Genomic DNA, 56433 nt, shown 5'->3' with positions numbered 1-56433 from the left:
TGGCCAGTTCACCCAGTACCTCGGCCTGGGCACGCTGACCTTCAGCTTTGCCGGCCTGGTAATCGGCTCGGTGATCTATTCCATGCCCTTTGTCGTACAGCCTTTGCAGAACGCTTTTGCGGCCATCGGCCCCAGACCGCTCGAGGTAGCCGCCACCCTGCGGGCAAATCCCTGGGACACCTTTTTCACCGTAGTCTTGCCCCTGGCCAGGCCCGGATTTATCACGGCCGCGATTTTGGGCTTTGCCCACACGGTGGGTGAATTCGGTGTGGTACTGATGATCGGCGGCAATATCCCGGACAAAACCCGCGTGGTATCGGTGCAGATCTACGATCATGTCGAGGCGCTGGAATATGCTCAGGCACACTGGTTGGCGGGGGCCATGGTGGTGTTTTCCTTTCTGGTGCTGCTGGCGTTGTATTCAAGCCGCAAATCCCATACCAGCTGGAGCTGAAGATGACGTCGCAGATCAACCTTCGGTTGCAGCACCGCTACCCCGGTTTTGCTCTCGACCTGGACCTGCAACTGCCGGGCAAGGGGGTCACCGCCCTCTACGGTCACTCCGGCTCGGGCAAGACCACCTGTCTGCGCTGTATCGCCGGTCTCGAACGGGCCAGCCAGGCTTATGTACAGGTCAATGGTCACATCTGGCAAGACAGCCAGCGCAATCACTTCGTACCGGTGCACCAGCGGGCGCTGGGCTATATCTTTCAAGAAGCGAGCCTGTTCCCCCACCTGTCGGTGCGGGCCAATCTTGAATTCGGCCTCAAGCGCATTGCCCATCAGGAACGTCGAGTGGATCTTGCCCATGCCACCGAACTCCTGGGCATCACCCACCTGTTGACGCGGGCGCCGCACAACTTGTCCGGCGGCGAACGCCAGCGGGTCGGTATCGCCCGGGCCTTGCTCACCAGCCCGAAACTGCTGTTGATGGACGAACCCCTGGCCGCGCTGGACAGCCAGCGCAAGAGCGAAATCCTGCCCTATCTGCAGCGTCTGCACGCTGAGCTGGATATCCCGGTGCTCTACGTCAGTCATTCCCAGGACGAGGTGGCGCGACTGGCGGACCATATTGTGCTGTTGAACGATGGCAAGGTACTGGGTAGCGGACCCATCGGCGAAACCCTGGCCAGGCTCGACCTGCCTTTGGCGCGAGGGGATGATGCCGGGGTGGTGATTGAGGGCCGGGTGGGTAATTACAACCTTAATTATCAACTGTTGACCCTGCAATTGCCCGGCAGCACCCAGCACCTGAGGGTTACCCATGCATCAATGGCTATCGGCCAGCCGTTGCGTGTCAAAGTGCAGGCGCGGGATATCAGCCTGAGCCTGAACCCGGCCGAGCACAGCAGCATCCTCAATAGCTTGCGTGTAACGGTGGTCAGCGAAACCGCCGCCGACAACCAGGCCCATGTACTGATACGCCTGGATGCAGACGGCACTCCCCTGCTTGCCCGCATAACCCGCTACTCCCGGGACCAACTGGGCCTGCGCACCGGGCAATTACTGTGGGCGCAGATCAAGTCGGTGGCAGTTCTGGCCTGACACCTTGCTGACGGCGCTGGGTGAGGAAGCGCACGGTCGCGATCGTCAGCCCCAACAACAGACCCAGCACCACGGCCAGAGCCACAATCAGTGCCTTTTTCGGCTTGACCGGATCAGTCGGCACCTGAGCTTTGCGGTCAATACTGGCCAACCCGAGATGGCTCATATCCGTGTTCATACGACCAAGACGCACGACTTCGGCACGCAAGGGCTCGATATCCTTAAGAAATACATCCTCATTCGAGCGTTTACCGAGCATTTCGACTTGGCGATTGACCTCAAGCAATTGAATATTTTTGCGGATCTGCGAGATACGGTCATCGGTAAAATCGTCTGTCGTGCGCTTGAGCAGTGCTGCGCGCTCGGCCTGTAAAGCCTGGGACCCCATAAAGTACAAAGGGATACTTTGTGAAGTGATTTCAGTTCGCACCAGTCTGGACGACGAGCCCTGTGCCGCATCGGCCATCGCCGAGGGTGTGGTCGGGCGGGTAATGCCCAGCGATTTGGCAATGGCGATGGCTTCGTCAAGCTGCTGGATGCGCGCTTCCCGCTCGATTTTCAGCTGCAGGCGCAAAGCTTTCAACTCATCCTCCAGCCGGGCCTTCTGGAGGGCATCAGCTTCGAGGAAAGAGGCAATTTTTCCCTGTTTATCAGACAAATAGCTTGAACGTGCAGCATTTATCTGGGCGTCCAGCTCTCTAAGCCGGTTACTGATAATTACCTTGAGATCAGCACTGATTTGCTCACGCTGCTTATTGATCGCGTAGTCGACAAAACCATTAAGAATGGCAACCCCGTCGAGAGAAGCCGGGTAAGTGAGTTCCAGCCTTAAATAAGAGCTTTCTGAATTGTCCTTGTTCGACGCAGGCTGTACCAGGGTGATGGCGTCCCGGTTAAACACTTCGAAGCTTTGCTCCAGGGTTCTGCCAGGTTGCAGCAGAGGTTTGAACAAATCCGGGTGGTCGCGAAAAAAGTTCAAGCGGTTTTCGTAAGACTCAAGTGCCAGCCCCACTTTAAGCAAGGCATCAGCCGCAGGCAGGGTATAGACCTGGGAGCGGTTAAGGGCATCAAGTTCGTTGATGGCTGCAGGACGCAGCAGGCTGCTGGTTTGATAAATCTGTTTCGCAAACAAAACATAGCCAAATGCCATCAATGCGGTGACTAGCATTGTGGCTGCAATCAGTTTTTTTTGTCGCCATAAAGAGTGGATCAACTCAAACACATCGATCTCAGCGTCAACTTTTCGCCCTTGCGGAGGCTGCTGAATAGTCAAATGAATGCACCTTGTAGATAAAGCTTTGTCAAGCTGGCTGCTGAGGACGTATCTATCACATGATCACGCAATGTGTTTGACAGGCTATTCCCAGGAAAATTCGTACCTATATAAAACAAGCACATAGAACAACAAAAGCAAGAAATTGGAAAACGATATCCAGCGACTTTATTAAAAACTGGATAAACCCGCGTATCCAATGAGAATTGCCTCACAAAAAAAGGCAAAATCACAATGCATTTTTGCCGTTTTCATGGAATACACACGCCAGGACAACATAGTCTCCTGGACTGTGTAATTATTGCCGCCACAAGAAAGCACGCTTACGTGTGGGGTAATAATCGGCATGGATATTTTTCAGGCGATGCGGGTGTTTGTCCGCGTAGTCGAGACCGGCAGCTTTACCGCTGCGGCGCAAGCGCTGGGTTATTCAACGGCGCAAACTTCACGCTTGCTGTCTGAGCTGGAGTCCTCGCTGCAAGCCAGGTTGTTACAGCGCAGTACCCGGCGCCTGGCACTGACCGAGGTGGGTACGCGTTATCTGGAACGCTGCCGGATGATTCTGGGCGAGATTGAGGATGCCAATGCCGAAGCAGCGGGCGCGCACCTGATCCCCCGTGGCCATTTGCGTGTGCAATCAACCACCGGCCTGGGTATCCAGCTGCTGGCACCGCTGGTAGCCCGTTACACGGAGCTGTATCCGCAGGTTCATGTCGACCTCACTCTGTCGCAACGCCAGCCCGATCTGCTCGAGGAGGGTCATGACCTGGTCATTACCCTGTCGGCCCATCTGCCGGATTCGGAACTGATCGGCCAGCCGCTGGGCAGCATCTTCAGTGTTATCAGTGCTGCGCCCTCCTACCTCAAGGGCCGGAATATCCCGACAGTGCCGGACGATCTGCACCAGCACCGCTGCCTGCATCTGGTTGACCCGTTGTTCACCGACAGCTGGACCTTTCGCGATGATCAGGGCGAGCAAGTCATCCGCCCCGGTAACGTCTTCCAGGTCAACGTGGCTGAGGCCATGGCGAAAGCGGCCGAGGCCGGTCTTGGAGTCTGTCTGTTGCCTGATTATGTGGCGGTAGGCTCTTATCAGCGCGGTTCACTGGTGCGCCTGCTGCCGCACTACCGGCTGCATGAAAAGAGTATCTATGCACTCTACCCTTCACGGCGGTTTCTGGATGCCAAGGTCAAGACCTGGGTCGAATTCCTGAAGCAGGAGATTCCGAAAGTGCTTGAAGGGCACCAGGCCATCGTCGATGACCCAGCGCATTGGGCTTAGACGACTTGAACCGCCATGCGCAGATGCTCGCGCAAAGCGATGGCGGTGCGATCAAATTCCAGTGGCGTGACTGAAATACCGCCCTGGGTGACTACCCGGGTTTCGGTATCCAGTGCTTCAGGGTGCTGGTGGCGGGTGATGCTCAGCCAATAATACTTGGCTTCACGAAAGTCGGTACGCTCGATGGCTTCAACCCCGTCCATGCGCCCGGCGCCCTGGCGGGTGATCTGGATCGGGCCGGCCTCATCGGCAGGCACGTCAGGGAAGTTAATGTTCAGGCACGCCGACTGCTCCCAGCCCTTGCCCAACAGTTGCCGGATAACTCCGGGGGCCAGAGCTCGGGCCGTTTCCCAGCGCACCGAGCTGCGACGAGTAAAGTACTGGCTCAAGGCGATGGACGGAACGCCCATCAACAAGCCCGTCATGGCAGCGCCCACGGTACCGGAAAACAGGGTTTCAACCCCAAGGTTGGCGCCTTTGTTGATGCCGGACAGCAACAGCTGCGGGGGGGTGTCCAGCAACTGCTGCAATGCCATGGCGACACAGTCGGCGGGCGTTCCGGAGACCGAAAATCGCCGCTCGCCACGTTTTGTAACGCGCAAGGGATGATGAATGCTGATTGCCGTGGATATACCACTCTGGTCATGGTTAGGTGCCACAACCCAGACTTCGTCCGCCAACTCGTGGGCGACCGCTTCCAGCACTGCAAGGCCAGGGGCGTCGATCCCGTCGTCATTGGTGATCAAGATTCGTTCGAGTCGAGCGTCTGGCATGAGAGGGTTCCTTTTGTGGGATGAAGCAGCTGCAAGCTGTCAGATAAAACTAGCTTGAAGCCTGCAGCTTGCAACTATCCCTTAAATCCCCTGCAACGCCAGATCCATCGCAAAGTAGGTCAGGATCATGTCGGCACCGGCACGCTTGATCGAGCCAAGGCTCTCGCGCACTACGCGAGCCTCGTCGATGGCGCCGGCCTGGGCACCGAACTTGATCATTGCGTACTCACCACTCACTTGGTACGCCGCCAATGGCAGGTGCGATGCCTGGCGGATATCGCGAATGATGTCCAGGTAGGCACCGGCAGGTTTGACCATCAGCACGTCTGCGCCTTCCTGCTCGTCCAGCAATGACTCGCGGATTGCTTCGCGGCGGTTCATCGGGTTCATCTGATAGGACTTGCGGTCGCCCTTGAGCGCACTGCCACCCGCTTCGCGGAACGGGCCATAAAGGGCCGAGGCGAACTTGGTGGAGTACGCCATGATCGAGGTATCGGTAAACCCGGCACCATCCAGAGCGCTGCGGATGGCCTGCACCTGGCCGTCCATGGCGGCTGAAGGCGAGATAAAGTCGGCACCGGCCGCGGCGGCGGCAACGGCTTGCTTGCCCAGGTTGATCAGGGTCGCGTCATTGTCGACGCCGTGATCATGCATCACACCGCAATGGCCATGGGAGGTGTATTCACAAAAGCAGGTATCGCTCATCACCACCATATCCGGCGCGGCATCCTTGCTGATACGCACCATGCGCGACACCAGGCCATCCTCACGCATGGCATCACTGCCGGTGGCGTCCAGATGATGGGAGACGCCGAACAGCATCACCGACTTGATGCCCGCACGGGCGTACCGCTCGATTTCACCGGCCAGTTTCGATTCAGGGATACGCATCACGCCGGGCATGCTGGTGATCGGCACAAAATCGTCGATTTCTTCTTCGACGAAAATTGGCAATACCAGATCATTCAGGCTGAACTCGGTTTCCTGAAACATGTCGCGAAGAGTCTGGGAACGGCGCAGGCGGCGCGGACGTACGGCGGGGAACTGGTTAGGCATCATGGTTCCTGATGGGCAGATTCAAAAAACAGACGAGCCTTGGCTCAATGGCGCAACAAATACAGGATTGATCCTGCAATTGCAAAACATCCGCCCGGCCTGCGGCCGGTTGTCGCGGGCACAGGGCAATGGATCATAGGGTTGAACATTTCGTAAAAAAGCGTAACATCCCCAGCCATGATACTCGAACAGCTCAAAGCCCTGGGCAATGACACTCGCATGCAAATGATGGAGTGGCTCAAAGACCCGCTCAACAATTTCCCGCCACAGGATCACGGTGATCCTGCAATTGGCGTGTGCGTGACCCATTTGCAGCACAAGGCCGGGCTGTCGCCTTCTACTGCTTCGGCGCATTTGGCTATCTTGCAGCGCGCCGGCTTCGTCCTGACTACACGCATCGGCAAGTGGACCTACTATCGACGCAATGAGCAGGCGATCGATGACTTTGCGGCTAGGCTGAAAATCGAGTTGTAATTTTTGAACTTACATTTCGTTATTTCGCGCAATGTAAAAATATGAGGAAGCCCCATGAGCACTAAAGCAATCTTCGTCCAACCTGGTGGCGGATATCACAATGTTGTCGTTGGCAACAGCGAAGCACGCGCGCCCGGTGCCGGTGAAATCACTGTACGTTTGCACGCCAACTCATTGAACTACCACGACTTCGCTGTAGTAAGCGGCATGTGGGGCCCAAGCGAAAACCGTATCCCGATGGCCGATGGCGCCGGTGAAGTGGTTGCCGTGGGCGCCGACGTCAGCGAATTCAAGGTGGGCGATTCGGTGGTCAGCACCTTCTTCCCGGAGTGGATTGACGGCACTCCTCTGGTTGAAGGTTTTGTGACCGTACCCGGCGATGGCATCGACGGTTATGCCCGTGAGCAAGTAACTGCAAGCGCCACTTCATTCACCCTGGCCCCTGCCCGCTGGAGCCATGCCGAGGCATCAACCCTGACCACCGCCGGCCTGACCGCGTGGCGCTCGCTGATGGCCGACGACTCGCTCAAGCCGGGTGACACGGTGCTGGTGCAAGGCACCGGCGGTGTTTCGATTTTCGCCCTGCAGTTCGCCAAAATGGCCGGCGCCACGGTAATTGCCACCTCCTCCAGCGATGAAAAGCTGCAGCGCCTCAAAGCGCTGGGAGCAGACCACGTGATCAACTACCGCAAGGACCCTCAGTGGGGTGAAACCGCTCTGGCCCTTACCGGCGGGCGCGGCGTTGACCACATCATTGAAGTCGGCGGCCCTGCGACCCTTGAACAGTCGATGATAGCCATCCGGGTGGGCGGGCATATCTCGATCATCGGCATCCTCAGCGGTGTCAGTGGCGCCATGAACTTTGTCCCGATGCTGATCAAGCAAGTGCGCCTGCAAGGCGTACTGGTCGGCAGCCGCAGCCAGCAGCAAGACATGATTCGCGCCATCAATGCCAATGGCATGCACCCCGTCATTGATCGCCACTTCCCGCTCACCGACATCGTCGAGGCGTTCAAGTACCAGGAAACCAACCAGCATTTCGGCAAGATCATTCTGGACATCTAAGCGCAACATCGCCGATGGCGCATTGACAGTGCGTCATCGGCTTCTCTAGATTCAGGCTTTTGCCCAGAGAGCCGAGCCTGATGAGCCTTGAATCCGTACGCGCATTTTTTCACGCCAACGCCCCTGACCTGCACATCATCGAACTGACCACCAGCACCGCTACGGTCGCTCTGGCCGCTGAGGCCCATGGCGTGGAGCCTGGTCAAATCGCCAAAACCCTGGCCTTTCGCGTCGGCGAACGCAATGTTCTGCTGGTGGCACGTGGCGATGCACGTATCGATAACAAAAAAATCAAGGACGCGCTGGGCAGCAAGGCCAAGATGCTCGATGCCGAGACCGTCGTAGCACTCACCAGTCATCCTGTGGGCGGCGTCTGCCCTTTTGGACTAGCCACCGAGCTACCTGTTTATTGCGATATTTCCCTGCAAAGCTACAGCGAAGTCATGCCTGCAGCCGGAGCTACTCACACCGCGGTCAAGATTTGCCCTACGCGTATGGCCGAGCTGGTCAACGCGCAATGGGTCGATGTATGCCAGCCGCTGGCTGTCGCCTGAAACCCGATAGAAGGCTCTAGCGCGGGCCTTATGGCGAGATGAATTGTCCGACAAAGTGGATATTGCAGTTGCGATCGATTATCATCCGCCGCTCGCGCAGCACCCTTCAACTCTATTTCAAGATAATTAAACGGTCGCAGGGTGCTGTTTTCAGAAAAAAAACCTGAGGCGCTCATGCACCGCTTTACTTTCAGCAAATCATTGATTTGCGCAACATTGGGGATTGTCAGCCTGCCGTCGTTCGCGGCATTGCAACCAGAGTCAGAAGCTGCCCTGGCCAGCGAAACGCAAAGAACCTGCCATTTCAACAAAGACACCAGCACCGATTGCACCACTACTTACCGCTACACCATTCTCACCAACAATGGCCGGGAACTGCTCTCGCGGATCGATTTCAGCTTCCCCGAAACCGATCAGCTTGAGATCATCGACGCGCAATCAACACAACCAGGCGGCAAGCCGGTAGCCCTGGATCCGTCGCAAATCGATACACGCATGGCACCCAACCCGGACCAGGGTTTTCTGCGGGCGAGGCAAACCTCCATTGCTTTCCCGAACCTGCGCATTGGCACCCGACTGGCCTACACCGTACGCGAGCATACGGTGGCCAAACCGCTGATGGACCATTTCCATTACCTGATGACGTTTGGTCCGTCCCCTGCCCGTTCCGATGCCTTCAAGAGCACGTTTACCGCCGAACAGCCCATCGTGTGGCGCAGCGAGCTGATGGAAGACTTCACGTTCACCCCGTCGGCCGACAACAAGAGCCTGGTCATCGAGCAGAAAAAACCGCGTTTCGTGAACTACATTAACGAGGCCGGCAACGCCTACATCCGCCAGTTGCCACGGGCGGAAATCGGCAGTTCCAGCCAGGTACAGGATCATTTCGGCAACCTTGCAGGGCGCTACAACGACATTGTCACGGGCAAGCTGCCCGACAGCGCCGCCAAAGCAGTGTCCGGGCTCAAGGGCCTGCCGCCTGCGCAGCAAGTATCAGGCCTGATGCAATACATTCACGACCAATACCGCTACATGGGGGACTGGCGCGCCACAGATCGTGGTTATGTGCCGTTTACCCTGAGTGAAATCGAGGCGCGCGGTTACGGCGACTGCAAGGACCTTTCGGTACTCCTGACCGCCATGTTGAAAGCCAGTGGCATACCGGCGCAAACGGCCTGGGTCAGCCGCGGCTCCAACCCCATGAGCCTGTTGCTGCCGGGCACCAGTGCGGCCAATCACGCCATCGTGCGGGCCCAGGTAAATGGCCAGGTCTGGTGGCTTGACCCGACCAATCCGGTGTTTTTGCCGGGGCGCAGCATGCCCGACATCCAGAATCGCTGGGCGCTGGTGATCGATGCCGACGGCAAGGTGCAAGAGGATCACATCCCCGAAGAGCAGCCGAGCCTGAGCATGGCGGTGAAGAAGTTCGAGCACTTCAATCGCGATGGCCAGGCACGTACCACAGCTGAAGTCGAAATGGGGCAGATGACGCTGATGCAACTCAGTTACGCCGATACCGATTCAGGGGTCAGCGCTACCGACCTGAACCTGTGCAACCACTTTGGCAAAGAAATCAGCGACTGCAAGATCAGCAGGGAAAAAACCGGCTTTGTGGTGCCCGAGCGTTACAGGGTGCAAGCCACCCTGACCAACCTTCGTGCGCTGGAAAACCTCTCCGGGCAGCACGTCTACAAGCCGGCGTTCATGAGTGAGCGTTGGGACAGCCTGATGAACTATCGCCGTACCGGGCAACTGGCTGATCTGTACATGGCCGATCCGGAGAAACTCACCTTCGACATCACCCTCTCGGGCGCCAGGGTCGCCAAAGACATCAAGACCTGCAAAGTAAGCTCGCCATGGTTTGACATGGAACTGAGCAGCAAACGCAGCAAGGGTGAGTACCGTTACCTGTACTCCATGACGCAAAAGCACAGCTGGTTGAGCCATGACGAAATCATGAGCGCACCTTTCGAAGCGATGCTTCAACAAGCCCGGGCCTGTAACGAGAACATGCAGCAAGTAGTGCAACTGGTCACCCAGGGCTGAGTGCTTTGCAGTCAGCTACAAAAAAGCCCGACCCCATTGCGGGGCCGGGCTTTTTATTGGCTTAAGCGATGGCGGTATCGACCAGTACCTGCGCTTCCTCAACCAGACGGCTGAGGTGCTCATCACCGATAAAACTCTCGGCGTAGATTTTGTAGATGTCTTCGGTGCCCGATGGGCGCGCCGCAAACCAGCCGTTTTCAGTCATGACCTTGAGCCCGCCGATGGCCTGATTGTTGCCCGGTGCATGGCTGAGGATTTGCGTGATCGGCTCACCTGCCAGCGTGGTCGACTTGACCTGCTCTGGCGACAACTTGCCCAGCAAGGCTTTTTGCTGTGGGGTAGCCTTGGCATCAACACGGGTGGAGAACGGCTGCCCCAGCTCTTCGGTCATTTTCTGGTACAGCTGGGAAGGGTCGCGACCGGTTCGCGCCGACATTTCAGCAGCCAGCAACGACGGAATCAGGCCGTCCTTGTCGGTTGACCAGACACTGCCGTCCAGGCGCAGGAACGAAGCGCCGGCGCTTTCTTCTCCGCCAAAGCCCAGCGAGCCTTCAAACAGGCCATCGGCAAACCACTTGAAGCCCACCGGCACTTCGTACAGGCGGCGATCCAGGCGCGCAGCCACACGGTCAATCAAGCCACTGCTAACCACGGTTTTGCCAACGGCAGCATCTGCGCGCCAGTGCGGGCGGTTCTGGAACAGGTAGTCGATGGACACGGCCAGGTAGTTGTTCGGTGCCAGCAGACCACCCGATGGCGTAACAATGCCATGGCGATCGTGGTCCGGGTCGCAGGCGAAGGCCACGTCGAAGCGCTCTTTGAGGCCGATCAGGCCCTGCATGGCGTAGCTGGAGGACGGGTCCATGCGGATGCGGCCATCCCAGTCCACGCACATGAAACGAAAGGTCGGATCGACCGAGGTGTTCACCACTTCCAGGTTCAGGCCGTAGTGTTCGCCGATCGCCGACCAGTAGCGCACACCTGCACCACCCAGCGGGTCAACGCCCAGGCGCAGGTTGGCGCCGCGCAGGATGTCCATGTCGATCACGTTTTTCAGATCGGCAACGTAGGTGTTCAGGTAATCATGGCGGTGAGTGGTGCTGGCTTTGAGGGCCTGCTCGTAACTCATGCGCTTGACCCCTACCAGCTTGGCTGCGAGCAGTTCGTTGGCCTTGGCTTCAATCCACTTGGTGACATCGGTATCGGCCGGGCCACCATTGGGCGGGTTGTACTTGAAACCACCGCTTTCAGGCGGGTTGTGCGACGGCGTAATCACCACGCCATCAGCCAGCCCGCTGGTGCGGCCACGGTTGTAGCAGATGATTGCGTGGGAAATGGCTGGCGTCGGGGTGTATTCGTCGTCAGCGGCGATCATGGTTTCGACGCCATTGGCGGCAAACACTTCCAGCGCACTGGCACCGGCAGGGGTGGACAATGCATGGGTGTCGATACCGACGAACAGCGGCCCGTTGATCCCTTTCATTTGACGATACAGGCAAATGGCCTGGCTGATAGCCAGTACATGCCACTCATTGAAGCTCAGTTCAAATGAACTGCCGCGGTGCCCTGAAGTACCAAAGGCGACACGTTGGGTCGTGATGGCTGCATCGGGTTGACCGGTGTAGTAAGCGGTCACCAGTCGCGGAATATCGACCAGCAACTGAGCCGGGGCCGGCTTGCCCGCAAGAGGACTGAGTGTCATGCAAAACCTCGGTAAATTAATGATTCGCAGGAAAAAAAGGCAGTTTACTGGCTGTTCGACATTGGTGCGAAGTAATCTATCCATCCCACGTGGCCGAACAGGCACTTTAATCTACTGTTAGTTGTCTGAAGTTGATCCCGGGCACGTTGTTTAATTCAACTGCATGTATATTTTTAGCTCTGAAATAAGGAAAGCACCATGAAATCACTGGTGATCAGTGCAGCGGTACTACTGTCCTTGAGTACCCTGTGCAGCGTGGCCAACGCCGCAAAATTGGAAGATGTTGCCCCCTATCCAAAAGCCGAAGCAGGTTTTAGCCGTCAGGTCATTCATTTGCCCAAGCAAAAGAACGAAGACGACTACAAGGTACAAATCATCGCGGGCAAGACCTTGCAGGTGGACTGCAATCAGCAGCGCCTGGGCGGCAAGCTCGAAGAAAAAACCCTCAAAGGCTGGGGCTACCCGATGTATCGACTGAACAAGGTCAGCGGGCCCACTAGTACAATGATGGCCTGCCCTGGAGGCAAGACCCACCCCGAGTTTGTGCCGGTGGTCGGTGAAGGCTTCATGCTGCGCTACAACAGCAAACTGCCAATCGTGGTGTATGTGCCCAAGGATATCGAAGTACGCTACCGGATATGGTCGGCCTCCAAGCAGGTCAAGCAGGCGGTAACCGAGTAAGAGCTTTAGTTTTTCTTTGTGAGAGCTGGCTTGCCTGCGATACAGACGACGCGGCTGAACGATCAGACCGAGTTGACGCCATCGCGGGCAAGCCCGCTCCCACAGTGATTGAGTATTATTGCAACCCAACGCGATACAACACGCCGTCATCCTCATCGGTCAATACGTACAAATAGCCATCCGGCCCCTGGCGTACATCCCGGATGCGCGCCTTGAGATCGCCCAGCAGGCGCTCTTCATGCACCACTTTGTCACCGCTCAGTTGCAGACGGATCAGGTCCTTGTCTGCCAGCGCACCAATAAACAGGTTGTGCTGCCAGGGCTTGAAGCGGTCGGCATCATAAAATGCCATGCCACTGATGCCCGGAGATTTTTCCCATACATGACTTGGCCCCACGGTGCCTTCGACGGTTTGGCCCTGCGCTTCGGAGATGGGCCTGGAGGAATAATCAATCCCGTGGGTTGCCAGCGGCCAGCCATAGTTTTTGCCGCGCTCGATCAGGTTGATTTCGTCGCCGCCCTTGGGCCCGTGTTCGTGAGTCCACAAGGTACCGGTCCATGGGTTAAGTGCTGCGCCTTGCTGATTGCGATGGCCGTATGACCAGATTTCCGGCCTGACATCCTGGTTGCCGATAAAAGGGTTGTCACTGGGTACTCGCCCGTCTGGATAAATGCGCACCACCTTGCCCTGCAATTTGTCCAGATCCTGTGCGGTTGGACGCTGGTTGTTTTCACCAAGGGCGATAAACAGATAGCCATCGCGATCAAATACCAGTCGTGAGCCGAAGTGGTTGCCGGTGGAGAGCTTCGGTTGCTGGCGAAAGATCACTTCAAAGTTGCTCAGCCGGGTCAAATCATCCGACAAGCGCCCACGCCCCACTACGGTACCGGCCTTGCCGTCTGCGCCGCCTTCGGCATACGACAAATACACCAGCCGGTCTTCACCGAAGCTGGGCGATAACACTACATCGAGCAGGCCGCCCTGCCCCTTGGCCCACACTTGCGGCACACCGGAAAGCGGTGCCGATAATTTACCGTCAGCGCTTACAACCCGCAGGTTACCGGGGCGCTCGGTGATCAACATGCCTTGCCGGTCGGGCAAAAAGGCCAGTGCCCATGGGTGATTGAGCCCTTCAACCACGGGTGTGGCCGTTACGGTGCCGGACTCGGAAACAAAGGCTTTTTGCCCATCGGCATGGGCTGTGAACGCCATATTGAGCAGCGAAGTGGCGCACAACGTGGCCAGCAGGGTTTTTCTCAACATCAGCCATTCCTTGTTCGATTAAGGTTTGTCCCGCGGCTGCAACGATGGTGCAGTCGGTTTGATGGTCGGTGGCACCGGCGGGTTGCGCGGGTAGCCATTACCGATTTTGCCTCTATCAATGCCCGGGGGCTGCACCGCAGGCGCAGTGACCGCGCCGCTTGCTCCAGGCACGGAAGCACCGGTGCCCTGACGGCTATTGGGGTTGATGCGGCGGATGGGATTGCTCGTAGGCGGGGTGTTGGTAATCGGGGTGTTTTGCGCCAACTGCGCAACGTGAGCCGGCGACGGTTGAAAATGAGATTGCGCCTGTATCTGGGTGGCGAGTGCGCCCCCCAGCAGCAGGAATACAAAACTGGCTTTGAAGCTGTTCATCACGCCCTCCGCTTTTGGTCGACCTTAAACCTTTGAGGGCCCTGCGCGTAACAGGTTCGGTTGCAAGGTTAACAAAACGTGTCAGCTATCGGTTTCAGGGCCGATCACAATCACCGTCGAGTCTCGGGCTTGAGCCAGCAGAGCCTCACGGCAGACCTGATAACAATCTTCGATATGACCATTGCCCACCAGTTTCATCACGCCAAAACTGATGGTTGCCGCCACGGCCTGCCCGACAAAAGGCACAAAACGAACCACGGATTTGGTCGCCACTTTGGCGCCCATCTTGCGTACCAGCGACATTACCAGCGTGCGACTGATGAATTTGCCGATCACTTCACTGCCTATGCCACTGACCGCCACCACAATCAGGCGCTTGGAACGTGAGTCCATCTGTTCGATCTGGTGTGGAGTGAGGCCGAATTTGCTGTTGATGGCCGGTAGCATCTCAACCAGCAGTGCTACATCCGTGCCGATATCGAGCCCGGGGATGGGGATCGCAGCCGCACCTGCCGAGACTGCCGAACGCTTGGTGACCATGGACCGGCACTCGTCACGAATGCGGTCAAGCTCAGCTAATGACTTGATTAACATAGGGTTCCCCGACAGATAGAGATAAAAACAGCGTAGTCTACTACGCCCTTCTGACCAGCAAAGCAGGCCTGTCTCTATGTAGAGGGGTTACAGCGCAGGAAATTCACAACCGCGGGGATGTTTTTGACCGCCCGAGGGCCGGGGTTGCCCAAGGGTAGCCTGTACTCTCGTGAAGTACAGGCCTGGCGCGGGTTACACGTCTTTTTTGACTTTTTCCCATTCAGCCTTGAGTTTCGAAACAAAGGATTCTTTTGGGGTTTCCTTGCAGGCCGTCACGACCAGCGGAGTGATTTTGGCGATACCGTCAACATCCAGCACCGCATCTTCAACTTTGCCCTTTTTGTTGATGGCTTCACCCAGGCCCACAGCAGTCGGCTGGAAGCTCTCATCCACCGCCAGGAAGTCCGCGCATGTCCATTTTGCGACGGGCTGTTTGGTTTCAGCCTGCGCCAAGGTTGACAGTGCAGCCAGACCCACAGCGCCCAGTAACAGAATGTGCTTCTTCATATGCAAATATCCCTATTATCAAAGAGTCAGTAACATGTGTTGTGCCGCAAAAAACATAGTAGCTAATGTTCTATCTGTCAAAAAAACAGACCGCTAATTATATTTAAAACCTGATTAAAATCTTGGGCGTTATAGTTAAGCGAGTCTACACAAAACACACTCACCCACACTTCGCCCAGCCTCTTTATTCAGCATTAAATAATCATCAGCCCCGCAAGCTTTGCGGTGTTATTGAGAAAGGATCACTTTCATTGCCTTCTCCTTGGCCGCGTTGCCGAACACCTCATACGCCTGGAGGATGTCTGTGAGTGCAAAGCGGTGAGTGATCAGCTTGCCGGCATCGATTTTTCCTGACTGCACGGTTTTCAGCAGCAAAGGGGTGGTGTTGGTATTGACCAGCCCGGTTGAAATAGTGACGTTCTGGATCCACAGTTTTTCCAGATGCAACTCGACACTTTTACCGTGCACACCGACGTTGGCGATGCTGCCGCCCGGGGCTATGACCGATTGGCACGTGTCAAACGAGGCCGGGATACCCACGGCCTCAATCGCAACATCTACACCGACACCCTGGGTCAGTTCAAAAATTCGTTCAACCGCGTTTTGCGTATTGATATCGATGATATCCGTAGCGCCAAAACGTTTAGCCACTTCAAGCCGGTTAGTGTCTCCATCCACCATGATCAATTGGGCCGGCGAATAGAATTGCGCAGTCAACAGCGCCGCCATACCAACGGGCCCTGCCCCGACGATAACCACACTGTCGCCCGGTTTGACCTTGCCTGCGAGCACGCCAATTTCGAAACCGGTCGGCAAGATGTCACTGAGCATGACCAGGGCTTCTTCATCCGCTCCGGCGGGGACCGGGTACAGGCTGTTATCGGCGTGGGGAATACGTACCAGCTCAGCCTGGGTTCCGTTAATCAGGTGCCCCAGGATCCAGCCTCCGTCAGCACAGTGGGAGTACATCTGACGCCGACAATTGGCGCAACTGCCACATGAGGTGATGCAGGAAATCAGCACATGATCGCCGGGCTTGAAATTGCGCACGGCCGAGCCGACCGCTTCAACCACTCCCACACCTTCATGACCTAAAACCGTACCACGGGTCACTTCAGGTACATCACCCTTGAGAATGTGCAGGTCAGTGCCGCAAATGGTGGTGTGCAGGATGCGCACAATGGCATCGGTCGGCTTGTCGATGACCGGATCGGGAATCTCGGCCCAGGCTTTTTCGCCGGGCCCCTGGTAGGTGAGCGCTTTCATGATGGCCTTCCTTTACCTGATCAAAAATCATCAGCAACTGCCACTCAGGTGCACCCTGCATGGCAGCCCCCAAAATCATTGATGCAGTTAAGCAGCCTTTTTGCCCGGCGCTCTTGCCACAGGTCACAAAAAGCGTTTTCGGACTAACGGTGCGGGTGGACGGTAAAAGACACCAGTTTCACCACAACAGGCCGCACCACCAGGATGCACAGGAACGCCACCGGCATTGCCAATTGATAAGCATGAAGCGCATTGCTTAGGTAAGCATCGTCAATGCCCGAGTTGGCAGCCGTGATTACCAAAGACATTAAAAAGGCCATGATCGTCGACATGTAAAAGGCAAAAACATAAGGCGTGGCACGTGGGGAGAGCTTGATACGTTTCGAAAAAAGTGCGCTGGAGGGAGTTTTGGCGGTCATAAAAGGCCTTTTTGAGCATGTAATAAAGAGATGCCGCACCTTAGCAAGATCAAAAACCGTCAACTAGACGCTTAAGCGCAGTTACTTTATAAAGAAATACTTACGAATAACCTCCAGAGCCCCATGATGAATCTGCTCGCGGCGATTAACAGTTTTATCAAAGTGGTCGAAACGGGCTCCATCGTAGGAGCAGCGAAAAATCTGGGCCTCAGTGCTGCTGCTGTCAGCCAGACCATCAACCGCCTGGAGGAACACCTTGGCGCTCGATTGTTGCAGCGCACCACACGCAGTATGGCGCTGACCGAAAACGGTGCGTTGTACTACGCAAAAGTGCGACGCGTCGCTGCAGACCTTGAATCTGCACATATGGCCATCAGCACTGGCGATACCGAACTGCAAGGGCGCTTGTGCATCGCATCGACTTCAGCGTTCGGTCGGCATGTACTGGCCCCCTTGATTGCCGGCTTTTCGGCACGCCACCCGGGCTTGCGCCTTGAACTGTGCACCACTGACGGCAAAATAAACCATATCCAGGACGGCATTGACCTGAGCCTGCGTATCAAACCGCAACTGGAAGAAGGCATTGTTGCGCGCAAGATTGCTTCAGTGCCTTTTGTGGTGTGCGCCTCTCCTGCCTATCTGGAGCGGGCCGGCATCCCGCGCAGCCCGGAAGACCTGCAACGACATGCCTGCCTGGCCTTTCGCTACCCGCTGGACGGGCGCCTGTTGCGCTGGGGATTTATCCGCGAGGGGCAGCATTACTACGCAGCGCTGAACTTCAGCGCAATCAGTGACGATATCGACGCACTAACCCAAATGGCCATACACGGCGCCGGGATTGCCCGTCTGGCAGAATTCGTGGCGGCGCCCCATGTCGATTCTGGCCAGCTTATTGCGCTGCTCAAGCACAGCCACGAGTCGAGCCAGACCTGCGTCGAGCCACTGGACATTTACGCCTGCGTACAAGACCGCAGCGCCCTGACAGCGAAGGTCAAAGCGTTCATGGATTATTTGACGGAGCATCTGGACAAGAGATGGCCTAATGATGCTATCGTGACAACAGCGGCTAACTTGTACTCGCTTTCAATTACGCACTAAATAAGTGCAAACCTCATTTGAATGAGGAGCGTAATTCAATACACCCGAAACAATTAATATTAGTACGCGCATCAATATAGCTGTGTTCTTTTTCAGAAAAAATACCCTCACATGAGTAGTCCATTTATCCAGGCGTGCTGATACAATCAAAATACAAAATCTTACAAGGACGTAGAAGATGAACACTGCAACTAAGCGCGGCTGGAAATGGGCCTATCGCAAGATGCGCGACCTGCACTGTTCACGCGCATCGGCCAGCTACAGGGCAACCCTGTACTGCCTGCGGGGCGATACGGGCACTTTTGTTTGTGACCTGACGCACAAAAAGATTCGTATTAATCGTTGACAGCTTTCCATTAAATGACAACGACGCCGGACTAACTGAAAGTGCGAACAAACGCACACCTTTTCTCTTGCCTCATCAGCATCCGGCCCACATTCCACCCTCAGTTTTTATCTACCGGCACGACAGTTGTTTACTCCAGTATAAATACTCTCTCGAAACGAAGATAAAATTCATATTACGAGCTAAAGATAGGTCGCACACATTTCAGGACATACCTGAAAGTAAACCGCCAGTGCCTGCCGATTACAGCAAACGACTGCTTATCAAGCGCTCCCCTGCGTGAAACCCGTCACGTTATCCACTGTGTTCGAGCACAGTTGGCAGCCTCATGCCTTTCGACTTACGGTTCTTTCTTCGTTGGCGGTGGCGGTGGCGCTGAAGGAGCCGTGGCAGGTAATACACTCCTGGTTCTCTCACTGTTTACATTAAAACCCTCACTGCCGGCCTGGCGTTCCTGAATCAACCTCCTGATAACTTCTTGAGCATGCATATCATGTCTCCTGGGACTCTAGAAACTCTACCCACTGAACCTCAGAATTAGGGATCAACAGGTGACTGATCCCATGACTCACCATTATTTCATCATCTACAAGCCAACTTGGGAACTCCATCAAAAAATGACCGCCCACCGGTTCCGCTGGCCATGCAAGGGGATAGCCCATCAGCCGACGGCCATCACGCATGTTGAGCACTATCCCGCGATCAGGATACTTGCCAAAAGCATACCGCCACTCACCCACTGAGGCTTTGGAGGTGAACCCCAAACGCCGCGCAATCCTGTACAGCACATCGTGTTGGGTCAAAAAAGCCAAGGCCAGGCCAATGGTCACGGCCATGAGGATGGACCAAGTGGTGCCGATGTTATCCGTCCACTGGCCCAACGAATACCAACGACCGAAAAAACAGAACAACCACTCCAGCCCATCTACAAGCAGTTTGATAACGCCGGTGCAGATCAGCGCCTGGATCACCCTCTCAAACTGATTGGGTTTGGCCGTATCTGACAACCAGTAGAAAATGATTGTAGCGACAAAGCCTGAAAGCAATGCCTGCAGAACAGGCAATATGTCACTGGCGATCTCGTTCATTTATCTCTCTGGTTAGCGCCCACTATTAATGGGCAAGACTTTACCCATGCCGCACTGATATCTGCCAGATACGAACCGCTCAGAACTACCCAATCAGAAATAAACCACGACACAACTATCAATACTCCTACATCCACCTTTCCACCCGCTGGAGCGAGATCGATGAAGAGCCGCGCACCTGCAGGGTATGCAGGTGCGCGGCCGATCGTCAGATTCGTGAGTGGTTGAAAATCAAGCAGGCCCTTGGTGTACTGCTCAATGAACGGACCATGAAAGCGCTGAAAAAAGCCAGGAGCAATGCTGAACACCGCGCCAACCGTCAAATGCAGCACACCCTCTCCCCCTGAGTTTTCCCGCCCGGCAACGGAAATGAGTTCGCTCCTGAGACCAGCGTGTTGCACAAGCACTACAAGCAAGCGCTTATCGCCCTATCGTTACGCGACCGACCCCAGTACAATTGCCGCCATACATACGCGACCCTTTGCCTGATGACGGGAATGAATCCTGCTCTCATCGCAAATCAACTTGGGCATAGCGTGCAAATGCTGCTGTCCACCTATGCCAGATGGATCAATTCTGCCTCTGACTGGAATGAAATATCCAGGCTCGGAATGTCGGAAATGGGTACTAAACAGGTACTGGCGCAACCCTCGTAACTCTAGAAGCCCCGCAGGATACCCCTTTGATCTCCACAGCAAATATCACGATGCAGTTCGGCGCAAAGCCGCTATTCGAGAACGTTTCAGTAAAATTTGGCGCTGGTAACCGTTATGGCCTGATCGGTGCCAACGGTTGCGGCAAGTCCACCTTCATGAAAATCCTCGGTGATGATCTGGAACCGTCCGGCGGCCAGGTCATGCTGGAACCGAACGTGCGTCTGGGTAAGCTGCGCCAGGACCAGTTCGCCTACGAAGAATTCACCGTGATCGATACCGTGATCATGGGTCACGAGGAGCTGTGGAAGGTCAAGGCCGAGCGCGATCGCATCTATTCGCTGCCGGAAATGACTGAAGAAGACGGCATGACCGTTGCAGAACTCGAAACCGAGTTCGCTGAAATGGACGGTTATACAGCCGAATCCCGTGCCGGCGAGTTGCTGCTGGGCCTGGGTATTGGCATCGAACAGCACAACGGTCCGATGAGCGAAGTATCGCCGGGCTGGAAGCTGCGTGTTCTGCTGGCTCAGGCGCTGTTCTCCAATCCTGAAGTACTGCTGCTCGACGAACCAACCAACCACCTGGATATCAACACCATCCGCTGGCTGGAAAACATTCTGACCCAGCGTAACAGCCTGATGATCATCATCTCCCACGACCGTCACTTCCTGAACAGCGTGTGCACTCACATGGCTGACCTGGACTACGGCGAACTGCGTCTGTTCCCGGGTAACTATGACGAGTACATGACTGTCGCTACCCAGTCGCGCGAGCAACTGCTGTCGGAAAACGCCAAGAAGAAAGCGCAGATCAACGAACTGCAAGCGTTCGTCAGCCGCTTCTCGGCCAACGCCTCGAAATCCAAGCAGGCCAGCTCCCGCGCCAAGGCGATCGACAAGATCACCCTGGCCGAGGTCAAGCCTTCGAGCCGTGTCAGCCCGTTCATTCGCTTCGAGCAGAACAAGAAGCTGCACCGTCAGGCTGTGATTGTCGAGCAAATGGCAAAAGGCTTTGATGGCAAGACTCTGTTCAAGGACTTCAGCTTCACCGTTGAAGCCGGCGAGCGCGTTGCGATCATTGGCCCGAACGGTATCGGTAAAACTACCTTGTTGCGCACCCTGGTCAACGAACTGACCCCGGATGCCGGTACGGTGAAGTGGACCGACGCTGCCGAACTGGGCTACTACGCCCAGGACCACGCTCACGACTTCGAAGACGATATGACCCTGTTCGACTGGATGGGCCAGTGGACGCAAGGCGAGCAAATGGTACGTGGCACCCTGGGCCGCATGCTGTTCTCCAACGATGACATCCTCAAGTCGGTAAAAGTCATTTCCGGTGGTGAGCAAGGTCGCATGCTGTTCGGCAAGCTGATCCTGCAAAAGGCCAACGTGCTGGTGATGGACGAACCGACCAACCACTTGGACATGGAATCCATCGAGGCGCTGAACCTGGCACTTGAGAACTACCCGGGTACCCTGGTATTCGTCAGCCATGACCGTGAGTTCGTATCCTCGCTGGCCACTCGTATTATCGAGCTGAGCCCAAGCGGTGTGATCGACTTCAGCGGCACCTACGATGACTACCTGCGCAGCCAGGGCGTGACGTTCTGATTCAGACGCTACTCTGCCGATTGTAACGAAAACCCCGTCCTGGTGACGGGGTTTTTCGTTTCTGGCCTTTTAACAACTGCGAGCAAGCCCAGTAATAACGTTAGCCTGCTTTCTTTTATTCCGGGGCCACGCCATCATGGCGGTTACCGATCGCCAGCCGGACTCCCTGCTAATGCCTGCGCAACACCCCTCCTCCTCGAGCTCCCTGTCGGTCACCCTGCAGATCCTGTCGATCGTGTTCTACACCTTTATTGCCTTTATCTGCATTGGCTTGCCGATAGCTGTATTGCCGGGTTATGTGCACGACCAACTGGGCTTCAGCGCCGTAGTCGCCGGGCTGGCGATTGCCTCGCAATATCTGGCCACCCTGCTGAGCCGCCCGTCAGCCGGTCGTCTGGTCGACAGCATCGGCACCAAGCCTGCCATCGTCTATGGCCTGGCCGGCATCGCCATCAGCGGCGTGCTCACATCCCTGGCCGTTGCGCTACAAGACTGGCCCCTGCTGAGCCTGGGCGTTCTGATTGTCGGCCGGGTATTTCTCGGTATTGCCCAGGGCCTGATCGGTGTCGGCACCATCACCTGGGGCATTGCCCAGGTGGGTTCACAACATACCGCCAGGGCGATTGGCTGGAACGGGATTGCGTCCTACGGCGCGATCGCCATTGGTGCGCCACTGGGCGTGGTGATGGTCGACCGACTGGGCTTCGTCATGCTCGGCGTGACCCTGTTGCTGCTGGCCCTGGCTGCGCTGGGGCTGATTCGCAAAAAACCGGCAATCCCGGCGATAGCCGGCGTGCGTCTGCCCTTTTGGTCGGTATTTGGCCTGATTGCTCCCTATGGCATCAGCCTGACCCTGGCCTCCATTGGTTATGGCACGCTGACCACCTTTATTACCCTGTTTTATATCGACCAGGGCTGGGAAGGCGCGGCGTATTGTCTGTCGGTATTTGGTGTGTGTTTTATCCTGGGCCGCCTGATCTTTACCAACAGCATCAGCCGCTTCGGTGGGTATAACGTGGCGATCGCCTGTATGAGCATCGAAGCGGTGGGCCTGGTCATGCTGTGGCTGGCACCCAGCACGGTATTTGCCCTGGCAGGTGCCGGATTGACCGGATTTGGTCTGTCCCTGGTGTACCCGGCGCTCGGTGTCGAGGCAGTCAAACGAGTTCCTGTTTCCAGCCGCGGCGCAGGGCTAAGTGCCTATGCCGTGTTTTTTGACCTGGCTCTGGCCATTGCCGGCCCGATCATGGGGGCCATTGCTCTGAACCTGGGTTACCCGTGGATTTTCTTCAGCGCTGCAGTGATGTGCTGCATGGGTTTGCTGCTGAGCTTGAGCCTTTCGCGGCGGGCGCGCACCTAGTTGAAATGATCGGCAGTGCGCATGCCGCCCCGGGTTGGGGGTTGCAGCGTCTTGCCGAAAAACCGCCCGGCCTCGTAAATCAGGTCGCGATGGATATCTTCCCGATCGACCCCTTGTGCATCCGTGCATAAACCGGGCATGGCCGCCATTTGCTCATCATTGCATGGGGCCATAAACACAAAGTGCCCGGCCCCCGGTATCACCTTGAACTCGGGCTCCACCGGCAGCTTGCGGGCCAGCGCGTCGGCATTTTTGTCGGGGAATACCAAACTGTCGTTTTCGCCGCTGTACAGCAGTACGGGCACATGCACATCAGCCAGGGTCTGACGACCAAACATCAGGCTCAATGGCGCCATCAGCAGCAGTGCACGTATACGAGGGTCGGCAGCAGGCTCCAGGTCATCACGATCGGCGATCAGCTCACCCTTTGTGGTGCAGGCATCACGGTCTTCAGGGCGCTCCTGACAGTAGCGGCGCAGGCGATCCAGGTCGGGCTGGGCGCCTGCCAGGATCAGCGCGGTTTCGCCGCCGGCCGAATAGCCGATAACCCCCACCTGGTCGTCATGTACATAGGGTGAAAGCTCAGGGTCGGCCAGAGTCGCGCTGATGGCCGCCGATATCTGCATCGGTCGCCCATAAAGGTTGCTCAGGGTGCCCAGGCGGCTGTGATCCTTGTAGTTGTCACCGGGGTGCAGCACCGCCACCACCACAAAGCCCTTGCGCGCCAATGATGTGGCCAGGTCATGCAGCGCCAGTGGCGTGCCGGTATTGCCATGGGACAGCATCAGCAGCGGGTAACGGCCCATGGCGATTTTCGCACCCTCGGTCGCTTCAACCTCATAACTGCCCAATTTGGTCAGCCCTTCAGCCTCTCTGGACGGGTAAAAAGCGATGGCTCGCATGGGCTGATCGTCCAGTGGGTCGAGGAAACTCAGGCGATGAAAACCCACACTCCAGTGATAGCCGGGCTCGGCTTGCACCATGACGGGGCAACCTGCAATCAATAACACCAGTACCGCACACAGACGCATCATGGAGGCTCACCTTCAACGGTGCATTGCTCGACAGCATCACACTCTGCATAACCCGGGCCAGACGCAAAAAACTCCGTACCCTGGCCCTTTTTCAAAAGCCAGAATACAGAGTTTAGACGGTGCAGCGATCCAGATTGCTTACGCTGCGCTGAACAGATCCTGCTTAATGTGTGCGTGCGCGTCGTTCATTGCCTTGCTGCGTACTTCGTCGCCATAACCAAGACCGTGGGCACGTACAAACTCAACGTCGGTGATGCCCATAAAGCCCAGCATCACTTTCAAGTAATCTTCATGCGCTACGCCAGTCGCCTGACCAGCATGCAGGCCGCCGGATGTGGAGACCACAATCACTTTCTTGTTGCCGCACAGGCCTACCGGACCGTTTTCGGTGTAACGGAAGGTCTGGCCGGCTACTGCAATCCGGTCGATCCAGGCCTTGAGCTGGGTCGGGATGGTGAAGTTGTACATCGGGGCCGCAATCACGACTGCATCAGCCGCCAGGAACTGCGCCAGGGTGTCGGCGCTCAACTGGGCTTCATGCTTTTGTGCCGCATCACGCAGCTCCGCCGGGGTACCGGCAGCCACCAGGGTAGCGGCCGAGAAGTGTTCAATGGCTTCAGCGGCCAGGTCACGGTAGCTGACTTCAACCTGAGGATCGGCAGCCTGCCATGCCTTGACCACTTCGCTGCTCAGCTGACGGGAAGCCGAGTTGTCGCCCAGAATGCTCGAATCGATATGCAACAGTTTCATGGTGATCTCCAGATGATGACCGCCTCTGGGCGATCTCGATGGAATGGATACTACCGATGAAAGCAATCGACGATAAGTTAGCCATTATGCGATAGTTCGTTCCACCTGTAGGACAGTGAGCGCATCATGCAAGACCTTAACGACCTTTACTACTTCGCCAAAGTGGTCGAATCCGGTGGTTTTGCCGCTGCCGGGCGACTGCTGGGCATCCCCAAGTCACGCCTTTCGCGACGCGTGGCCGAGCTTGAAGAGCGTCTGGGCGCCCGCTTGCTGCAACGCACCACGCGCCAGTTGAAGCTGACCGCAGTGGGTGAGCGCTACCTGCGCCATTGCCAGGCCATGCTGCTGGAAGCCGAGATGGCCGACGAGGCCGTCGCCAGCATGTCCAGCGAGCCACGCGGCCCCTTGCGCGTGTCGTGCCCTGTGGGGCTGGCCCATGAATTCATGCCCGGGGTGATCAGCTCGTTTTTGCAGGCCTATCCTCTGGTACAGCTGGAGGTCAACCTGCTCAACCGTCGGGTTGATCTGGTTACCGAAGGCATTGATGTAGCCTTGCGGGTGCGCGAGGAAGGCGATGAAGACCCGTCGCTGGTCACGCGGCGCCTGCGTCAGGCCCGGACCGTGATGGTGGCCACTCCCGAATTCGCCAGCAAGTGGCCGGTCGACAGCCCCGACGACCTGAAAAACGTGCCGCTGCTGGGCGCGCTCGAAGCCGATCGCATGGTGCATCTGCGCATGCTCGATGAGCACGGCAAGGCCAGTACTCTGATACTGGAGGCTCGACTGGGCATTGACGACTTTGTCGTGCGCAAAGCCTGCACCCTGTCCGGCCTGGGCTTCACTGTATTGCCCATGATGTATTGCGAGCAGGAACTGCAAGACGGGCAACTGTTGCAGTTATTGCCAAAGTGGACGCTGCCGGGCGGCTGGCTGCATGCCGTTTACCCGCATAGACGCGGCGTGATGCCGGCTGTGCGGGCCTGGATCGACCACTTGGTCGAATCATTCGAAAGCTGTGGAGACAAAGTGTTATGAGCAGCATGACCAAAGAGCAAGTAGCGCAGTTCTGCCGCAGTTTGCCGGGCGTCAAGGAAGAGCTGAAATGGGGGGGTGTGCAGGTTTTTTTCGTCGACCAGAGCAAAATGTTTGCCCTGTTCAACCTTAATCGCGACGGACTCTCGTTCAAGGTCGAGAAAGAACTGTTCCTGGGCTATGTCGACCGTCCGGGCATACGCCCCTCGCCTTATCTGGCGCGGGCGTACTGGATCAACATGCAAGCGCCCTACCCGATGGGGGCTGATGAACTGAAGGATCTGCTGCGCCGTTCCCACCAACTGGTGGTGGGAAAACTGGCGAAAAAGCGTCAGATCGGTTTGCTGCTCTGAGCGTCACAGGTCAACCAGCGTGACTTTCAAGAACAGCACGTCCAGCCATATCACCTGATGCATGGCGACGATCAGCCAGAACCACACCTGATAAGACAGCTTGCGGGTTTTGTGGCGAAACATCTGCTGTGCCAGCAATGCCCCCGGCCAGCCACCCAACAGTTCAACAGCGTGCAACAGTTTCTCCGGCGTGCGCCATTGACCCGCTTTGGCCTGCTGCTTGTCATACCCGTACAGGCCAAATGCCAGAATACTGGCAATGCCATATACCAGTAATGGAAAGCGGCTAACCCCGGTGAGCATTACGCTCACCGAGCCGCCGACGGGCAGTGCACAAAGCACAACCCAGATCAGCAGTTTGACCTTCAGACCACGAATCGGCGCAGATTGCCGGGCAGGTGCTGCGCCTGACTCACGTCGACCCGAGACCTGCTTTCTCACGCTTACGCCTCTGACCAGTTGATCCAGCCAAACTGCCAGGTCGCCAGGATCAGCAGGCCGAACGCAATGCGATACCAGGCAAACGCGGCATAGCTGTGGTTGGAAATAAACTTCAGCAAAGCCCGTACAGCAATCATCGCGAAGATAAACGAGGTCACAAAACCAATCGCGAACACCGGCAGATCGTCAGGCTGGAACAGATGACGGTACTTGTAACCCGAGTACACCGCAGCACCGACCATGGTTGGCATGGCGAGGAAGAACGAAAACTCGGTGGCCGCCTTGCGCGACAGACCAAACAGCAGGCCGCCGATGATGGTCGAGCCCGAGCGCGACGTGCCGGGGATCATCGCCAGGCATTGCGCGAAACCGATTTTTACCGCGTCTTTCCAGGTCATGTCGTCCACGGTCTCGGCACGAATCACATGCTGGCGACGCTCGGCCCACAACATGATCACACCGCCCACCACCAGTGCCGAAGCAACGGTAATCGGGTTGAACAGGTACTCATGAATCACGTCGGCGAAAATCACCCCCAACACCACCGCAGGCATCACCGCGATAATCAGGTTGGTGGTAAAACGGCGCGCTTCAGGTTTGGTGGGCAAACCAACGACAACGTCGATAATCTTGCGGCGAAATTCCCAGACCACAGCCAGAATGGCACCCAGCTGGATGATGATGTTGAACGCCATCGCCCGCTCGCCGCCAAAGTTGAGCAAGTCGGCCACAATAATCTGGTGGCCCGTACTCGAGATCGGCAAAAACTCCGTCAAGCCTTCAACGACGCCAAGTATCAACGCCTGAGCGGCAGTCCAAAGATCCATTATTCCCCCATAAAGCCCTGCCTCATGCAGAGCTGATTAGTCTTGATTAAGGTGTTGCAGCCACGGCCCTGGAGCGGGTCAAAGGTGCGACATGTTCCCCAGAACGCTGTGAAAAAACTGTCAGAAATCAATAAAGATGAAGCTTTGCCAATTTCGGCCGAGATCCTATCAGACACGTTCTACTTTCGCTGCTATGACATGACTTCGGTTTGGTCTGACAGGCAAGTCTGAAAAAAGTTGTTGAGCAAAACACCACAAGAAGAAAAACAAGGAGTGACCCTTTATGAATACCCTGCGCAGGTTGTCCATCAGCCGACGTCTCTGGCTGATCCTGATTGTTGCAATGGCAATGCTGCTGGCGTTGGGTTTATTGATGCTAAAGCAGATACATGACGATTTGTATGAAGGCAAAGCCCAGAAAACCCGGCATGTGGTGCAGGCCGTCAGTGGCGTGCTCAACTACTACCACGGCCTTGAAACCGCAGGCAGCCTGAGCCGTGAAGCCGCGCAACACCAGGCGCTGAGCGTTGTCAGCACACTGCGTTACGACCACGATGACTATTTCTGGATCAATGACCTGCGCCCCTACATGGTCATGCACCCCACCAACCCCAAGCTCGACGGCAAAGACGTATCGGCTATCAAGGACCCGGACGGCTTTGCGATTTTCAGCGAGATGGCCAGCCTGGCCAAAACACGGGGCGCCGGTTTGGTCGACTACCGCTGGCCAAAACCCGGGGCGCAAGAGCCGGTGCAAAAGACCTCCTATGTGCAACTGTTTGAGCCCTGGGGCTGGGTCATTGGCTCGGGTGTGTATATCGACGATATGCAGGCCGAGTTTCGTGCACAAGCCTGGAAGGCCAGTTGGGCCGGTCTTGGCATTGCGCTGATCATGGCCGCGCTAGTCACCCTGATCGCCCGCAGCATCGTGCGACCATTGCAGGAAGCCGTGCAGGCCATGGCCAATATTGCCAGTGGCGAAAGCGACCTGACCCGTAGCCTCGATACTCACGGCCAGGATGAAGTCACCCTGCTGGCCCGGCACTTCAACGGGTTTACGGCCAAGTTGCGCAACGTCATCAGTCATTTGCAGGCCACCGCTACCGCTCTGGAGCAATCCTCGACCGAGATGGGCAACGACGCCAGCGACGCACAGCAACGCAGCCAGCAACAGGCCCTGCAAATGGATCAGGTGGCCACGGCCATCAACGAAGTCACCTATGCCGTGCAGGAGGTGGCCAAAAATGCCGAACATGCTGCCAGTGAAATGCGTGGTGCCCAATCACAGGCCGAGCAAGGCCAGCAGAACATCGACAGCAGCCTGCATCAGATCGGCCAACTGTCCGGCACCATCAACCAGGCGGTCGAGGTGATTCGTTCGCTGGCCACCCAAAGCAGCGAAATTGGCAGTGTGCTTGAAGTGATCCGTTCAATTGCGGAGCAAACCAACCTGCTGGCTCTCAATGCCGCGATTGAAGCGGCCCGGGCGGGCGAGCAAGGTCGCGGTTTTGCCGTGGTGGCCGATGAAGTCAGATTACTGGCCCAGCGCACCCAGAAATCCACCGCCGAAATCCAGACCATGATCGAAGGCCTGCAAAAGCACTCCGAAGCCGCCGTCGATGTGATCGGTAGCAGCAGCCGCGCTTCGCAACTGACCATCGAGCAGGCGACCCAGGCCGGGCAAAGCCTGACCAGCATTGGCCAGGCCCTGACGAACCTCAACGACCTCAATGCCTCCATTGCCAGCGCTACCCTGCAGCAGGCCCATGTGGTGGAAGACATCAACCAGAACGTGACCCGCGCAGCGGGGTTGTCCCAGGGCACGGCGCAGGCGGCCGAACAATCCAGCGCTACCAGTGCCCACCTCAAGGAGCTGAGTGTGCAGCTCAACGGCTTGTTGCGTCAGTTCAAGGTCTGAAAAGTGCGGCAAGCCCCCGGCTTGCCGCTTCCCCTGCTTAAGCAATGACTATGTCGTTACCTGCCAGCGAGGCCAGCCCGACGCCGACCAGCGTGACCGAGTCCTGGCCAAAGCTCAGGACGGTGTCGTGCCCCGACGCACTGGCATGGGCCCGGTAATCGCCGTTGGAGCCACCCTCGACGCCCAGAAACAACAGCGTGTCGGTAGCCTGGTAGCCCAGCAGCGTGTCGTTGCCGAAATGCCCGCTGAAGACAAACGTATTGATCCCGCCTGCCGACTCCAGCAGATCATCGCCAGCGCCGCCGATAAACACATCATTGCCCCTCGATCCGATCAAATGATCATTGCCGCCCTGCCCCAGCAGCCAGCTGCCGTGTTCGCCGGCCTTGAGCGTGCTGTCACCGGCCCCTGCCTTTACCGCCGCCGCGTAATCAATGCGGGCATTGCCGGACCACAGGCCGTCGTCGGCAACCCGGTGCGTCACCGCCTTGCTTGAGCCCAGCCACCCCGGCTCTTGCGTGACCAGCAGGCCGATATCACGGGCGATGGTGATCCCGCCGTGGGCATCACGTACATAGAGAGTGCCCTGGCCGTCATTGACCACGGCTACCCGGTTCAGCGCCTGCTGCAGGTCCAGGGTATTGATGCCCTTGCCCCCCAGAATGATGTTATTGCCGCCACTGTCGCGAAAGGTGTCATTCCCGTCGCGCCCTTCGAGAAAATCGTTGCCCCGCCCGCCCTGGATCAAGTCATTGCCATCGCTGCCAATAATGAAGGTGCTGCCCTTGTGCGGCTCGGCGTTGCGATTGAGATCCTGTACCCAAGTGTTTTCCCGTGCCGGGTTGGACAAGTTGGCGACCACGATGGTCGAGTCCTTGGTGGTCAGGTCATAGAACGCCGAATCAAGGATGCGCGTCATCCCGCTTTCATAGCCATTGGGCAAGTGCGTGATCCAGGTCGAGACATTGGCAATCGAAAAAGGCATGAGGTTCCATGCCGTGGAGGCGTAGTGGTCGTTGAAGCTGACAATGTTGTTGGTGGCCGATGGCTGATGCGCGTCGTGCACCAACAAGGACGACAGATTGAAGTCCGAGCCATCGAGCGCGCGGAATACCGGGTCATTTTCGTAACCGATGTTCAACACACTGGACGTGCTTTCACTCTGCGTGGGCGACGCAAAGGCAATGTAGCGCGCATCACGATAGAACCCTGCCCAATGATCGCTGCTCAAATCGGCCAGGCTATTGACCGCCAGCCCGCCCAGGCTATGGCCGCTGACCAGTACGTCCTGACCACCCAGGCCCCGGGCACTGGCGAACGCAGCGACTTTGCCCAGTAGCGTGTCAAAGGCATTGGCACTGTAGTTACGGGCGTAATCGTCAGGCCCGATGGCCGCCAGCAAATCGCTGATGGCATCGCCGATGGAGTCGGTGATCAGTGACTCCCTTGGCCCGCTGGTGCCACGAAAGCCGATGCCGATGGAAGTCAGCTGGCCATCCGCGTCGTACTTGCCGAGGATCTCCACTTGAGCACTGCCATAGCCTGCCTTTTCACCGAAAAAGGTTCCGCGCTGATCGACTTTGCCCGTGTATCCCAGCTGATCGGCGCTGATGGGGGTCCAGCCGGCCTTTTCGACGGCTTCGCGGGCGAGTTTTTCCGAGTCCGGGTTCCAGGGAATCCCCGGCACGACTCCCTGGGAATCAGTGCCGCCGAGTATGGCCTTGACCAGTGTGGCGGGCAGCCCGACACCCATGCCGTTCTTCTGGTAGCCCACGGCGAATCCGTTATCGAGGTTGTGATAGCTGTAGAGCGTAAGCGCCAATGCATCCGCTACCAGCGCCGCTGACCCCTTTGAACCCACATCCATGTAGTCAAAAATTGCCATGTTGTTGCCCTCTTCGTTGATAAAACTATCGCGCGCCCCCGCGCGGCATAAAGGCTTCGTCGACCCGGGCAAGATCCTGCTCACCCAGAGTACCTGCGTAAAAATGCAACTTTGTCCAGGCCAGTAAATAGTCGTAACGGGCCTGGGCCAGGTCGCGGCGGGTGCTGTACAACTGTTGTTCGGCATTGAGTGCATCGAGATTGACCCGCTCCCCACCGAGGATGCTTTGACGGGTCGAGACCACCAGCGCTTCGGCCGAAATCAGGGCTTTGTGATAGGCGCGCAATTTGCTCTCACCTGACTGGCAGGCATTGAACTGGCGCCGCAGCTCGATCAGGGTTTCGCGAGTCTTGCCCTCCAGCTCGTATTCCACCCGGGCCAGATTGCTGCTGGCCTGACGCACCGACGCCGTCACCCCGCCCCCCGCATACAGCGGCAGGCTGATTTCGATGCCGATGGTGTTGGTGTCATAGCGCTGGTTGTAGGTGTTGCCACTCTCGGATTCCATCTTGCGCACGCTGGCATAGGCATTGAGCTTGGGCAGATGCCCCGCGCGGTTGCGCTCAACTTCATACCTGGCCACCTCCATCGCTTCACGCTGCGATGCCAGCAACGGGTTACGCTCCAGCGCCAACGCGTGCCAGCCCGAAAAGTTCGCCGGCTCCAGCGCCAGTGAGGTGAAGCTGTTGGCCAGCGGAGTCAGCTCATCGATGCTCACCGCTGCCACGCCCATCAATGCACCCAGCTCGCGCAAGGTCGCATCCTGCTCGTCGCGAGCCTGGATTTCTTCGGCGCTGGCCAGCTCGTAACGGGACTCGGCTTCCAGAATGTCGGTGCGCGTACCTTCGCCCTGGCGAAACAGATGCTGGTTCTGACGAAACTGTTGCTCGTAGGCGTTTTTCCTGGCCCGGGCGTTGTCGATCTGATCCTGTGCGAACAGGGCCTGGGTGTAGTGGGTCAGCACCCGCACCAGCAACTCCTGGCTTTTACTGCGAAAGGTCTCGTCGGCAAACAGCGCCTGCGCCACCCCTTTGCGGTAGTTGGCGTATGCCTCGTAATCGAGCAAGGGCTGCTGCACGGTGAGCGTCGAACCATAACTGTTGTAATTGCGGTCTTCGTGGCTGTTGCCGCGATCATTCATATAGGTGGCTTGGGAGTTGTTGCGGCCCTTGTTGTAGTTGTACGAGAGTTTGGGCAGCAGACCGGCACGGCCTATGGCACGGCTCTCCTGGCCCGCATCCCGCTCCTGGATGGCACCGAGGAATTCAGGGTCATTGCGCAGCGCCAGTTCGTAGACCTGGAACGGGCCCAATGCCTGGGCGCTGCCAGCGATGCCTGCCCACAGGTAAAGACCCATGGCCAACCGTGCAGCCGTTCTCATTATTGGCGGCATCCTAGCGCTCACTCAGCGCAGAGCCTGCTCGATCGAGCAGGGGTTTGAACAAGTAGTTGAGCAGCGAGCGCTCGCCCGTACGGACAAACATTTCGGCGGGCATGCCGGGCTTGATCACCAGGCCGTTGAGTTTCTCCAGCGCCTGGTCGCTGACCGAACTGCGCAGCACGTAATACGGCATCCCGGTTTTTTCATCGAGCAACTGATCGGCCGAAACCAGGTTCACCTGCCCCGACACCCGCGGCGTACTGCTTTGGTTGAAGGCAGTGAACAGAATATCAACCGGCAACTGGCTACCCACGCGGTCCACCAGATTCACCGGCAAGCGTCCCTCCACCTCCAGGTGCGTACCCTGGGGCACGATTTCCAGCAAGGTTTCACCCGCGCGCACCACTGCGCCTTCGGTATGCACACTCAGATTGACGGCAATGCCATCGGCCGGCGCCGTGATTTCGCTGTGCAACAGATCAAAGCCGGCTGACGCCAACTGTTGTTCCAGGGTCAGGGTTTTCAGTTGCGCATCGGCCAGTTGGCTGCGCACGTCTTTCTGGTACTCGTCAGTCTGTTGCGCCAGTTTGAGACGTGACTCAAGAATGCCCTGTTCGATACGCCCGCTTTCACCCGCGTTGTGCGCCAGATCCTGCTGCACCTGGGACAATTGCCGCTCGTATTCCATCAGACGGTTACGCGGTATGTAGCCGTTTTCTGCCAGTGGCCGCAGATTGCTCAACTGTTGACGCAAAGACCCGGCCTGGGCCATCAGGTCGCCACGCGCCCTGCGCATGCCACCCAACTGCTGGCTGGCGCCTTCGATACTTGCCCTCAGCGCGGCCTGTTCACGGGCCAGCGCTTCACGTCGACTGCTGAACAACTGTTGCTGACCTTCCATCACCAGGGCCAGACGCGGGTCAGGGTCCCGGGTCAACTGCTCGGCAAAACTTACCCGGGCCAGATTGTCCCGCTCGCTTTGCCAGCGGGACAGGCTGGCCAGGGCCATGCGGTACTGCGCCCGCAACGACTGGACGTCGGCTTCGACCTGGGTCTGGTCAAGCCGAAACAGCGGCTCGCCCTGACGCACGGTCTGGCCTTCGCGCACCAGAATCTGGCTCATCACTCCGCCGCCCAGAGACTGTACCGCCTTGCGCTTGCCCGACACCACCACAGTGCCCGGCACCGCAATGCCTTCGTCCAGCGGAGCAAGACTGGCCCACAAGAAAAAACTGCCGGCACCGACCACTGTCAGCAGCCAGCCTGCGCGGGTGTAATAACCGGCACTGCGTTCGCCCTTGGGGGTTTGATTGTGTTCATTCATGATCGCCGCGTCCTTGCTCATGCGCCTGCACTCTGACGTTGGGTAGCACTCGCTGCCGGCTGTTGCTGGGCGCCAGACAACGCCTTGAGTACCTCTGCACTCGGGCCGAATATCTGACAACGCCCTTCATTGAGGACCAGCAGCTTGTCAGCCTGGGCCAGCGAGGTGGAGCGGTGAGTCACCAGCACGACGGTGCAGCCCTGTGCCTTGAGGTGAGCAATGGCCCGGTTCAATGCCGCATCACCCGGCGCATCGAGGCTGGAGTTGGGTTCATCCAGCACCACCAGTCGCGGGTTGCCATACAACGCACGAGCCAGCGCCACGCGCTGCTTTTGCCCGCCCGACAGGCCGTTGCCCTCGTCACCCAATAGCGTGTCGTAGCCGTGGGCCAGGCGCAGAATCATCTCGTGAACACCGGCTTGCTGGGCTGCAGCCACCACCAGGCGGGCATCGGCGTTGTGAAAACGGGCGATATTGTCGGCAATGCTGCCGCTGAACAGCTCGATATCCTGGGGCAAGTAGCCGATATGCGGGCCCAACTGATCACGGTCCCATTGATGTATGTCCGCACCGTCCAGGCGCACCGTGCCTGCCAGCGTCGGCCACACGCCCACCAGCACCCGCGCCAGGGTCGACTTGCCGGAACCCGACGCCCCCAGCACGCCGAGCACCTCGCCAGGCTCAAGACTGAAGCTGACCTGATGCAAGGTCGGCTGCCTGATGCCTGGCGGCGCGGCGCTGACCTGTTCAAAGCTCACCTGCCCCTTGGGCGCGGGCAAGGCCAGGCGATCTGCGCCCGGTGGATGCTCGCGCAGCAAGCTGTCCAGGCGCTGGTAGGCCAGCCGGGCGGAACTCCATTGCTTCCAGACAGCAATCAACTGATCGATGGGGCTGAGTACACGGCCCATCAAAATCGAACCGGCAATCATCATGCCCGCGCTCATGTCGCCCTGGATAACCAGCAGGGCACCCAGCCCCAACACCAGCGACTGCAGGCACAAGCGCAAGGTTTTGCTCACCGAGCCGATCACCGCGCCGGTGTCGCTGGCCTTGTTTTGCTCGGCCAAAAACCGGGAGTGCAGCTCAAACCAGCGCTTGCGCAATACGCCCAGCATACCCATTGCCTGAATGGTCTCGGCATTGTGCAAATGGCTGGTGGCCAGTTGGCTCGACTGCAGGGAATACTGGCTGGCCCGACGCAAGGCCTGGCGCGTCATGACTTCATTGATCCACGCCAGTGCAATCAACAGCAGCGCCCCTGCCGTCGCCATCAACCCGAGCCACGGGCTGAACATAAAAATCACCGCCAGATACACCGGAAACCAGGGCGCATCGAAGAAGGCAAACAGTGCGGGGCCGGTTACAAACTGGCGGATCAGGGTCAAATCCCCCAGCGCCTGCCCGGCATGGGCCTGGCCGCTGAACAGGTTGCGCTCGAACGCAGCACGGTACACCTGCTGGTTGAACCGGCGCTCCAGTTGGCTGCCGATGCGGATCACAATAAAGCTGCGGACGGTTTCCAGCGTACCGATAAAGATGAAAAAACCCACCACCATCAACGACAACATGGCCAGCGTTGTCGTGTTCTGCGAAGACAACACCCGGTCATAGACCTGCAGCATGTAAATTGACGGCACCAGCATCAATATATTGATCAATGCCGTAAAACAGCCAACGCTGATCAATATTTTTTTATAGTCCGCCAGCGCATGAATCAACGGTGCGACCGTGCTGTTATTCACTCGCCTCATGAATCTTCCTTGATCGATTAAAACTGCATGCACACCTTAAAAAACTGTCAGGCACACTCTAGCCGTGCCGCCAGGCTTTCGGCGCGGACATCAACAACTCATCTTGCGAGCCAACAACTATTTACGGCTGTTCGCGCACCATGACCAATACTGCTTTTGATTTAAGCTGCGCTTCATAGCGTCCCGGTTCAATACGATTCATATGCACCAGCGCCGTTCCGTCCGGCCCCATCAGGTAAATACCGTCGGGTGTTGGCGACCAACTTTTCGGCACTTCGCCCAACCATGCTTGCAGGCACTTGACAGCACTGTTAAAGCTTTTGTGTTCGGCAACCAGTTGTACTGTACAACGGTCCTTTGCATCGTCCTGCGGGTAAAACGTCCAACTGCCCGCCAGTTGTGCGGGGCTCAGCAGCAACAGGGAACTGGCCATGGTGCTCTCCGTGGTAAATGTCAGTAACGCGGCGACAAGCCCCATTACCTTGAAATTTCTGCATGCCATAGGGCTCATCCCTTGACGCCAGCCGGCAGAGGGCAGCGCTTGCGCACTGCCCCGGTACCGGCAGGCTTAGACGACGATGTCGTAAGTTGCCACTTGTCCCACAGTGTTAACCAGGAAATCGGCTACAGCGTGACCGCTGAAGTCGACTGCAAAATGCCCCAGATTACTGGCCTGGTCATAGCTGATAACCGCTTCACCGGCACGGCCCGTGAAGGCATCAACAAAGTTCAGCCCCGCCAGTTTGGTGATGGCCGAGACATCGATTTTGTCGATGCCGGACTGGAAGTCCATGATGATATCGGCTGCACCCGGCGCAGAGTCTGACACCGCGCCAAACACAAACACATCAGCACCCGTTCCGCCCCACAAGGTATCTGCCCCGCCACCGCCGTAGAGGATGTCGTTGCCGGCACCGCCCTTGAGCACATTGTCAGCGCTGTTGCCGATCAGCAGATCGTTGCCCGAACCGCCAATGGCGTTTTCCACGGTGACACCCTGGGCAATCGACACGTTACCGGTCATGCCGCCAACATCGGAGAACGAACCGGCAGTGAGGTTGATTTTCTGGTTTTGGGTGAAACCGGAGAAGTCCAGCGTGTCGTTACCGCCACCGTCCCACACCGAGAAAATCAGCTTGGAACTGGCAGACGTTGCGCTGTAGAAATCACGATCGGCGGTGGAGTTGAAGCCATAGACCGTATCGCCAGCGCGGGTTTCGAGGTTCGCGCCATAGAGTTTCTGCACCGCCGCAATATCATCCAGCAATGGCGCAGAGGCGTAGGCACCTTCGCCACTATTGGTGAAATGCTGACCGGTGTTGCTTTCACTCCAGTAACTCATGACGCTGTAGGCGCGGGTGTCTTCGCCATACACCGCATCCCGGTATGTCGGGTTGCCATTGCCGGCGTTGTAGTCACCCGGGTGCGACAGGCCCAGGGTGTGGCCGATTTCGTGAGTCAGGGTCTGACGGCCGTAGTTACCCTCGCCCGGAGTTTTGTTGACCGCATAGTCTTTGTTGATCAAGTACCACGACTCGCCTTTGCGCGCACTGCTGGGCAGGTAGGCAAATGCTGCACCGCCGTTGCTGGCACTGAAGTTGGCGAAGGTCATGTGGCCATCCCCGCCACGGGCTGCCGGGCCTTCAGTGAAGGTCACTTTGGCGACATCGGCCCAGGACTCCAGTGACAGCTTGGCCTGTTCCTTTTGCAGCGAAGAAAACTGGCTGAACGTGCCCAGGCCACGGGTGGCGAAACCCACCGGCGGCGCCGTGAGGAATGTATAGGTGAGGTTGATCACACCATCGCCGTTGAGGTCATGCCAGCTGGCCCCGGAACGCGTGAGCTGATCCGCGGCCTGGTCGGTGGTGAGCGAAGGTTTGCCATTGACCAGATGATCACCGCGATCATAGAAATGGCTGAAGTTATCAATCTGAGTGAAGGCAGAACTGCCGGTGTTTGCCGCTTGCACCTGGCCAACGAACAGTGCTGCTTTCTCTTTAAGTTTCGACATGTAAACATTTCCTTGTTTAGCAGTAGAAAGTTTTTTGACAGACCACGACGACCCCTTGGCGAGATCGTCCTATCACTCGCCGTTTTATGGCGGAGTGAAACTGACACAATCTGAAATATTTAGTCCAGCACTATTTCATGGTTGATTTGCGCAAACGCCGGAAACTACCGAAAACATTGAATACTTGACCGAAAGTATTTTTTTATCTGCGAACGACCAATAACTGACTGCGCGGTCTGAACACAAAAAGTTAAATCAAGAGACTTCTCAACCGTCTTGAACTTGGGCCGATACTGTATTGATATAACACCCGTCATATAACTTTCGTATCACTTTCAATTCTCGATTGTTATATACAACATGTCGTCTATTGATAAGTTTGCGTCGTAACTGGCAAATATCCAACTCTTTGTAGTCGCTGAGGAGCGCAGCGAGGCTGCGATCGAGCGCGAAGCGCTCGTAAACCGCTTAACACGGTGTGCCTGAATTTCCGGGTTGCCTGGTTTTACGACTGCTTCGCAGCCGATCGCAACCTCGCTGCGCTCCTCAGCGACTACAGGTTCCATGTACTCCTTAAAACCATTGTCACTTGACGTCGCCGGGGCATTTGGGTTTCCATGAAACCGGTTTCAGCGTGCATTCGCGAAATCGCCTGCGATAACACCAATAAAAGGTTTCAGGCCGTGAACAGTTTTTCCGCAGCTCAGCGCACCCGCGTGACCATGCTCGATGTTGCCCAGCGCGCCGGCGTTTCCAAAGCCAGCGTGTCGCGCTTTATCGGCGAAGACCGCGCCTTGCTCTCCGAAGCCATCGCTGAACGGATCGAGCGCGCCATCAATGACCTGGGCTATCGCCCCAATCAAATGGCCCGTGGCCTTAAACGCGGACGTACGCGGCTGATCGGCATGCTGGTGGCCGATATCCGCAACCCCTACTCCATCGCTGTCATGCACGGTGTCGAAACCGCTTGCCGCCTGCACGGCTATAACCTGGTGGTGTGCAACACCGACCGCAATGACGAGCAAGAGCGGCAGCATCTGGCAGCTCTGCGTTCCTACAATATCGAAGGCCTGATTCTTAACACCCTTGGCCATGACCCTGATGCACTGCAAGAGCTGCATCAGGAGATGCCCATCGTGCTGATCGACCGCAAAGTCGAACAACTGCACACCGACCTTGTAGGCCTGGACAATGCCGACGCGGTGCGCATGGCCCTGGAGCATCTTGAGCAGCAAGGCTACCGCGATGTGCTGATGGTCAGCGAACCGGTCGATGGCACCAGCTCGCGGATCGAACGCATCGACAGTTTTACCCGCCAGTTGGCTACCCACCCTGCTCTGCACGGCGCCGTGGTCACAACCGGTGCGGGCCTGCGCGTGGCTATCCAGACATTTGTGCAAGCACCCGGTAACGGCGCCAAGGCCATATTCTGCGCCAATGGCCTGGCCGCGCTGGCCTGTACCCAGGTACTGCGCGACTTGAATTGCCGCTTGTTTGAAGACGTGGGCCTGATTGCCCTGGATGACCTGGAATGGTTCCCGCTGGTGGGCAACGGCATCACCGCCCTGGCCCAGCCCACGCAACAGATCGGTGCCAGTGCCTTTGACTGCCTGCTTAAACGCCTGGGCGGTGACAAATCTGCACCTCTGGCGCTGGATTTTGCCCCGCAGTTGATTGTTCGCGGCTCCACCCGACAGCCCCCGACTACCTGACACTTTAGTGGCTGGCAACCTTGACCCGGTTGCCAGCCGTTTGACGCACAACAAAATGAAACCGGTTTCAGAGAATAATGACAATGACTACATTTCCCGTTTCCATCAGTTTGTCTAGCTACGGTGCCGACCTGGTTCGCCAGCGCGGCCAGGCCAGCTTTATTGAAGTGTTGGCCAACGCCGGTGTGTCACGCATCGAACTGCGCGAAGAACTGCTGACCACAGAAGATCCGCTCGCTTTCAGCCAGGGCGTGCAGGAACAGGGGCTTGAATGCGTATTCTCATCGCCGCTGGAACTGTGGGAAGCCGGGCAGTCACGGCCCAACACTCAATTGCAGGCCACCCTGCAGCGCGCCCACGCCTTTGGCGCCCAATGGCTGAAAGTGTCGCTGGGCTATTTCACCGAACACTGTGACCTGCAAAACCTGGCGGCCCTGCTCAACCAGCAACCGGTACGCCTGCTGGTGGAGAACGACCAAACCTCCTATGGCGGACGTATCGAGCCCATGCAGCGCTTTTTCGATCAAGTCGAGCAGCAGCAAGCGCCGATCAGCATGACCTTCGATATCGGCAACTGGCACTGGCAGGATCAGTCGGCCAGCACCGCAGCCCGTCTGCTGGGCCGCTATGTCACCTACCTGCACTGCAAAGGCGTAAGCCGTCGCCCGGACGGCAAGCTGGTCGCCACCCCGCCGACCGACACCGACCTGCAGCACTGGCAGCACCTGATGACCCATATGCCCCACGGTCTGACGCGGGCCATCGAGTATCCGCTGCAAGGCTCGGATCTGGACGGCTTGACCCAGGAACACGTCGCCGTACTGGCGCGCTTGAGCCACAAGCAACAGGAGCTGAGCCATGTCTAAGGTCGATGTGCTGTCGTTTGGCGAAACCATGGCCATGTTGGTAGCCGAAGAAACCGGCGACCTGGCCATGGTCGAACGCTTTCACAAACGGATTGCAGGGGCGGACAGCAATGTGGCCATTGGCCTGGCCCGACTGGGTTTCAATGTGGCCTGGCTGAGCCGCGTTGGCGCTGACTCGCTGGGCCGCTTTGTGCTCAACACACTGCAAGCCGAGGGGCTCAATTGCCAGCATGTGGCCGTCGACCCGCAACATCCGACAGGTTTTCAGTTCAAATCCCGCGTTGACGATGGCAGCGACCCGCAGGTGGAGTACTTCCGCCGCGGTTCGGCCGCCAGCCATATGGACCGCTCCCTGCTCAACCCGCAACTGCTCGAAGCCCGGCATTTACACGCCACCGGCATTCCGCCAGCCCTGTCGGCAAGCTGCAATGAGCTGTCCTTTGAACTGATGAAGTCGATGCGTGCAGCAGGCAACAGCGTGTCGTTCGACCCCAATCTGCGCCCTTCGCTGTGGGCCAGCGAGCAACAGATGATTCGCGACATCAATGCCCTCGCTGCCCACGCCGACTGGGTGCTGCCGGGCTTGAGTGAGGGCCGCTTACTGACAGGTTTTGACGACCCGTCCGATATCGCCGCCTTCTACCTGGACCAGGGTGCTGAAGCCGTGATCATCAAACTGGGTGCCAAGGGCGCGTACTACCGCACCGCCCAGGCTGAACAGTTCGTGCCGGCGGTAGCGGTGGCCAATGTTATCGACACGGTCGGCGCCGGTGACGGCTTTGCCGTTGGCGTGATCAGTGCCTTGCTGGAAAACCTCGGCTTTGCCCAGGCGGTACAACGCGGCAACTGGATCGGCAGCCGCGCCGTACAGAGCCGGGGCGATATGGAAGGCCTGCCCACCCGTGCCGAACTGAACCACTACAACGCGCTGCTCGCGCCCCTTGAAACACCGCTATCTGCTTGATCTGTCACCTGCTGCGAAAAAACAAAAACAAGCTCAGGAGCACCCTCTATGCAATCGCTAAAACTCGCCGCCCGTCGTTGGTGGTACATCATGCCGATCGTGTTTATCACCTACAGCCTGGCGTACCTTGACCGTGCCAACTACGGCTTCGCGGCTGCCTCCGGCATGGCCGAAGACCTCAATATCACCCCCGGCCTGTCGTCGCTGCTGGGCGCGCTGTTCTTTCTGGGTTACTTCTTCTTTCAGGTGCCCGGGGCGATCTACGCCCAGAGAAACAGCGTAAAAAAGCTGATCTTTGTCAGTCTGATCCTCTGGGGTAGCCTGGCCACATTGACCGGCGTAGTGTCCAACGCCTACTGGCTGATCGTTATCCGCTTTACCCTCGGGGTGGTTGAAGCGGCCGTGATGCCTGCCATGCTGGTGTACCTGTGCCACTGGTTCACCCGTGCCGAACGCTCGCGTGCCAATACCTTCCTGATCCTCGGCAACCCGGTAACCATGCTGTGGATGTCGGTGGTATCGGGTTATCTGGTGCAGCATTACAGCTGGCGCTGGATGTTTATCGTCGAGGGCCTGCCGGCAGTGCTCTGGGCCTTTATCTGGTGGCGCCTGGCCGATGACCGCCCAAGCGAAGCCAAATGGCTGAGCAATCAGGAGAAGCAAGACCTGCAAAGCGCGCTGGATGCCGAGCAAGTGGGCCTCAAGCCGGTGAAAAACTACGCTGCGGCGTTCCGTACCCCCGCCGTTATCCTGCTGGCCTTGCAGTTCTTCTGCTGGAGCATCGGCGTGTACGGCTTTGTGCTGTGGCTGCCGTCGATTCTCAAGCAAGGCGCGCAGATGGACATGATCGAAGCCGGCTGGCTCTCGGCCCTGCCGTATCTGGCGGCCGTGATCGCAATGCTGGTGGTGTCCTGGGGCTCGGACAAAATGCAAAAGCGCAAACGCTTCGTCTGGCCGCCGCTGCTGATCGCCTCTATCGCGTTCTACGGTTCCTACATGCTGGGTGCAGAACACTTCTGGTGGTCCTACGTTCTGCTGGTGATCGCCGGCGGTTGCATGTACGCCCCTTATGGTCCGTTTTTCGCCATCATTCCGGAAATCCTGCCGTCCAACGTGGCCGGTGGCGCGATGGCGCTGATTAACAGCATGGGCGCTCTGGGCTCGTTTGCCGGCTCGTATCTGGTGGGTTACCTGAACAGTTCCACCGGCTCGACGGGGGCGTCCTTTCTGCTGATGAGCGGCGCGCTGCTGATCTCGGTGCTGCTGACCCTGATGCTCAAACCCGCGGCCAAAGACCCTGCTGCACCGCAACTCAGCACCTCGCAACGTCTGGCCCACTCATGAATTCAATGTCGGTGAATCCCTTGAAAAAGAATGTCGTACTTTACAAGCAACTCTCCGATGCGCTGATGCAGCGCCTTGAAGCCCATGCCAATGTCACGCTGATCGAGAAGCTCGACGCTGCGGGCATGGACCAACTGCGTGCTGCCCTGCCCCGGGCCCAGGGCATTTTGGGCGCAAGCCTGAAACTGGACGCGCAACTGCTGGACCTGGCACCGGAACTTGAGGCGGTGGCCAGTGTGTCGGTCGGTGTCGACAACTACGACATCGACTATATGACCGAGCGCAAGATCCAGCTCACCAACACCCCCGATGTACTCACCGAAACCACTGCAGACACCGGTTTTGCCCTGGTTATGGCCAGCGCCCGCCGGGTGGTGGAACTGGCCAACATGGTGCGCAATGGTCAATGGGTGAAAAACGTCGGCCCCGAGCATTTCGGCACCGACGTGCATGGCAAGACCCTGGGCATTATCGGTATGGGTCGCATCGGCGAAGCCCTGGCGCAACGCGGCCACTTTGGTTTCGGCATGCCAGTGATCTACCACAGCAACTCGCCCAAACCTGCAGTAGAAGCACGCTTTAATGCGCAATACCGCAGCCTCGACGAACTGCTGCAAGAGGCCGATTTTATCTGCCTGACCTTGCCGCTGACCGCACAAACCGAAGGCTTGATCGGTGCCGAGCAATTCGCCCTGATGCGCCGCGAGAGCATTTTTATCAATATCTCGCGCGGCAAGGTGGTAGACGAAGCGGCACTGATCAACGCCCTGCAACAAGGCCAGATCCGCGCTGCCGGGCTGGATGTGTTCGAGCGTGAACCGCTGGAACTGAGCTCGCCGCTGCTGCAACTGGATAACGTGGTGGCCACTCCGCATATCGGCTCGGCGACTCTCGAAACCCGTGAAGCCATGGCCCGTTGCGCGGTCGATAACCTGCTGGCGGCATTGGCCGGTGAACGCCCGGCCAACCTGGTTAACCCGCAGGCATTACGCTGATTACTTGCCGCTTTTGATGTTGGTCCAGACGCGCGTGCGCACCCGGTCAATATTCAGCGGCATGGCCTCCAGGGCAAACAGCTTGTCCATCATGGCAGGGGTTGGATAAACCTTGGTGTCAGCCTTGATTTCAGGGCTGACCAAGGCATCGGCCTGCTCGTTGCCATTGGCGTAATGCACATAGTTGCTGATCCCGGCCATCACGTCCGGGCGCAGCAGGTAGTTCATAAAGCTGTAGGCGGCTTTTTCGTCCGGCGCATCGGCGGGCATGGCAACCATGTCAAACCAGATAGCGGCGCCTTCCTTGGGAATCGAATAACCGATCTCGACGCCATTGCCGGCCTCTTTGGCCCGGGTTTCGGCCTGCAAGATATCCCCTGAGAAACCTACCGCTACGCAAATATTGCCGTTGGCCAGGTCACTGGTGTACTTCGATGAATGAAAGTAGCTGATATAAGGTCGGACCTTAAGCAGCAACTCTTCAGCTTTCTTGTAGTCAGCCGGGTTTTTGCTGTGATGAGGCAAACCCAGATAGTTGAGCGCCGCAGGCAAGACCTCCGGGCCATTATCCAGAATCGCCACGCCGCAGGATTTCAGCTTCTGCATATTTTCGGGCTTGAAAATCAGGTCCCAGGAGTCCACCGGCGCATCTTCGCCGAGCACGGCCTTGACCTTGGCGACGTTGTAGCCAATCCCGGTGCTGCCCCACAAGTAAGGAAAACCATGTTCGTTGCCCGGATCATTGACCTGCAGTGCCTTGAGCAGCACCGGGTTGAGGTTTTTCCAGTTCGGCAACTGGCTCTTGTCGAGCTTCTTCAGTGCCCCGCCCTGGATCTGCCGTGCCATGAAATGGTTGGACGGAAATACCACGTCATAGCCCGATGACCCCGTCATCAATTTGCCATCCAGCGTCTCGTTGCTGTCGAACAGGTCATAGCTGAAGGCAATGCCGGTGTCACGCTGGAAGTTCTTCATCGTGTCGGGAGCAATGTAGTCCGACCAGTTATAAACCTTCACGGTCTCGGCGGCCTGACACAGCGTACCGGCCAGCATCAGGGGCAACAGGGTCATACGGATCATGATTCGATTCCTTGCATGTTTTGGGCAGCTGTTTTTATAGGCAGGTTTCGGCGATCAAAGGATCAATACATAAGTCTTGCGCACGGTCTCCTGGATATCCCAGATGCCGGTGCTGTTTGCAGGCAACATCAGTGCATCGCCCGCTTCTATGGTCAGGGTTTCACCGTCATCCGGGGTGAAGGTGCAGCGTCCTTGAATAAAGTGGCAGAACTCCTGCTCCATGATCTGCCGACGCCAACGGCCCGGGGTGCATTCCCAGATACCGGTTTCGACACCGTCGTTGCGCTCGACGCAGGTCACCGACGTCACCGCCACTGGCGTACCCAGCGGCACAGCGACGGAGAAAGACTCCTGCAGGGTGACGTTGGCGGTGTTTTTGAACTGAGTGATGCTCATGGGATGCTTCCTGTTAAGCGCACGTGTTGGTTAATGCATGAAGCCTTCCATAAACCCGGCCATGCGACTGGCAAACTGCCGACGCCAGGGCGGGCTGTGCGGATTGGCAAGGGTTTTGTCTTCGTACACAAAGCTGCGAATGATCGCGTTGTAACCCAGCCAGCGGCAGGGTTCAGGTTCCCAGGCCTTGAGTGCGCCAAGCCCGCCTGCGGTCAACACCCAGGGTTGCCTCACCTCAAGGGTGTCGCGCTGCAAAATCAGGTCGGCCAGGGTGCGCCCGCCCAAATGACTGGCGCCTACCCCCTCACCGCCGTAGCCACCGGCCAGGGCAATGCCTTGTTGGTGATCGCAGAGCATGTGCGGCTGAAACCGTCGCGACATGCCCAGATTGCCGCCCCAGGCGTGGCTGATCTCGACGTTTTTAAGCTGCGGGAACAGTTCACTGAACAAATAGCGACGCAGTTCGATTTCGTCGCTGCTGAGGTCGAAATTCTCACGCAGGCGCCCACCGAACTGATAACCACCGCGGGCACCGAACACCAGGCGATTGTCTGCGGTGCGCTGACCGTAGGTGACTTGCCGGCTGCTTTCGCTGAAGGCCTGGCCCTGACTCAGACCGATCTCGTTCCAAGTGACTTGAGACAATGGCTCTGTTGCCACGATCAGACTTTGTACCGGCAGTTGATAGCGTCCCAAAGGCGCCAAGGTGTTGGCGTAACCTTCCACGGCTGGCACCACCCAACGGCTGCGCACTTGCGCCACGGCGGTGCGGGCAAACCCTGCATGCCATTCAGTGACCGGACTTTGTTCGTAGATCTGTACCCCCATGCGCTCAACGGCACGGGCCAGTCCACGTACCAGCTTGGCAGGATGGAGGGTGGCAATATGGGGGGTGAAAATGCCGCCATACGGTTTTGCCACACGGATTTGCTCTGCCAGTTCGGCGGGGCTCAACCAGCGGTAGTCGGATTCATTCAAGCCTTCGCTATAGAGGCTCGCCAGATAGCGGCGCAAGCTGGCTTCCTGCTCCGGGTAGCGTGCCGCGCAATACAACCCGCCGCCCTTGCGATAATCGCAGTCGATACCTTCACGATCGATAACGTTTTTGACTTCATCGGGAATGCCGTGCAGCAAATCGAAGGATTGGCGCCGCTGTTCCACAGACAGGCCTGCCAGCAAGCGGTCTTCGCCCAACAGGTTGCCCATCAGCCAGCCGCCATTGCGCCCCGACGCACCAAAACCGGCCGTTTGCGCTTCAACAATGGCAATGCTCAGCCCGGGCGCATGGCGCTTGAGGTAATAGGCGGTCCAGAGCCCTGTATAGCCGGCACCGATAATGACCACATCGACATCCAGATCGTGCTCAAGGGACGGGCGAGGCGTCAGGTCCTCCCCGAGCTGGTCCATCCATAAACTGATTGAACGCCATGCTGGCATTTGCGACTCCACACCGATCCAGGAATGGCTCGATCCTAGTCGCTGGCATCAGGGCGCGTCTTGCGTGCGTGCCCGCAAAGAAATTTGTTTGGCATACGCCTTGGGCGATTGCCCGGTGTGCTGGCGAAAACAGCTGTAAAACGCCGAAATCGAGTTGAAGCCTGCCGCAAAGGCCATTTCATCCACCTTGACCGGGGTTGCAGCTACGTCCATCGCCGCCAGAACATGGCGCAGGCGCGCCTGATTCACATAGCGGTAAAAGCTTTGTCCGAGCACCTGATTCAGCAGATACGACATCTGGTTGCGCGTATAACCACAGGCTCTGGCTACCTGTTGCAGATCGAGTTCAGGGTCCAGAAAGGGCTGCTGGCGTTCAAAGTAGGTTTGCAGGTCTTGCGCCATAAAGCTCAACTGACGCGCCGACAGCCCCAGCCGGCTTGCCGCCGGGCGCAACGAGCCCTGCCGGGCCAGGCTGGCCACCGCTTCATGAACCAGCGAGGCGTACTCATTGACCTGCCAGATCAGCCCGTCGCGCACGGTAATTGCCTCACTGGCACGAAATGACACCAGGCCCTGGCTGCCGCGCAAAGTCATGCGGTATTGAATAAACGCGGTATTGCCATCCAGGCGGATGCGATCGCTGTGCTCAAGGGCCTCATCCGGCTCTCTGGGCATGGACGACTGCACATACTCGCGCAGTTCATCGAGCAGCATGACCCGATTCTGGAAGAAATCGTTGTAGGTCACATCGGGGTGATACAGCGCCATGACCCCGTCCAGATCACGATGCTTCCAGCACAGGTGGTAACGCAGCACGGTTTCGCCGGTGGCGCGGGTATTTTCGGGGCCGTCGTCTGGGGCTCGCATGGCAGGCTCAAGGCAAAAAACACAGAGTGCCGAGTTTGCGTGTGGCCTTCAATGGCTACAGGCAGCGGATAAATCACCTAAGTGCATGATTCACATCAAAGTACGGGCAAACAACCGGGTTGCAGGGCAAAAAAGGCTTAGCAGCAAGGCTTTTGGATGCTAGGTTTGAACACGAAATACTCGCAAACACATGCGGTCAGAAACAACCGCCCGACATCTTGAGCTAAAGGAATTGCTCTATGTACCCGATGGACAACATCAACAAGGTCACCTTCCCCAATGCCTGCCAACTGATGCGCTGGCATTTCCACCCGATGGGCTTCGAGGCGACCATGGACGCGCCCGGCAGCATGGTGGCCCGACTGTTTGACCGTGCCAGTGGCGAAACCGTGATTGCTGTCGCCGGTATCCCCTGTTCGACGGTCATGACCCCCGGTCAAGTGGGCCGCATCATCCAGTGCGTTGAAGACGAGCTCGAAAGCTTTGTGCCGCCCATGACGTGGCAGGCGCAGGCTTGAGTTTGCAGCCTCTGTAGATACTGGGAGCGAGCAGGCTCGCTCCCACAGTTGCAGTTTTCCAACCGCTGGTTTCAATCCCCCAAGGCAGTGCCTTCACGGCGCGGATCGGCACCGCCCACCCAACCATCCTTGCTGCGCATGATGATTTGCGTGCCACTGGTCATTTCGATCAATGCCACCTTGTGCCCACGGTCCTGCAATTGCTGCACCAGCGCCGGGCTGAAGCGGCCAGCCTCAAGTTCAGTGTCGACATTGCGGCTGCCAAAATTGCCCAGGCTGATGGCGTCCTGCGGGTTCAACTTCCAGTCCAGCAGGCCAACCAGCGACTTGTTGACGTACTCAATGATCTGCGAACCACCCGGCGAACCAATGGTTGCGACCAGTTCGCCACTTTCGCGCTCGAACACCAGGGTTGGAGCCATCGAAGAACGCGGGCGCTTGCCCGGCTCGATGCGGTTTGCCACCGGCTTGCCGTTTTCCTCGGGTATAAACGAGAAGTCGGTGAGCTGGTTGTTCAAAAGAAAGCCATGGGTCATCACATGCGAACCAAACGCGGCTTCAACCGAGGTGGTCATGGATATGGCCCCGCCCTGATCGTCGACAGCGGCTATTTGTGAGGTAGAAATGCGCAGTGGCGATCGATCCGGGGCCAGGGCAAGGTGGATGCCCACCGGAACGCCCGCCTCGGCACGGCCCATGCTCTTGTCACCGACCAACGCCGCTCGTGTCTTGAAGTAACCTTGCTCTGTCAGCCCTTGCACATTGACCGGTACGAAGTCGCTGTCCGCCAGGTACTGTGCCCTGTCAGCGTAAGCCAGACGCTCTGCTTCAGCGATCAGGTGGACCGCAGACGGCGAAGGCTCCAGGCCTGCTCCGCCAGTGCCCGGCAGAGGTGGCATTATTGCCAGATCGAGGGCCGGGGATTTGTTTTGCAGGGCCTCAAGAATCCCCAGCGTCTGTATGACGGCTACACCTCCCGAAGACGGCGGCGGCATGCCACAGATTTGCCACTGCTTGTAGTCACCACATACCGGCGTGCGCTCCCGAGCCTGGTAACCTTTGATGTCAGCAAGGGACAGAGTGCCAGGTCGGGGGTGGGAGCGAACCTTGTCCACCATGGCCTGGGCCACGGCACCCTGGTAAAACCCGTCGGCCCCGCGCACCGCGATGGTTTGCAGGGTGCGTGCAAGTTCCGGATTTTTCAGCAAAGTGCCAACCGGCAAGGCTTGCCCTTGAGGGGTGAGGAAGTACCGAGCCATTTCCGGGGAGCCGACCATAAACGTGTCGGCGGCAATTTGCGTATGCAAGCGTTTGGAGACAGGAAACCCTTCGCTGGCCAGTTTGATAGCCGGCTGAAACAGATCATGCCAGGGCAGTTTGCCATGTTGCTGATGGGCCATCTCCAGCGCCCTGAGCACCCCGGGCACACCGACGGAACGCCCGCCTATCTGCGCCTGGGAAAATGGTATCGGCTGGCCATCTGCGCCGAGGAACATACCCGGGGTGGCACCTGCCGGGGCGGTTTCGCGACCGTCGAAGGCCTGCACGCGCTTGCCGTCCCAATACATAATGAAAGCACCGCCGCCGATGCCGCTGGACTGCGGTTCAACCAGTGCGAGTACCGCCTGCATGGCGATGGCTGCGTCTATTGCCGAGCCGCCCTTGCGCAGCATCTGCTGCCCCGCCTCAGTGGCCAGCGGGTTGGCCGCTGCTGCCAAATGCCGGACAGCGTGTACCGGGGCCATATCGGAACGCAAACCCGAGGCTATTTCGGGCGCAGGCGGCAACTCGGAGCGGGTTTGCTGCTCTGACTGCCCGGTACTGCATCCGCCTGTCCACAGCACCAGGGCTGACAAGGCGAATACGCGGGCGCAGGTGTTTTTGGCAAACTGGGAATCCATCTTGAAGTGATCCTTTAATTATTGTTATCGAGCCGCAAGTCCTCGAAAAACGCCTTGCCCTGAGGCACGCGGTCCGAGGCCCTGGGGATATTCGGCCCCTGGCCATCCTGGCTTTCCACATACCAGTAACAATGTTTGACTGCCCGGGTGATACCGACATAGGCCAGACGCAGGATTTCGTCTTTCTGGGCATTGTCATACGGCTCGGGGTCACCCTCCTTGCCCAGGCCGGCCATGCGGTAAACCTGATTTTTGTAAGGTGACGTTGTCAGATGCTGGCAATCCCCCAACAGGAAAACAGCATCCGCCTGCAAGCCCTTGGAGCTGTGGTAGGTCAGTAGCTTGAGCCTGCGCTCTTGGGGCTCCAACCTAGAATCTGCATTAACTACTGACTGCAGATCCTTTTCAATCAATAACTTATCGCTACTTTTTCGAAACAACATCAAGATGCTGTCGCCTGCGTTGTAATGTTCGATCAACTGCGCAGCCAAGGCTTGATCATCGCGATTGAGCACAGTGACCGGAACTGCCGGCTTGGGCTCGCCGCTGGCCTTGGCCCGCTTGCCGGCTATAGACGGCGCGGCACGCACGATGTGCTCGGCGGCATCGATGATGTGTTGATGGCTGCGGAAGTTGTCGCTGAGCATCACCCGGGTAGTGGCAGGCGACAGGAATTGCTTGTCGAACTCCATAAAGTACTTGGGCGAACTGCCCCGCCAGCCGTAGATCGACTGCCAGTCATCGCCCACGCACAACAACGAAGAACGCTGGGCCCCACGGCCAACATGCATGGCCGGGCCACGGCTGCGGATCTCGCGCAAGCTGGCGCGTAGCCAGGACACGATCTGTGGCGAGACATCCTGAAACTCATCGATCATCAAGTGCGACAGCGGGCGCAGTTGCTCGTGGCTGAGCAGCTTGAAGTTCTGCGGGGTGTTCTCGCCAAACAGGGAGAACATGCGGTTGTAAGTCATCACCGGCGGCGTCTGTGCCAGCAAGTGGTCTTCCAGCGCCCGCCAGAACAGGCTCAAGGCCTCAAAAAAGAACCGGTCCGGGTCATCCTTGGCAAAGCGCATTTCGCCCACGGCAGCGGCCACGTCCAGCCCCAGGTTTTCGATAAAGCTGGCGGCGGCGACAAAACTGTCGAGCAAGGGTGCTGAGCCCAGTTCGCCCTTGAGTTTGTAATCAAACCCGGGACCTGCGCTGGCATCACCTGCCAAGGCACTGACAACACGCTTGGCAGCATCGTAATTTTCAAGCCATATCAATGGCTTGCTGCAAAAAGCTTGAAACAGGGTGCGTTTTACTGCCCATTCGGCGCGCACGCTGAGCTTGGCCCCGGGACGGCACATCTGCGGGTTTTCTCGGGGATCGAAGCCCAGCACCACCCAGGCATCCAGCTCGGCAATATAGCCGTGACAATGGAACGGCGAGCCATTGATCTCGACAGTTTCGCGATTGGGCTCGATACCCTTGATCGGCCACGCGCCGGCAGCAAACCAGAGGTCTTCCAGGGTGTCACAGAGTTCTTCGTCGCGCCTGGAGGCCAGCTCGGTCACGGCCATGCGTTTTTGCACATCAGGATGGTCGCGCTCCAGCTCCTTGAGCTGCAAGGCATGCAGACGCAATGGTGCGAGGGTCTGGCGGAAACGCTCATCGCGGCTATATAGCCCGTGATAACAGGCATTCAGTTGCTGGCGCTGGGCATCGTTGATACGCAGGTCAAACGGATTGCTGTCAGTATCGTCGTCGTTAAGCAGGTTGCGGTTATTCAGGGTCTCGAAGGCCTGTAACTGGCTGTAGCCGGGCAGGCTGCGCACCATGGGCAAAATCCGCGAGTGAAAGGTGCGTACTACATCACGGGCTTGCTTGAGCGACAGATTGTGCCCCCACAAGGCGAAGATTTCCTGCAGCTTCTTGATAAAGTCCTTGCGTGACTCACGGGTAAAGGTCACCACGGTCATCGAATCGAGTTCAAAGCCCAGATAATGGGTCAGTAGCAGAATCCGCAACACCAGCGACGTCGACTTGCCGGCCCCGGCCCCGGCAACCACCGAGGTGGACGGGGTATCGCTGAAGATCATCTTCCACTGTGCCGCACTGGGCTGGGCGTGCGCGGGCAGATTGGCGGCGACGTCGGCCTTGATCAGTTTTTTCAGCTCCGGGCCCAGCGGCAGGCGCCAGTCATCGAACAGGTTTTCGTCGATCCCGGGGGCACGCAGTTCCTGCGGGCGCATGTCGCTGATAAACAGTACCTGACTGCCCTCTTCCAGCCCTTCGGCATGGCCCTCCTTGAAACCGTAATCCACCCCGGCACTGTGCCCGCTGCGAAACCCGTCTGCCTGGCCCTGCAGCCAGGACGGCGCATGTTGTGCGCGCAAACGGCTCAAGCCACTGCCAAACAATCGCGCAGCAAGGCGCTTGAGCAAAGGCAACTGGGTGATGGGGGCAAGCTGTTCAGGCAGTTCGGGATTGTGTTGCGGCACGCTGACTCCAGGGTTTGAGGCTGTCCGGGCGGAGGGGCTATGGTCGCCCCATTGCCCGCCAATTTCTAGCTAATTGCTTGGGCATCAGCCGTTTAGAGCCTGCTTTGAAGGTAAATGGCGATTTAATGCCGCACAAATACATCTATTAAACAGATTGTTTTGACGCATTTTTTCAGCTTTTTATCGATATGTTGCTGATGGAGAATCATCCCATCGCCAACCGGGCAACCCTTGGCACTCTACTCAGGAGAAGCATCATGCTTGAACTCAGACCTTTCAACACACTTGGCGGAGCAAACCACGGCTGGCTGGACGCCCATCACCACTTTTCGTTCGCCGAATACCACGACCCGCAGCGGATGAACTGGGGCAACCTGCGGGTATGGAACGACGACGTGATCGCACCTGGTACCGGTTTCCCCAAGCATCCGCACCGCGATATGGAAATCATCACCTATGTTCGCGAAGGTGCTATCAGCCACGAAGACAATCTGGGCAACAAGGGTCGTACCGAAGCGGGCGATGTGCAGGTAATGAGCGCAGGTACCGGGATTGCCCACAGCGAATACAACCTGGAGCCGACACCGACCAGGATCTTCCAGATCTGGATCATACCCAATCAGCAAGGGGATGCTCCGTCCTGGGGGGCCAAGCCTTTCCCCAAAGGCCAGCGCGAGGGCTTTGTGACCCTGGCCAGCGGCAAGGAGGGTGACCTTGAAAGCCTGCGCATTCGTGCCGATGCGCGACTGGTGGCGGCCAACCTTAAAGCCGGGGAAACCGCCGAGTACTGTCTGGACAGCGGTCGGCGCGCCTATCTGGTGCCTGCCACCGGGTTGATCGAGGTTAATGGTCTACGGGCCAGCGCACGGGATGGTGTGGCCGTTGTCGATGAGACCGTGCTACGGGTTACGGCAATTGAAGACAGCGAGATTGTGCTGGTGGATGTGGCCTGATTCGCCTGTTGTGCCACCCAATCGTTTTGCAGCACGCGCCTGATGGGTATTAGGCGCGTCATGGGAGGTCTATTAATTCAAGACGCCGCCAACACCTCGGCATTCACCTTGCGCCGCTGAATCAAATACCCCAGCACCGCAAGCGGCGCCGTAGCCAGCATCACTTGAACCGTGATTTGCAGCGGCTGGCTGATAAAGGTCGACACCAGCAAACTGCCCAAAAAGCACAGCCCAAGCTGCAAGGTGTTCTGCAAGCCTGCGGCCTTGCCGGAGTTTTCCGAAAACGGTTTCAATGCACTCGCTACAACAATCGGATAGCTCGCACCGTTGACCAGCGCCATGAGACAAAATGGTATCAGCAAGGTGGTCAGCGTCGGCACGGTCTGGGTCGCAACCACATACAAGCCAACCATGCTCGCGCAGTACGCCACCAGCAACCAGGGCAACAGCGCTCGTCCGCTGATCCGCTGCAGCGCGCTGCGACAGCTGTAGCCACCCACCATAAATGCAACAGTAGGCAACGCGTAGCTCAAGCCGATATCGCTCGGGCTATGGCCCATATCACCCAAAATAAAGGGTGAGGCCGTCAACCAGGCAAAAAAGCTGGCCGAGCACGCGGCGAAGATCATCACGTTGCCACTGAAAGTTGCAGTGCTCAGCAGTTGCCAGTAACTCACCCTGGCCTTGACGGCCCTGGATGCTGCGCGAGGGGGTTCCTTGAGCAGCAGCGTCGGAACGATCAGCAGCACCGCCAAACCCAGCAACACCGCAAAAATCGCCTGCCAACCCAGATGACCCAGCACCACGGCCCCCAGCAAAGGAGCCAGCGCCGGTGACAGGCCCATCAGCGGCATGATCCCGGCAAATACACGGTTGGCCTTGTCAGCAGGGTATCGGTCGATGACCAGCGCCTGCCAGGTCACCGCCGCCGCGCAAATGCCGATGGCCTGAATAAACCGCAGGCTCAGCAGCAGCACACTGTCCTGAACCCAGAACATGCCCACGCAACCCAGGGCAAACAGCGACAACCCTGCCAACAACACCGGCTTGCGCCCCAGGCGATCCGACAACGGCCCCCAGAGCAACTGGCCCAAGGCGAACCCGGCCAGAAAGATGCTCAGGCTCGCGCCCACGGCACCGGCCGAAAGCCCAAGCTCACTGCGCAACGCGCCGAATGCCGGCAAATACATATCCATTGCCAGATAGCCCAGCATGCTGAGCCCTGCGAGATAACAGGTAAAACCAAAAGAGTTTTTCATGTGCACCCAAAAACTTGCCATCAAACAATTTGTTGACTGCCGAGCATTATCCAGCTGAGGATTTGCTTGTGAAGCGATAATAATTGCCAACTGGCATCGAATTTTTTGAAGGCAAACCTATGTGGTCTGAATACTCCCTGGATGTGATTGATGCAGTAGCTCGCCACGGCAGTTTCAGTGGCGCAGCCCAGGAACTGCACCGCGTACCCTCCGCTGTCAGTTACACCGTGCGCCAACTGGAGCAATGGCTGGCAGTGCCACTGTTTGTCCGCCGTCACAGGGATGTGGAGCTCACGCCTGCCGGTCAGATGTTTGTCCAGGAAGCCCGCAGCGTCATGAAAAAAATGCTCGGCACCCGCCGCCTCTGCCAGCAGGTGGCCAATGGCTGGAGTGGCCAGCTACGTGTGGCCGTGGATTCAATCATCAAAAAACCGCGCTGCCAGCAAATGCTTATCGACTTCTATCGGCATTTCCCCGATGTAGAGCTGATTGTTCAGTACGAGGTGTACAACGGTGTATGGGACGCCCTGGTGGACGGGCGCACCGACCTGGTGATAGGTGCCACCCGAGCGGTACCGGTGGCAGGAAGTTTTGCTTTTCGCGACATGGGTTTTCTGCACTGGCTGTGCGTCGCCAGCCCACTGCATCCGCTGGCATCCATTGCCGGATTGCTGAGTGATGAGCATCTGCGCCCCTACCCCGCACTGTGCATGGATGACACCTCACGCAGCCTGCCCAAGCGGGACACCTGGACCCTGGATAACCAGCGCCGCATGATGGTGCCCGACTGGGCATCGGGGCTGGCCTGTTTGAGCAACGGTCTGTGTGTCGGCATGGTGCCCGCCCATCTGGCCCAGCCCCTGATCGACCAGGGCCAACTGCTTGCGCTGAACCTGCAGCGGCCCTTTCCTGCCAGCCCTTCGTGCATTGCCTGGGCACAGAAAAATCATTCCCCGGCAATGACCTGGCTATTGGAGTACCTGGGTGACACCGCAACTCTGAGCCAGGAATGGCTCAATGAACATCAAACAGAATCGGATACAGCGACACCACCAGCAGAATCGCCATCGTCAGATTGAATGCCAGCAGCCACTTGGGCCGGGTCAGCACATTGCGCAACGCACTGCCGCAACCTGCCCACACGCAAACACTGGGCAAGTTGATGATGGCGAAGACCAGGGCAATGATAAAAACGTTGACGATATAACCCTGGGACGGCGTGTAAGTGGTGATAGCACCAATGGCCATCACCCAGGCCTTGGGATTGACCCATTGAAACGCCGCTGCGCCCCAGAAGCCCAAAGGTTTGCCCCGGGCTGCGTCCGACTCGGACACCGGCCCCGAAGTGGCGACTTTCCACGCCAGATACAGTAAGTACGCCGCCCCCAAATAACGCAAAACGGTGTAGGCCATGGGCACGGCCTTGAATACACCCCCCAGCCCCAATCCAACCGCAAGCACCAGGAACATAAAGCCGAAGCTGATGCCCAGAGCATGGGGGATGGTGCGCCTGAAGCCAAAGTTGACCCCAGATGCCAGGAGCATGGTGTTATTCGGGCCGGGGGTGATGGAGGAAACGAAGGCAAAGAGCGCGAAGGCAGAGATCAGTTCAAGGGAGAACGGCATAAGGTTATCCGACAGTCAGGGAGCAGTAGCACCACCCTATCGGATTACCCAGCTGGCATTGCGCTACAGATGGGCACTATTTTCACCACACACATTGGCAGTGGTTTGCGTTTTGACGACAAGGTTTTCACGTCACTTTCACATTAATGCGCCTAGATTGGATCCACTCCTTTAGTGAATCCCATTTAGGCCCGCTCCCCCAGCGGGCCTTTTTTTGGCTGGTGCTCAGTCGTCCAGGGCCTGAACCGCTTTTGCCGGTTTGGCTGGTTTAACCGATTTGCCAGCGGC

At 57.8% G+C, this 56433-nt stretch carries 54 protein-coding genes (2 of these 54 cut by a window edge); 23 read left to right on the top strand and 31 right to left on the bottom strand.

What is annotated here, in order from left to right; translation table 11 throughout:
- Window positions 1-454: the 3' portion of a molybdate ABC transporter permease subunit gene (gene modB / locus CJU81_RS10735; protein ID WP_095036564.1), read on the top strand. The gene continues 227 nt to the left of window position 1, outside the view; only the last 454 of its 681 coding nucleotides appear in the window; the start codon falls outside the window, past its left edge; it ends in the stop codon at window positions 452-454.
- A 2-nt stretch (window positions 455-456) separates the two neighbouring features.
- Window positions 457-1545: a molybdenum ABC transporter ATP-binding protein gene (gene modC, locus CJU81_RS10730; RefSeq protein WP_095036563.1), complete on the top strand. Its 1089-nt coding sequence runs from the start codon at window positions 457-459 to the stop codon at window positions 1543-1545.
- Here the strand turns inward: modC and CJU81_RS10725 are convergent.
- Window positions 1520-2767, bottom strand: coding sequence for a GNVR domain-containing protein (locus tag CJU81_RS10725; RefSeq protein ID WP_095036592.1), 1248 nt, complete (start codon window positions 2765-2767; stop codon window positions 1520-1522). The two genes, modC and CJU81_RS10725, sit on opposite strands and share 26 nt — an antisense overlap.
- A gap of 397 nt (window positions 2768-3164) precedes the next feature.
- Between CJU81_RS10725 and CJU81_RS10720 the strand changes: the two genes are divergently transcribed.
- On the top strand, window positions 3165-4100 hold the full coding sequence (locus CJU81_RS10720; protein WP_095036562.1) for a LysR family transcriptional regulator: 936 nt from the start codon (window positions 3165-3167) through the stop codon (window positions 4098-4100).
- Here CJU81_RS10720 and surE read toward each other — a convergent pair.
- Both surE and hemB read right to left on the bottom strand, forming a co-directional pair.
- On the bottom strand, window positions 4097-4873 hold the full coding sequence (gene surE, locus CJU81_RS10715) for a 5'/3'-nucleotidase SurE (RefSeq protein WP_095036561.1): 777 nt from the start codon (window positions 4871-4873) through the stop codon (window positions 4097-4099). The genes CJU81_RS10720 and surE overlap by 4 nt on opposite strands.
- 81 nt (window positions 4874-4954) lie before the next feature.
- A complete protein-coding gene (hemB, locus tag CJU81_RS10710; RefSeq protein WP_095000174.1) occupies window positions 4955-5929 on the bottom strand; it encodes a porphobilinogen synthase in 975 nt (324 codons plus the stop codon).
- Window positions 5930-6106: 177 nt separating this feature from the next.
- On the opposite strand from hemB, the gene CJU81_RS10705 reads away from it, so the two are divergent.
- The 4 genes from CJU81_RS10705 (at window position 6107) to CJU81_RS10690 (ending at window position 10068) form a co-directional block, all read left to right on the top strand.
- Window positions 6107-6403 (top strand): ArsR/SmtB family transcription factor, encoded by a 297-nt coding sequence (locus tag CJU81_RS10705; protein ID WP_095036560.1) that lies wholly within the window; start codon window positions 6107-6109, stop codon window positions 6401-6403.
- 54 nt (window positions 6404-6457) lie between these two features.
- Complete coding sequence (locus tag CJU81_RS10700) at window positions 6458-7468, top strand: zinc-dependent alcohol dehydrogenase family protein (protein ID WP_095036559.1); 1011 nt, start codon at window positions 6458-6460, stop codon at window positions 7466-7468.
- A gap of 80 nt (window positions 7469-7548) precedes the next feature.
- On the top strand, window positions 7549-8022 hold the full coding sequence (locus CJU81_RS10695; protein WP_095029377.1) for a YbaK/EbsC family protein: 474 nt from the start codon (window positions 7549-7551) through the stop codon (window positions 8020-8022).
- Window positions 8023-8196: 174 nt separating this feature from the next.
- Window positions 8197-10068, top strand: coding sequence for a DUF3857 domain-containing transglutaminase family protein (locus tag CJU81_RS10690; RefSeq protein ID WP_095036558.1), 1872 nt, complete (start codon window positions 8197-8199; stop codon window positions 10066-10068).
- A 61-nt stretch (window positions 10069-10129) separates the two neighbouring features.
- Here CJU81_RS10690 and pgm read toward each other — a convergent pair whose 3' ends face one another.
- Window positions 10130-11770, bottom strand: a complete 1641-nt coding sequence (gene pgm / locus CJU81_RS10685) for a phosphoglucomutase (alpha-D-glucose-1,6-bisphosphate-dependent) (protein ID WP_095036557.1) — start codon at window positions 11768-11770, stop codon at window positions 10130-10132.
- 198 nt (window positions 11771-11968) lie between these two features.
- Between pgm and eco the strand changes: the two genes are divergently transcribed.
- Window positions 11969-12451 carry a serine protease inhibitor ecotin gene (eco, locus tag CJU81_RS10680; RefSeq protein ID WP_095036556.1) on the top strand — a complete coding sequence of 161 codons (483 nt, stop codon included), beginning with the start codon at window positions 11969-11971 and terminating at the stop codon, window positions 12449-12451.
- 115 nt (window positions 12452-12566) lie between these two features.
- Here the strand turns inward: eco and CJU81_RS10675 are convergent, their stop codons facing one another.
- The 6 genes from CJU81_RS10675 to CJU81_RS10650 form a co-directional block, all read right to left on the bottom strand.
- Window positions 12567-13664 (bottom strand): PQQ-dependent sugar dehydrogenase, encoded by a 1098-nt coding sequence (locus CJU81_RS10675; RefSeq protein ID WP_254924865.1) that lies wholly within the window; start codon window positions 13662-13664, stop codon window positions 12567-12569.
- Between the two features lie 69 nt (window positions 13665-13733).
- Window positions 13734-14087 (bottom strand): hypothetical protein, encoded by a 354-nt coding sequence (locus tag CJU81_RS10670; RefSeq protein ID WP_095036554.1) that lies wholly within the window; start codon window positions 14085-14087, stop codon window positions 13734-13736.
- A gap of 81 nt (window positions 14088-14168) precedes the next feature.
- Window positions 14169-14627 (bottom strand): hypothetical protein, encoded by a 459-nt coding sequence (locus CJU81_RS10665; RefSeq protein ID WP_235573378.1) that lies wholly within the window; start codon window positions 14625-14627, stop codon window positions 14169-14171.
- 246 nt (window positions 14628-14873) lie between these two features.
- Window positions 14874-15188 (bottom strand): acid-activated periplasmic chaperone HdeA, encoded by a 315-nt coding sequence (hdeA, locus tag CJU81_RS10660; RefSeq protein WP_095029383.1) that lies wholly within the window; start codon window positions 15186-15188, stop codon window positions 14874-14876.
- A gap of 228 nt (window positions 15189-15416) precedes the next feature.
- Window positions 15417-16454 (bottom strand): zinc-dependent alcohol dehydrogenase family protein, encoded by a 1038-nt coding sequence (locus CJU81_RS10655; RefSeq protein WP_095036552.1) that lies wholly within the window; start codon window positions 16452-16454, stop codon window positions 15417-15419.
- Window positions 16455-16597: 143 nt separating this feature from the next.
- Entirely contained in the window at window positions 16598-16873 is a 276-nt protein-coding gene (locus CJU81_RS10650) for a DUF2798 domain-containing protein (RefSeq protein ID WP_095036551.1), read from the bottom strand.
- Between the two features lie 126 nt (window positions 16874-16999).
- On the opposite strand from CJU81_RS10650, the gene CJU81_RS10645 reads away from it, so the two are divergent.
- Both CJU81_RS10645 and CJU81_RS24040 read left to right on the top strand, forming a co-directional pair.
- Window positions 17000-17971, top strand: coding sequence for a LysR family transcriptional regulator (locus CJU81_RS10645; RefSeq protein ID WP_095036550.1), 972 nt, complete (start codon window positions 17000-17002; stop codon window positions 17969-17971).
- A gap of 178 nt (window positions 17972-18149) precedes the next feature.
- Window positions 18150-18317 carry a hypothetical protein gene (locus CJU81_RS24040; RefSeq protein ID WP_176464825.1) on the top strand — a complete coding sequence of 56 codons (168 nt, stop codon included), beginning with the start codon at window positions 18150-18152 and terminating at the stop codon, window positions 18315-18317.
- Between the two features lie 491 nt (window positions 18318-18808).
- On the opposite strand, the gene CJU81_RS10640 is transcribed toward CJU81_RS24040, so the two are convergent.
- Both CJU81_RS10640 and CJU81_RS10635 read right to left on the bottom strand, forming a co-directional pair.
- The gene (locus CJU81_RS10640) at window positions 18809-19405 is read right to left on the bottom strand and encodes a DUF6338 family protein (protein ID WP_095036549.1); all 597 of its coding nucleotides are present in this window, start codon (window positions 19403-19405) and stop codon (window positions 18809-18811) included.
- Entirely contained in the window at window positions 19402-19737 is a 336-nt protein-coding gene (locus CJU81_RS10635; RefSeq protein ID WP_141232592.1) for a hypothetical protein, read from the bottom strand. The genes CJU81_RS10640 and CJU81_RS10635 overlap by 4 nt, the downstream gene beginning before the upstream one ends.
- A 350-nt stretch (window positions 19738-20087) precedes the next feature.
- Between CJU81_RS10635 and CJU81_RS10630 the strand changes: the two genes are divergently transcribed.
- Window positions 20088-21674, top strand: a complete 1587-nt coding sequence (locus CJU81_RS10630) for an ABC-F family ATPase (RefSeq protein WP_095036547.1) — start codon at window positions 20088-20090, stop codon at window positions 21672-21674.
- Between the two features lie 172 nt (window positions 21675-21846).
- The gene (locus CJU81_RS10625) at window positions 21847-23034 is read left to right on the top strand and encodes an MFS transporter (RefSeq protein WP_095036546.1); all 1188 of its coding nucleotides are present in this window, start codon (window positions 21847-21849) and stop codon (window positions 23032-23034) included.
- On the opposite strand, the gene CJU81_RS10620 is transcribed toward CJU81_RS10625, so the two are convergent.
- Window positions 23031-24068 (bottom strand): alpha/beta hydrolase family protein, encoded by a 1038-nt coding sequence (locus tag CJU81_RS10620; RefSeq protein WP_095036545.1) that lies wholly within the window; start codon window positions 24066-24068, stop codon window positions 23031-23033. The two genes, CJU81_RS10625 and CJU81_RS10620, sit on opposite strands and share 4 nt — an antisense overlap.
- 138 nt (window positions 24069-24206) lie before the next feature.
- Window positions 24207-24818 carry an FMN-dependent NADH-azoreductase gene (locus tag CJU81_RS10615; RefSeq protein WP_095036544.1) on the bottom strand — a complete coding sequence of 204 codons (612 nt, stop codon included), beginning with the start codon at window positions 24816-24818 and terminating at the stop codon, window positions 24207-24209.
- Between the two features lie 126 nt (window positions 24819-24944).
- On the opposite strand from CJU81_RS10615, the gene CJU81_RS10610 reads away from it, so the two are divergent.
- Together CJU81_RS10610 and CJU81_RS10605 are read left to right on the top strand one after the other, a co-directional pair.
- Window positions 24945-25853, top strand: a complete 909-nt coding sequence (locus CJU81_RS10610; protein WP_095036543.1) for a LysR substrate-binding domain-containing protein — start codon at window positions 24945-24947, stop codon at window positions 25851-25853.
- A 5-nt stretch (window positions 25854-25858) separates the two neighbouring features.
- The gene (locus tag CJU81_RS10605; protein ID WP_095036590.1) at window positions 25859-26203 is read left to right on the top strand and encodes an MmcQ/YjbR family DNA-binding protein; all 345 of its coding nucleotides are present in this window, start codon (window positions 25859-25861) and stop codon (window positions 26201-26203) included.
- A gap of 3 nt (window positions 26204-26206) precedes the next feature.
- Here the strand turns inward: CJU81_RS10605 and CJU81_RS10600 are convergent, their stop codons facing one another.
- Window positions 26207-26644: a DUF1294 domain-containing protein gene (locus CJU81_RS10600; RefSeq protein WP_254924862.1), complete on the bottom strand. Its 438-nt coding sequence runs from the start codon at window positions 26642-26644 to the stop codon at window positions 26207-26209.
- A 2-nt stretch (window positions 26645-26646) separates the two neighbouring features.
- Window positions 26647-27471 carry an undecaprenyl-diphosphate phosphatase gene (locus CJU81_RS10595; RefSeq protein WP_095029391.1) on the bottom strand — a complete coding sequence of 275 codons (825 nt, stop codon included), beginning with the start codon at window positions 27469-27471 and terminating at the stop codon, window positions 26647-26649.
- A gap of 283 nt (window positions 27472-27754) precedes the next feature.
- On the opposite strand from CJU81_RS10595, the gene CJU81_RS10590 reads away from it, so the two are divergent.
- Window positions 27755-29389, top strand: coding sequence for a methyl-accepting chemotaxis protein (locus CJU81_RS10590; RefSeq protein WP_095029392.1), 1635 nt, complete (start codon window positions 27755-27757; stop codon window positions 29387-29389).
- Between the two features lie 37 nt (window positions 29390-29426).
- On the opposite strand, the gene CJU81_RS10585 is transcribed toward CJU81_RS10590, so the two are convergent.
- The 6 genes from CJU81_RS10585 to CJU81_RS10560 form a co-directional block, all read right to left on the bottom strand.
- Window positions 29427-31274, bottom strand: coding sequence for a polyurethane esterase (locus CJU81_RS10585; RefSeq protein ID WP_095036542.1), 1848 nt, complete (start codon window positions 31272-31274; stop codon window positions 29427-29429).
- A 25-nt stretch (window positions 31275-31299) separates the two neighbouring features.
- Entirely contained in the window at window positions 31300-32655 is a 1356-nt protein-coding gene (locus CJU81_RS10580) for a TolC family outer membrane protein (RefSeq protein ID WP_095036541.1), read from the bottom strand.
- Window positions 32656-32668: 13 nt separating this feature from the next.
- Window positions 32669-33979: an HlyD family type I secretion periplasmic adaptor subunit gene (locus CJU81_RS10575; protein ID WP_254924861.1), complete on the bottom strand. Its 1311-nt coding sequence runs from the start codon at window positions 33977-33979 to the stop codon at window positions 32669-32671.
- Between the two features lie 17 nt (window positions 33980-33996).
- Window positions 33997-35730, bottom strand: a complete 1734-nt coding sequence (locus CJU81_RS10570; protein ID WP_095036539.1) for a type I secretion system permease/ATPase — start codon at window positions 35728-35730, stop codon at window positions 33997-33999.
- Between the two features lie 121 nt (window positions 35731-35851).
- The gene (locus CJU81_RS10565) at window positions 35852-36163 is read right to left on the bottom strand and encodes a protease inhibitor Inh/omp19 family protein (RefSeq protein WP_176464824.1); all 312 of its coding nucleotides are present in this window, start codon (window positions 36161-36163) and stop codon (window positions 35852-35854) included.
- 135 nt (window positions 36164-36298) lie between these two features.
- Window positions 36299-37741 carry a serralysin family metalloprotease gene (locus CJU81_RS10560; protein ID WP_095036537.1) on the bottom strand — a complete coding sequence of 481 codons (1443 nt, stop codon included), beginning with the start codon at window positions 37739-37741 and terminating at the stop codon, window positions 36299-36301.
- 683 nt (window positions 37742-38424) lie between these two features.
- Here CJU81_RS10560 and CJU81_RS10550 point away from each other — a divergent pair.
- From CJU81_RS10550 to CJU81_RS10530, 5 genes are all read left to right on the top strand, one after another.
- Window positions 38425-39453, top strand: a complete 1029-nt coding sequence (locus CJU81_RS10550) for a LacI family DNA-binding transcriptional regulator (RefSeq protein ID WP_095036589.1) — start codon at window positions 38425-38427, stop codon at window positions 39451-39453.
- An 83-nt stretch (window positions 39454-39536) separates the two neighbouring features.
- The gene (locus CJU81_RS10545; RefSeq protein ID WP_095036535.1) at window positions 39537-40319 is read left to right on the top strand and encodes a sugar phosphate isomerase/epimerase family protein; all 783 of its coding nucleotides are present in this window, start codon (window positions 39537-39539) and stop codon (window positions 40317-40319) included.
- The gene (locus tag CJU81_RS10540; RefSeq protein WP_095036534.1) at window positions 40312-41283 is read left to right on the top strand and encodes a sugar kinase; all 972 of its coding nucleotides are present in this window, start codon (window positions 40312-40314) and stop codon (window positions 41281-41283) included. The genes CJU81_RS10545 and CJU81_RS10540 overlap by 8 nt, the downstream gene beginning before the upstream one ends.
- 48 nt (window positions 41284-41331) lie before the next feature.
- The gene (locus CJU81_RS10535; RefSeq protein WP_095029400.1) at window positions 41332-42627 is read left to right on the top strand and encodes an MFS transporter; all 1296 of its coding nucleotides are present in this window, start codon (window positions 41332-41334) and stop codon (window positions 42625-42627) included.
- Between the two features lie 20 nt (window positions 42628-42647).
- Window positions 42648-43622: an NAD(P)-dependent oxidoreductase gene (locus CJU81_RS10530; RefSeq protein ID WP_095036588.1), complete on the top strand. Its 975-nt coding sequence runs from the start codon at window positions 42648-42650 to the stop codon at window positions 43620-43622.
- On the opposite strand, the gene CJU81_RS10525 is transcribed toward CJU81_RS10530, so the two are convergent.
- The 4 genes from CJU81_RS10525 to CJU81_RS10510 are packed head-to-tail and all read right to left on the bottom strand — an operon-like array spanning window position 43623 to window position 47402.
- On the bottom strand, window positions 43623-44702 hold the full coding sequence (locus CJU81_RS10525) for a polyamine ABC transporter substrate-binding protein (protein WP_095036533.1): 1080 nt from the start codon (window positions 44700-44702) through the stop codon (window positions 43623-43625).
- Window positions 44703-44756: 54 nt separating this feature from the next.
- Complete coding sequence (locus CJU81_RS10520; protein WP_095036532.1) at window positions 44757-45098, bottom strand: cupin domain-containing protein; 342 nt, start codon at window positions 45096-45098, stop codon at window positions 44757-44759.
- A gap of 30 nt (window positions 45099-45128) precedes the next feature.
- Window positions 45129-46535, bottom strand: coding sequence for an NAD(P)/FAD-dependent oxidoreductase (locus tag CJU81_RS10515; RefSeq protein ID WP_095036531.1), 1407 nt, complete (start codon window positions 46533-46535; stop codon window positions 45129-45131).
- Between the two features lie 48 nt (window positions 46536-46583).
- A complete protein-coding gene (locus tag CJU81_RS10510) occupies window positions 46584-47402 on the bottom strand; it encodes a helix-turn-helix domain-containing protein (RefSeq protein WP_095036530.1) in 819 nt (272 codons plus the stop codon).
- A gap of 239 nt (window positions 47403-47641) precedes the next feature.
- Here CJU81_RS10510 and CJU81_RS10505 point away from each other — a divergent pair, with 239 nt between their 5' ends.
- The gene (locus CJU81_RS10505; protein WP_095036529.1) at window positions 47642-47920 is read left to right on the top strand and encodes a DUF1652 domain-containing protein; all 279 of its coding nucleotides are present in this window, start codon (window positions 47642-47644) and stop codon (window positions 47918-47920) included.
- A 71-nt stretch (window positions 47921-47991) separates the two neighbouring features.
- Here CJU81_RS10505 and ggt read toward each other — a convergent pair whose 3' ends face one another.
- Both ggt and CJU81_RS10495 read right to left on the bottom strand, forming a co-directional pair.
- Complete coding sequence (gene ggt / locus CJU81_RS10500) at window positions 47992-49821, bottom strand: gamma-glutamyltransferase (RefSeq protein WP_095036528.1); 1830 nt, start codon at window positions 49819-49821, stop codon at window positions 47992-47994.
- Window positions 49822-49835: 14 nt separating this feature from the next.
- Window positions 49836-52307, bottom strand: a complete 2472-nt coding sequence (locus CJU81_RS10495) for a UvrD-helicase domain-containing protein (protein ID WP_095036527.1) — start codon at window positions 52305-52307, stop codon at window positions 49836-49838.
- Window positions 52308-52564: 257 nt separating this feature from the next.
- On the opposite strand from CJU81_RS10495, the gene CJU81_RS10490 reads away from it, so the two are divergent.
- Window positions 52565-53260 carry a pirin family protein gene (locus CJU81_RS10490; protein WP_095036526.1) on the top strand — a complete coding sequence of 232 codons (696 nt, stop codon included), beginning with the start codon at window positions 52565-52567 and terminating at the stop codon, window positions 53258-53260.
- 77 nt (window positions 53261-53337) lie between these two features.
- Here CJU81_RS10490 and punC read toward each other — a convergent pair whose 3' ends face one another.
- Window positions 53338-54519 carry a purine nucleoside transporter PunC gene (gene punC / locus CJU81_RS10485; protein WP_095036587.1) on the bottom strand — a complete coding sequence of 394 codons (1182 nt, stop codon included), beginning with the start codon at window positions 54517-54519 and terminating at the stop codon, window positions 53338-53340.
- A gap of 119 nt (window positions 54520-54638) precedes the next feature.
- Between punC and punR the strand changes: the two genes are divergently transcribed.
- On the top strand, window positions 54639-55598 hold the full coding sequence (punR, locus tag CJU81_RS10480) for a DNA-binding transcriptional activator PunR (protein ID WP_095036525.1): 960 nt from the start codon (window positions 54639-54641) through the stop codon (window positions 55596-55598).
- Here the strand turns inward: punR and CJU81_RS10475 are convergent.
- Window positions 55534-56145: a LysE family translocator gene (locus tag CJU81_RS10475; protein ID WP_095036524.1), complete on the bottom strand. Its 612-nt coding sequence runs from the start codon at window positions 56143-56145 to the stop codon at window positions 55534-55536. The two genes, punR and CJU81_RS10475, sit on opposite strands and share 65 nt — an antisense overlap.
- Before the next feature lie 225 nt (window positions 56146-56370).
- Window positions 56371-56433 carry the final stretch of a DUF4174 domain-containing protein gene (locus CJU81_RS10470; RefSeq protein WP_095036523.1) on the bottom strand. It continues 474 nt past the right edge of the window, so 63 of the gene's 537 nt are visible here — the last part of the coding sequence; its start codon lies off the right edge, out of view — the gene reads right to left on this strand; it ends in the stop codon at window positions 56371-56373.

It is taken from the genome of Pseudomonas fragi (genome assembly GCF_002269505.1).
Lineage (GTDB): Bacteria > Pseudomonadota > Gammaproteobacteria > Pseudomonadales > Pseudomonadaceae > Aquipseudomonas > Aquipseudomonas fragi_D.
Note: the sequence above shows the minus strand (reverse complement) of the source record. Positions and strands in the feature narration are given on the sequence as shown.

Excerpts from the sequence above, each read along its gene's own strand:
- modC (WP_095036563.1), top strand. The coding sequence starts at position 457 with ATGACGTCGCAGATCAACCTTCGGTTGCAGCACCGCTACCCCGGTTTT.
- CJU81_RS10720 (WP_095036562.1), top strand. The coding sequence starts at position 3,165 with ATGGATATTTTTCAGGCGATGCGGGTGTTTGTCCGCGTAGTCGAGACC.
- surE (WP_095036561.1), bottom strand. The coding sequence starts at position 4,873 with ATGCCAGACGCTCGACTCGAACGAATCTTGATCACCAATGACGACGGG.
- hemB (WP_095000174.1), bottom strand. The coding sequence starts at position 5,929 with ATGCCTAACCAGTTCCCCGCCGTACGTCCGCGCCGCCTGCGCCGTTCC.
- CJU81_RS10705 (WP_095036560.1), top strand. The coding sequence starts at position 6,107 with ATGATACTCGAACAGCTCAAAGCCCTGGGCAATGACACTCGCATGCAA.
- CJU81_RS10700 (WP_095036559.1), top strand. The coding sequence starts at position 6,458 with ATGAGCACTAAAGCAATCTTCGTCCAACCTGGTGGCGGATATCACAAT.
- CJU81_RS10695 (WP_095029377.1), top strand. The coding sequence starts at position 7,549 with ATGAGCCTTGAATCCGTACGCGCATTTTTTCACGCCAACGCCCCTGAC.
- CJU81_RS10690 (WP_095036558.1), top strand. The coding sequence starts at position 8,197 with ATGCACCGCTTTACTTTCAGCAAATCATTGATTTGCGCAACATTGGGG.
- pgm (WP_095036557.1), bottom strand. The coding sequence starts at position 11,770 with ATGACACTCAGTCCTCTTGCGGGCAAGCCGGCCCCGGCTCAGTTGCTG.
- eco (WP_095036556.1), top strand. The coding sequence starts at position 11,969 with ATGAAATCACTGGTGATCAGTGCAGCGGTACTACTGTCCTTGAGTACC.
- CJU81_RS10675 (WP_254924865.1), bottom strand. The coding sequence starts at position 13,664 with ATGGCGTTCACAGCCCATGCCGATGGGCAAAAAGCCTTTGTTTCCGAG.
- CJU81_RS10670 (WP_095036554.1), bottom strand. The coding sequence starts at position 14,087 with ATGAACAGCTTCAAAGCCAGTTTTGTATTCCTGCTGCTGGGGGGCGCA.
- CJU81_RS10665 (WP_235573378.1), bottom strand. The coding sequence starts at position 14,627 with ATGGTCACCAAGCGTTCGGCAGTCTCGGCAGGTGCGGCTGCGATCCCC.
- hdeA (WP_095029383.1), bottom strand. The coding sequence starts at position 15,188 with ATGAAGAAGCACATTCTGTTACTGGGCGCTGTGGGTCTGGCTGCACTG.
- CJU81_RS10655 (WP_095036552.1), bottom strand. The coding sequence starts at position 16,454 with ATGAAAGCGCTCACCTACCAGGGGCCCGGCGAAAAAGCCTGGGCCGAG.
- CJU81_RS10650 (WP_095036551.1), bottom strand. The coding sequence starts at position 16,873 with ATGACCGCCAAAACTCCCTCCAGCGCACTTTTTTCGAAACGTATCAAG.
- CJU81_RS10645 (WP_095036550.1), top strand. The coding sequence starts at position 17,000 with ATGAATCTGCTCGCGGCGATTAACAGTTTTATCAAAGTGGTCGAAACG.
- CJU81_RS24040 (WP_176464825.1), top strand. The coding sequence starts at position 18,150 with ATGAACACTGCAACTAAGCGCGGCTGGAAATGGGCCTATCGCAAGATG.
- CJU81_RS10640 (WP_095036549.1), bottom strand. The coding sequence starts at position 19,405 with ATGAACGAGATCGCCAGTGACATATTGCCTGTTCTGCAGGCATTGCTT.
- CJU81_RS10625 (WP_095036546.1), top strand. The coding sequence starts at position 21,847 with ATGCCTGCGCAACACCCCTCCTCCTCGAGCTCCCTGTCGGTCACCCTG.
- CJU81_RS10620 (WP_095036545.1), bottom strand. The coding sequence starts at position 24,068 with ATGATGCGTCTGTGTGCGGTACTGGTGTTATTGATTGCAGGTTGCCCC.
- CJU81_RS10615 (WP_095036544.1), bottom strand. The coding sequence starts at position 24,818 with ATGAAACTGTTGCATATCGATTCGAGCATTCTGGGCGACAACTCGGCT.
- CJU81_RS10610 (WP_095036543.1), top strand. The coding sequence starts at position 24,945 with ATGCAAGACCTTAACGACCTTTACTACTTCGCCAAAGTGGTCGAATCC.
- CJU81_RS10605 (WP_095036590.1), top strand. The coding sequence starts at position 25,859 with ATGACCAAAGAGCAAGTAGCGCAGTTCTGCCGCAGTTTGCCGGGCGTC.
- CJU81_RS10595 (WP_095029391.1), bottom strand. The coding sequence starts at position 27,471 with ATGGATCTTTGGACTGCCGCTCAGGCGTTGATACTTGGCGTCGTTGAA.
- CJU81_RS10590 (WP_095029392.1), top strand. The coding sequence starts at position 27,755 with ATGAATACCCTGCGCAGGTTGTCCATCAGCCGACGTCTCTGGCTGATC.
- CJU81_RS10585 (WP_095036542.1), bottom strand. The coding sequence starts at position 31,274 with ATGGCAATTTTTGACTACATGGATGTGGGTTCAAAGGGGTCAGCGGCG.
- CJU81_RS10580 (WP_095036541.1), bottom strand. The coding sequence starts at position 32,655 with ATGAGAACGGCTGCACGGTTGGCCATGGGTCTTTACCTGTGGGCAGGC.
- CJU81_RS10575 (WP_254924861.1), bottom strand. The coding sequence starts at position 33,979 with ATGAATGAACACAATCAAACCCCCAAGGGCGAACGCAGTGCCGGTTAT.
- CJU81_RS10570 (WP_095036539.1), bottom strand. The coding sequence starts at position 35,730 with ATGAGGCGAGTGAATAACAGCACGGTCGCACCGTTGATTCATGCGCTG.
- CJU81_RS10565 (WP_176464824.1), bottom strand. The coding sequence starts at position 36,163 with ATGGCCAGTTCCCTGTTGCTGCTGAGCCCCGCACAACTGGCGGGCAGT.
- CJU81_RS10560 (WP_095036537.1), bottom strand. The coding sequence starts at position 37,741 with ATGTCGAAACTTAAAGAGAAAGCAGCACTGTTCGTTGGCCAGGTGCAA.
- CJU81_RS10545 (WP_095036535.1), top strand. The coding sequence starts at position 39,537 with ATGACTACATTTCCCGTTTCCATCAGTTTGTCTAGCTACGGTGCCGAC.
- CJU81_RS10540 (WP_095036534.1), top strand. The coding sequence starts at position 40,312 with ATGTCTAAGGTCGATGTGCTGTCGTTTGGCGAAACCATGGCCATGTTG.
- CJU81_RS10535 (WP_095029400.1), top strand. The coding sequence starts at position 41,332 with ATGCAATCGCTAAAACTCGCCGCCCGTCGTTGGTGGTACATCATGCCG.
- CJU81_RS10525 (WP_095036533.1), bottom strand. The coding sequence starts at position 44,702 with ATGATCCGTATGACCCTGTTGCCCCTGATGCTGGCCGGTACGCTGTGT.
- CJU81_RS10520 (WP_095036532.1), bottom strand. The coding sequence starts at position 45,098 with ATGAGCATCACTCAGTTCAAAAACACCGCCAACGTCACCCTGCAGGAG.
- CJU81_RS10515 (WP_095036531.1), bottom strand. The coding sequence starts at position 46,535 with ATGCCAGCATGGCGTTCAATCAGTTTATGGATGGACCAGCTCGGGGAG.
- CJU81_RS10510 (WP_095036530.1), bottom strand. The coding sequence starts at position 47,402 with ATGCGAGCCCCAGACGACGGCCCCGAAAATACCCGCGCCACCGGCGAA.
- CJU81_RS10505 (WP_095036529.1), top strand. The coding sequence starts at position 47,642 with ATGTACCCGATGGACAACATCAACAAGGTCACCTTCCCCAATGCCTGC.
- ggt (WP_095036528.1), bottom strand. The coding sequence starts at position 49,821 with ATGGATTCCCAGTTTGCCAAAAACACCTGCGCCCGCGTATTCGCCTTG.
- CJU81_RS10490 (WP_095036526.1), top strand. The coding sequence starts at position 52,565 with ATGCTTGAACTCAGACCTTTCAACACACTTGGCGGAGCAAACCACGGC.
- punC (WP_095036587.1), bottom strand. The coding sequence starts at position 54,519 with ATGAAAAACTCTTTTGGTTTTACCTGTTATCTCGCAGGGCTCAGCATG.
- punR (WP_095036525.1), top strand. The coding sequence starts at position 54,639 with ATGTGGTCTGAATACTCCCTGGATGTGATTGATGCAGTAGCTCGCCAC.
- CJU81_RS10475 (WP_095036524.1), bottom strand. The coding sequence starts at position 56,145 with ATGCCGTTCTCCCTTGAACTGATCTCTGCCTTCGCGCTCTTTGCCTTC.